Here is a 55352-nt window from a genome sequence, read left to right as displayed (position 1 = left end):
GACAAAGCCCCACAGCAGGCGGCTGGTGATGATGGAGAATAACGTACTGAGCATTACTTTCCGGTTCCTTGCGGCAAGCCGTTGATTTCCGCCTGGGTGTTTTCCGGGGCGACCAACAGCGTAATTTCTACCCGGCGGTTCAACGCACGGTTCACTTTGTTATCGTTCGGCGCGACGGGGTTGCTCTCGCCGCGGCCCTCGGCCTTGACCCGCTGCGGGTTGGCGAGGTGTTTTTGCAAGCGGGCGCTGACCGCTTCAGCGCGCGCCAGCGACAGCTCCCAGTTGGAGGCGAAACGGGCGCTGCGGATCGGCACGTTGTCGCTGTAGCCGGTGACCAGGATCTTGCCGCTGACGCCGTTCATGGCGGCGGCGATGCGGTCGATGACCGGGATATAGTTGGCGCGTACCGTGGTGGCCGCGGAGTCGAACAGCCCGTCACCTTTGAGGATCACCACGCTTTGCTGCGCTTCGTCGCGCACCACCACCAACCCCTCGGCGATCTCTTTACGCAGGAAACTTTTCAGGCTCAGCGTCGGCGGCGCGGCCGGCGCCGGGTTACCGATCGCCACCTGCGGCAGATTGGTTTGGTAAATCGCCGCCAGCACCGGGCTGGTGTTGTCGCCCAGCCGCCAGTTGAGGGCGATGAACAGCAGCGAAGCCAGGAAGCCGGTCAACGCCACGCAGGCCCACAGCGGCACCAGCGGGCGCCACAGTTTCTGCTGTACCGGCAGGTCCAGCGCATGAGGCGACAGCGGCGGGGCATAGCCGCCACGCACCGATCGGATCAGCTGCAGCAGGCGCTGCTTCATGGTTTCCAGCTGCGAGCGGCCGTTTTCCATCACCCGGTAGCGGCCTTCAAAGCCCAGCAGCAGGCAATAATTGATCAGCTCCAGCAGGTTGATGTGCTCGCGCGGGCTTTGCGACAGCTTGGCCAGCAGCTGGAAAAACTTCTCGCCGCCCCAGGTTTCGTTATGGAAGGTCACCAGCAGCCCGCTGCCGGACCACACGCTGTTGCTGCCCCACGGGGTCAGCGCCGCCGCTTCATCCAGCGCGGTGCACAGGCAATAACGCGCGCCGATGATCACTTCGTACGGCAGGTTGGCGCGTTGGCCGCGGATCTCGAAGCGGCGCATTTCGTCGATCAGCTGTTGGCGCAGCTGCGCCGGGTTGGCGTGCGTGGCCGACTGGCGGATCTGCGAAATGGCGTTCAGCAGCGGGTTGGCGGCATCTACCAGCGGGTTGGCCGCCGGCGCCGTGCTATTTTCCTGAGTCATAGGTTACCGGTCCGTATGGCTGCGAATCGCCCAAAATTCCATGTCCAGCCCCGGGAATTCGCCGGCCAGGTGCAGGGCGAAGGCGCTGGATTTTTCCATCTGTTTCCACAGGTCGCCGCCTTTTTCCAGCTCGAAGTAGGTGTAGCCGGCGTGATAGGGGATCTGGCGCGGCGCAGCGGGCATGGTGCGCAGACCGATGCCCGGCAGCTGCAGCTGCACCAGATCGCGGATGCGCGTGACCGGGGCGATCTTCATCTGCGCCGGGAAATGGGTCAGCAACACCTCGGCGGCCACGTCGGCGCGCACCGCCAGCACGAAGCCGAAATCGCGCATCATTTTGGCGTCCTGCACGGTGGCGACATTCAGCCCGTGGGAGCGTTCGACCAGCGTCAGCTGAATGGCGTTGTCTTCCAGCACCACCGACAGCCCCTGACGCAGCAACAGCATCAGCTTGCCGAAGCACAACGCCAGATTGTCGTGGTCATACACCGGCAGGCGGCCTTCCGGGGTGCGCTGCGCCGAGAAGCTGGCGAGCTCGGTGGCGAACTGCAGCCAATCGGCGAACAGGCGCTCCGGGTGCAGATGGTCGAGGTGGTAGGCGTGGCTCACCTGGCCAAGATGGCGATTGATCAGCTGCAGCAGCATGAAATCGACCATTTCGGAACTGCCGCCGCGGCCCGGCTGCAGCAGGCGCTGGCTCATCTGCTGGCTGCGCTGTTGCAGCAGGCCCTGCAGATCGTTGATGAAGGTCTTCAGTACCGGGTTGCCCTGGCAGTTCAGCATCGGCGGGATCTGCGCGGTATCGAGGCGCAGGCTGTTGTCGCCGCGTTTTTCCAGCACGCGGGTCACGCCGAGCGCGGTCCATTCGGCGTTGAGTTCGCTCTCCAGCATCAGCCGCAGGCGCAGGCGGCCGAACTGCAGCGCCGCGCTGCCCACCGAGACGGCGTTGAGATCGTCGACTTCGTTCTCGTAAGCCAGATAGCGCGCCAGCGCCTCCGGGCTTTCCTGAAAGATCACGTCTTCACGCCCCGCGCGGTAGGTCGGCAGGGCCAGCACCACGTTTTCACCGGTCTTGTTTTCGGCGATGGTCAGCGGCGCGGGTGCCTGCTGGGCGCCGGCGAAGCGAAACGGCGTGCCGTCCGGCATGATGCCGCTGGCGGCGTTGAGCGCAATCTTGCCCTGGCGCAGCAGCGTTTGGTCCAGATCCAGGGTCAGGAACCCCCAGAAACAGCCGCTGTGGGCCTGGCCCCAGTTGCGCATATAGCCTTCGAGATAGTTTTCCGCCTGCTGGAAATGGTGAGGGCGCAAAAACATTCCCTCAGTCCAGACAACCTTATGAGCATCTTTCATCATCACACCTATAGTTACTTCGCTTCAGCGCAGCGGTAGGTCAGTCGACCTTTTTTACGGGGCGCAGGCCACTCACGCCCGCGACGATATGCGCTTCCAGCTCATCCGGCGAGAATTGCCATACCTTGTAGAAATTGGTTTCGGTGGGTTCCGGCAGCGGCAGTGAAATGCGCCAGGTCTTGCCGTCCAGATTTTGATATTCGGCGATCACGCCGATGTAACGTGCGTCCAATGCGCTTTGCCCGCCGAGCTTCTTACCGGTCTGGCCCGGCGTCAGGAAGAACTGATCGCTGTCCAGCAGGCTGTTGCCGAGCACGCTTTTGGCGTCGTTTTGCAGACTGAAGAAGTCGGCATCCATGAATTCCGCATCCGAACGCAGCAGCAACACGCGAATTTTGATCGGCGCCGGTTGCGCGCCGGCGGCGGCGTTGACCTGGCGATCGGCATCGAACACCAGGCTGTAACGCGACGGCACGCTTTTGGCGGAAGACATGCAGCCGCCGAGCGCCAGCGCGCCCAGCAGTAGAAACAGCATCCCGCACCAGCGGGAAGCGATAGGGGTCGTCATCATGGGAATCTCGTCGCCCGCAGGCGTGCTGACTACTGGAGGATCCAGGTGGCTGAGCCGGCGTTTTTACACGCCTTGCTGTCGCCGCCGACTTTGACGCAGTCCTGTTTGGCGGCGCGTGCGCGGCGCGGCAGATCTTTGCGCAGCGTCGATTTGTAGCGCGCTTCCGGCACGCCGGCGTTGGCCTGGATATATCCCATCAGGTCGCCCCCGCGGATGGCGGAGATCGCCAGCCAGTTGTTCTCCACTTCGCCCAGCGCGTAGAACGCGGCGGCGTTGTCCAGGCTGCCGACGGCGGTGCCGGTATAATTCGGGCTGCTCATGATGCTGGCGGCATACAGGCTGCGGTATTCTTCACCGATCGGCTTGAACTGCTTCGGCGCGCTTACCGCGGCGCGGTGCTGCAGCGTGACGCCGTTGACCTCACTGCTGACGAGGGCGTCGTTATTGAGCGCCGGCGGCGGCGGCGGCGGGGTGGAACAACCGGCAAGCGTCAGGGCGGTCAGCAGCGTCAGGGTAATCCGTGTTTTCACAATGTCCTCTTTTCTTGATTGAATGGCTGTGTAATAAGGCGCCGTCATCAGGGCGCAAGCAGCAACACTTTTAATTGGCTCGGCACGATGCGCATGCCGAGCGCGTTGGTGGAATTCTGCAGGCTGAGGCTGGTCAGCCGGGTGGCCGGGGTGCCTTTGAGCAATACGGTAAAGGCGCCGGTCAGGTGGCGGGACGGCCCCATCACCGTCCCGGAAGCGACGCCGGTGGCCACGCCGGGGTTGTCGCCGTTGGTCAGCGGCGTCACCGTCGCCATGTTGTGCGCCGGGGTGCCGACGAACAGAATGTTGAACGCGTTCGGGATGGCGGTCGGCGCCAGGGCGATATCCGGGTAGGGCACGGGCACCGGCGCCGGGCTTGGCGTCAGACAGACGTCGGGAAACGCCAGGTCCACGCCGATCATTTGGCTGTTGGCAAACATAAAAGGCCTCCGCAGGTTATCCGACGTGGATTTGTTCCGAATCCAGCTTGGTGATGTCTTTTGAGGTAATGAGCGTGTTGCGGGCATGAATGCGGGCGTAATCTTCCGCCTGATAATCCAGTTGCCCGGCGCGCACGTGCTCGGTTTGGCGCACTTTGCGGAACAGCGAATGGCTGATCTGGCTGACCGAATGCCACAGCGACTCGCAGCGTTTGCCGACCAAACGGCTGACGCTGACGAAGGCCGACAGCTCCTCGCCGCTGTATTTCATCTTGTCGACGTGGCAGTCGCCGCTGTTGGCCTGCAGCGTCATGGCATCGCCGCGCAGTTGCAATGCCTGCGCACTGTGCAGCGACAGCGAGCCGTTCGGCGTTTCAATCTGCAGATCGCCTGCGACGCAGAGCCGTGTCGCGCTTTGCGGTTCCGCACGTTCGAGGACGGCGATCGCCCACAGCTGGTGGCCGCAGCCGGCGACCAGCACGCTATCGCCGAGAGCCGGCGTCAGCAGACAGCTCGCCGCCCGGCGGCAATGCCAGCCGCGGCCTTCGCACTCCACTACCAGGCTGCCGTCCGGCAACAGGTTGACGACCTGGCCGGCGGCCTGCTGGGGCGGTGCGATGTTGACGGCGCGAGTTGTGTTGGCAACGCTCATGGTGATCCCCTCGTGAAGTGGTCAATGCATTCAGATTCGGCTCTGGCGCTGTGCGCTCCAGGTTTCGGCGGCGTACAGCTCTTCGTCGCGTTCGAGGATCCCGCTGCGATCGCCCCAGCGCGTTTGCTGCTGGTGGGCGCGGTGCATGCGGGTGCGCATAAAACGCGCGCGCCGGAAATCGGCGGCGCCGATGTCGGCATAACAGAAATCGGCGTAGGTCAGGTCGCTGTCGCTGAAATCACAACGCGCCGCGCGACTGTGCTGGAATACGCTTTGATACAGGCGCGCCTGGCTGAAGTTGGCGGCATCCAGCGTCGCTTCGCTGAAGATAGCCTGATCGAACTGCCCGCCGCGGCACTGTGCCTGAGTCAGATTGGCCTCCAGCCACAGCGACTGCTGCGCCTGTACGCTGGTCAGGTTGGCGCGCCGCAGCGAAGCGCCCTTGAAATTGCTCTGGCGCAGCGTCGCCTGGCTGAAGTCGACGTCGTCCAATTGGTTATCGGTAAACTGGCAGGCGATCAGGCGCTGCCCGGCGTAACTTTTGCCGCGATGGTCACATTCGAAAAACGTGACACGGTCGAAATCCGCACATTCAAACCGTGTTTCACACAGGTTTAATCGAAAGAACGTGACAAGTGAGAGTCGCGTATGGCTCAAATCAGCGGCGTCGAGCGGGCTTTCGTAAAAGGTGGTGCGATCGTGCTGAGTAGCGGAAAAATTCGCGCCGGCCAATTGGCATGACATCCAGTGGCTTTGGTTGAGCGAGAGCCGGCTGAACTCGCTCTGTTCAAGCCGGCAGTCGTTGAACATCGTCAGTTCGATATGGCTCTCGCTGAAACGGCTGGCTGACATGGCGCACTGATTGAAGGCCGTTTGCTTCAGGTTCGCCCGTGCAAATTGTGCGTGTTCGAGCCGGCAATCGCTGAAGACGCTGTCGCGCAGATCGCAATCGGAGAAGTTCACGCCGTTCAGGTTCAACTCGTTGAACATGCCGCCGGCCAAATCCATACCGGCGAATGACAGACCGTGCAAATCCTCACCGGCAATCAGCTCGCCGCGTTTCACGCGCTGGCGTATCTGCTCAGGTTTTGAGGTCATACTTCCTTCCCGTTGTGGCGAGGCAATGTTTTCACCCTGGCGGTATAGGCACCGTCGAGCCGGGTCGCCTGATCCACTTGCGACTGCGACAAGTCGGCCCGGAACAGATTGGTGCCCTGCAGGTCGGCGCCTGACAGGACGCATTTTTGCAGGATCGCCGTGATGAAATTGGCGTCGCGCAGGTTGGCCAGGGATAGATCGCTGCGAATGAACAAGCTGCCGCTGCCGTTGGCCTGGCGAAAATCGGCCTCGTTCAGCCGGGTTTCTGACAGGTCGCAGTTGTCGAGGCGCGCACGGCTGAAATTCGCCCGCTGCAGCGGCATCTGGCGCAAATTGCACTGCTTTAGCGTCGCGTCGCTGAAATCCGCCTGCGGCAACAGCGTCTTTGCCGCAAAGGCGCAGGCGGTGAGGCGTGCGGCGCGGAAGCTGAGGTTTTGCGTCTCGGTATCAACCCAGGCGCAACTTTCCAGCCGCGCCTGACTGAAGTTCACCGCCAGCAGCCGGCATTTGACGAAGCTGACTTTGTCGAGCCGGGCGTGGCTGAATGTCAGCTGCTCCAGCTGCAGTTCCATCAACGTAATGTTGGCCAGCGTGGCGCGGTTGAAGTCACACTGCCCGAGCAAGGTTTCGTATCCCAGCAAATCGCGTAATGACGCCATCGTGAAATCGCAGCGTTGAAACAACGTTTGCTGAATGTTGGTTTCGTGCAGCTGCGCGCCGCCGAAATCCGTCGCTTCGCATTTCGCCAGGGCCAAAGAGGCGTGGCTCAGATTGGCCTGTTGCAAGACGGCGCCGCTGAGATCGGCGCGTGCCAACATCGCCTCGCGAAGATCGCTGCCCACCAGTTGGGTTTGGCGCAGATTGGCGTTTTCCAGCAAAGCGCCGCGCAGGTTAGCCTGGCAGAGATCCATGCCGGACAGATCGGCGCCCGTGAGATCAAGGCCGCTGAGATCTTTATCGCGCAGCATGGCGGCGGTGACGCGTTGGCGAATGATCTGTGCCAGATCGCCGCTTAAACGCAACGCCGGGCTTTGCGCCTGTGCCGACATTAAATACATTTTGTGCAGCGCGCGCTCGCTTTCCCCCAGCTGCTTGTTGCTAAACGCGTCGGGATGCTGGCGCGCCTCCTGGAACAGCAGATCGCGCTGCTGCTGGTAGCTTTCTGCACCGGAGGGCGGCACGTGATCCCCTCCGGGGTTAAGCGGGTCGATACCCTCGGCTTGTGCCAGCTTGAGCATGTCCTGATACTGCGTCTCGGCCTGGCTTTCCAAACGCTCGACGAATTCGGCGAGTTGGTCCAGTTTCGGCGGCGCGTCTTGCGACGGCAGCGGGAACAGTTCATCGATATCCTGGCCTTCACGCCGCAGGCGCTGGCGGTGCGCTTCGCGTTGCTGGTGCTCGTAGGCGGCGATATTTTCCGCCATCGGGCTTTGCAGCGTCGGCGTTTCCGTATCCAGCCAGGCACCGATGCAGGTTTCCGGCAACAACTCCTGTTCACGGAAAGCGTGCAGGGCACCCCGCTCTTTATCCAGCCGCTGGGCCAACACCTGCCGATAATGCGCGGTGGAGCGGGGCTCGCCTTCGATTTCCAGGGCCGGCATCAGCTGCATCACGTCGGCGGCATCGTCTTCATTGATGCGCGCGCTGCCCTGATAAATCAGCAGCATCTGTTCCCGATGAGGGAAGAACCAGACGGTGGTGTGGCGCATGGCGATCTCTTCGAAATGCGCTTCGCCGCCGCGCAGCCGGTTGATGAAGCAGCGTGTGCGCCACGGCGGTAAATGCCCTTGCTGCATTGGCTCCGACGGGTGCATGTTCCATATCCGGTAGGCGGCCTGGGGCGGCAGGCTGTCGCGTTGGGGAAACTGCTGATCGTCGTCCGCCATGTTGAACAGGCGCCAGTCGATGTCGTTGGCGAAGCCGGGAAAGCCGTTTTTCAACCAGTCGGCGTCGTAGTTTTTACCGATGCGGGAGAAGCGGCGCGGCCAGGTGATATCCAACGCGTCAAAGCTTGCCGGTTGCGCGCTTTGCCGAGGGGACGTAAGGCGCCCCTGCAGCGGTTCGACATTGGGTAGGCGATGGATACGGCCTTGCGGAAATGTTTCTGGAGTGGCGCCGATGCCGTGCGGATTATCGGCGAACTGGGTGCCGCCGTAAGCCCGGCGCCAGTCCAGACGCATTTCTGCAAAAGGAAGGGGAGTGGAGGGACGATCGTTGATCCAATGGCGATCGCCGAAAACCACCAGCGTTTTCTCCAGCGAATCCAGCTGGATCTTCACGGCGCAGGCGGTTTTGTCTTGTTGATGGTGGGTGTAGGCGTTGCCGGTGGCGAGAAACTCCGCACAGGCTTTCGGGATGGCCAGATCGAGCACGCCGCCGCTCAACGTGAGTTCTTCGGCAGCCAGCTGCCACAGCTCCGGTTCGGGGCGCAGGCGCGGGGAAGCCCCCATATCGGCCAAGGCCAAAACGGAAACACCCAGATGATTTTGCCCTTGCCAAGAAAAGGGGCGATGAAGCGCGCTGAGGCGCAGAGGTTTTACGACTTTCATTGTGTGTGTAAAGCTTCCTGTGGATATCAGCCGGCAGCCAGGCTGCTTGCTCAAAAACAATCCGTTTTTCGGTTTAATAGATATCAGGCTATGTCACAACAGATGAAGAAAACGATGCGGCGCTCAGCGCCGATCGTTAATGCGAGGGGAGAGCCCCGCTTCGAAATGGATGGTCAAGAGGACAGCGCGCTGTCCTTCCCGTTGATTCCGCGAACCAGCAGCATGGCGGCCACGGACAACGCGGCGGCGATCGTCTTGGCGATAAATTGGCCGGCGCTCTCCAGGTGGTAGGGCGCAAAAAAGCCGATGCCGGCGGTGCCCAGAATCAACAGCACGGCGAGCGCTGCAAAACAGCCAAGCTCTATCGCCAGCGCCAGTCTGCCGGGTGCCGCCGCACCCAGGTAACCCATCAAAAAACCGGGCAGGATCAGGAATCCGATCAGTTCTGCGGGGGCATTCACCGCAGACATCACTTGTTGGTTGTATTTCAGGATCGCCAGCATCAGCGCGACAAAAATCAGCAGCCGCACCGGTAACGCCGCTGCCCGACTGGCCGACAAAAAGATTTTGCCGATCGCGGCGAGCAAGACGCAGCCAACCAGGATGCCAAAGAAGGTAAACAGGATTTGTCCCCCGAGGCTGTCCTGCGTCGAAAAGGCAATAAACGCGCCCATCGTGACACTTCCTTATGCAAGGTGATTTAGCGAACTGATGGACGATAAGTCGCTTTCAGCACGTAGAAACCGGATCGCGCGGATTGAAAGGTTTATTTTTGCTCAAAGCCGAGAAAGCTCTTCGATCACCGCTTTTTTGGGGTTCTTCGGGTCGTACTTTATCGCGGTGAAATGACCCGGCTGATATCGCGGCAGATCCACGACGCTGATCGGACCTTTCGCCACCGCCGTATGGTTTTTTCCGTCTTGGGCGATGTACTTGATTTCGACTTCGCAGACCGGCCGGTTCCCGTCCCACAGATTGGTCTGGCGAATGCTGACGATTTGTCCGGAGGCGGAAATGCCGTTTTCCATCACGCTGAGAGAAGAACCGATATGTTTGAAATAGCCCCAGATATCGACCGTGATGAATTTGAAAAATCCCACCAGGCTGAGAATAGGAGCCAATAAAATCAACCCGATAACGGTGAAAACATTTTTGGCCTTCGACATGGGAGTCCCTTTATAAAAAGATCGCCAGCGCCTTGGTGCTCAGTCGTAAGGCGCCGTTGGTGACCAGCGCGCCAAGCTGAGTGAACGTCATGGGATCATTACTGAGCTTGAAATTGGTTTTGCTGATCGACATCGGGTTATGCGAGATATCCAGCATCGTGTGTTTAAGGCTGGTCGCCGTCAACGAAAGATTGGAGCCGTAGAAGGCAAAATTGGCCCCGGTCGCCACCCATTTCCAGCCGTGGCAGTTATCTTTCCAGCTCGGCGTTTGCACCGAGACGCCGTCCGCGCTGGTGATATCGATGGTTTTCGCCTTGATGGTCAGCGTGCCGGTTATCGTCGTGTTCTGGTTGTTATTGTAGGTTTCGGTGACATCCCCGGTCACGGTAGCGGTCTGGCCGCCCGCTTCAATCGTCAGGACTTGCCCGCCGGCAGTAATGGTGGTGTGCTGGCCGCCGGCGGTGATGTTGACGGTCTGCCCCTGCTTGATGGTGCTGGTCTGTTGCCCTTCGGTAATGTCGAGGGTCTGGTTGCCTTTCACCGTCACATGTTGAGTCTGCGTGATGTTTTGCGTCTGCGCGCCGTCAAGCTTGAAGGACTGATTGCCGGTGATGTCGATTTTATCGCCGCCGTCGATGATCGTCAGGTCGCGGCCGCCTTTGATGTTCACCGTCTGATGCGCGTTCAGGTTGGCGGTTTCGAGCCCATTGACGGTGGTGGTGCGTTTCGCTTTGTACAGGAACGTGGCGTCGCCGGTGACGGTGTCTTCCTGCTGGCGGCCGATGGTGGTGGTGCGGTTGCCGTCAATATTGACGTTCTTGTCGTTTTCCACCGTCATGTTCATGTTACGTTCGGCGTGCATGTCGAAAGATTCGTTGCCGGGCGCGTCTTCCAGGAACAGGAAGCTGGCGTTGTCGGCACCGCCGCCTTTGCTGCGGCTCATAAAGCCCATTTTGGTGGCGTCACCCGGCAAATCCCACGGTGGCATGCTGTCTTCGTTATAAACGCGACCGGTGATGATTGGGCGATCCGGATCGCCGTTGATAAAGTCGACCACCACTTCCTCACCTACGCGCGGGATCTGGATCCCGCCGTATTTCCAGCCGGCCCAGGCGCTGGAAACGCGCACCCAGCAGGAGCTGGTTTCATTGCCGCTGCCGTGGCGATCCCAACGGAACTTGAGCTTCACCCGGCCATATTTATCGGTCCAGATGCTTTCGCCTTCCGGGCCAACCACTTCGGCGGTTTGCGGGCCATGGGTTTTCGGCCAGGGCGTGGTGCGCGCCGGGCGCCAATTGATGCCCGCCGGGACGACCTGAAATTCGGTACGCTGCTCGCTAACGTCGTTATCGTTGCTGGCGTAGCTGTTTTCCTGCATGAAGTAATGCGCGCTGACGACCAGGTAGGGCTGGTTGTCTTCCGTACGCGGCGCCTGGGTCAGTTGGAAACGGTAGCCGGGGGCAATGCCCTGAGAACTGCCTTCGCCGCTCATCTGCTCATGCTGCGCTTCGAACTCCTGCTGGCGAACCTTGACGTAAAACTGGCCGTGGGCGTGATCGGTGTATCGCCCGGGCCAGTCGAACACCTCGGCTTTGTCCTGCGCGAACGAGGCGGGATTCTGCCGGGCCTCCAGCAACCGCGCGCGCGGTTTGCGAAAATCGTAGTCATCCAGGCTATACAGGCTGGGCGTGATGGCGTCCGAGACGCTCCAGCTGTTGATGCTGTCTTTATTTTCCACCAGGCCGCCTTCCGCGAGCTGATAGGGAATGCTGGCGTAGCCGGCGAGTTCCTGATGCGCCGCCGGTGCGTCAGCCAGCACCAGTGTATGACCGTCTTGCTGGTGCGTGAAATAGTAATAGATGCCTTCGTGTTCCATCAGGCGGCTGATGAAGTCGAAATCGCTCTCCTGATACTGCACGCAGTATCCCCAGATGCGGTAGTCGTAACTCAGGCGGTTATCGATTTTCACCTGATACTGCCCCAGCACCTGAGTCAGGATGTCGGGAACGGTCTTTTCCTGGTAGATGCGGAAGTCGCGGTTTTGCGTCAGATACCACAGCGTGGGGCGCAGCACGGCGCGGTAGATATAGTAACGGTTGCCGCCGGCTTCTCGTCCAGAGAGGGTCATGCGCGTGATATTGCCGTTGAGATAACGCGGCGCCAACGGATTGCCCCGCAGCTCCAGCGTGATTTTTTGTCCCAGCAGTGCTTTCAGATCGAGCCGATTGTCGGGGCTGAGCAGCTCGACGTCGAACTCGAACAGCCCGGCCAGTTTTTCCTCGCCGGAAAGGCTTCGGAACAGCAGCTGATGGGCGGGCAAAGGCGTGTGCGCAATGATAAGGCGATCCATACTATCCCCCGGTTTAGGCATAGCTACCGCACGAGAATTGACGCGCGATCCCGATGGCGTATCTGTCACGAATTGAGACAGGAACTGACGAAAGATTTAACAAAGTTTACACAAAGGCACGATTTGTGCAGTCTACAATAGAGATCTGCATTTGCAAAATTGCCTTGTGGATCAATGCTCAATTCGTTAACTCGCTCACGATCTTGTTTTTTATTATCTAAAACATATAGATATGAGTAGATCATTTTTTATCTCAAATTATTGGGTAATTGGTAATACCAAGAAATAAATATGTAACACTTAAGCCAACGTGTTTATAAAACAACTCTTTTTTTTCGTAAAAAAAGTCACTGATTCTTTTTTATCCTTACCATTCGTCAGTTAAAGATGATCAAATATATAAATTTAACGAATGTTAATTCGGATGATTCCTATTTGGTGGGCGCGAAAAGGCCCCTCAGCGGGCCTTGGGTCGTGGGTTTGAGTGGTTAATAATGCAGCAGTTACTGCGGGCGGGAAGTGAACGCGATTTGGCCTATCAAGTCGCAAAGCCAGATTAAGGCTGGGTCGGATTGTGCCTGCCGACCGGCGATCAGCTCGATGGGAAAAGGTGCAATGCCCAACTCGTCAGGCAATGGGAGAAGGCGTACGCGTTGCGGATCGGCAAAACGCCGGGCCACGCTGGCGGCTAAGGTGGCGATCAGATCGCTGTCGGCGATCACGGCCGGCAGGGCGACAATATGTGAAAAGGTCACGGCGACGCGCCGATGGCCGCCGATTTCCGCCAGGCGTCGGTCGACTAATCCTCTGGCAGAACCGTCGTCAGCCGGTGCATACAGCCCATGCGGCAGGCTCAGGTAGCGCGCCAGATCCCAGCGGCCATCCGCCAGTTGCGGGTGTGAACGGCTGGCAATACACACCAGATGCTCTTCAAACAACGTGCGCACATAGTGGCTTTCCGTACCGGAAAGATGTCCCCCCAGTGCGATGTCCACCTCGCCACTTTCCAACTGCCGGTAAATATTGCGGCGATCCAGGCGTGAAACGCGAATATCGATGCCGGGTGCTGCCTGACGCAACCGACTGATGATGGCGGGCAGCAGCAATATATCGGCATAGTCGCCGGCCGCCAGCGTAAAGCGCCGTTGCCCGGCGGTGGCGGGATCGAAACGGGCAGGGGGCGCCAACGCCAGATGGATCTGTTCAAGCACCCGCCGTATCTGCGGCATAAGCTGATGGGCGCGCGGCGTGGGCGCCATGCCGCCGCCGCTGCGAACAAACAGCGGATCGTTCAGCAGCGTGCGCAGCCGCGCCAAGGCATTGCTGACGGAGGGCTGGGCGCGGTTAAGACGCCGGCCTGCGGCGGTCACGTTGCGTGTCTGATACAACGCCTCGAACACCACCAGCAAGTTGAGATCGACGTTGGCTAAATTCATTTTATGAATACTCTATATACAGATAATCCATTTCCAGAATCATACTGCGTTCTCTAGGCTGGTAGCACACGAATTTAGCCTTCAGTCAGGGGAAATGATGAACAAAGTGTTGATTACCGGCATTGAGCCGTTCGATGGTGACGCGGTGAACCCTTCCTGGCAGGTTGCGCAGGCATTGGCCGGTGAGCATATCGCCGGCGCGGAGATCGCGGTGCTCGAGTTGCCCTGCGTATTGGGCGTGGCCAATTCACAGCTGGTCGCGGCCATTGATGCATTGCAGCCGGTGGCGGTGATATGTCTGGGGCTGGCCGGCGGCCGGGCTGAGATATCGCTGGAACGGGTGGCCATTAATCTGATCGATGCCCGCATTCCCGACAATGCCGGTAAGCAGCCGATCGACGTGCCGGTGGTTGCCGGCGGGCCGGTGGGGTATTTCAGCACGTTGCCGGTTAAGGCCGCGGTGCAGCAGCTGCGCCGACAGGGGATCCCGGCGGCGGTCTCTTATACGGCAGGTACCTATAACTGCAACCATATTTTTTACGGTCTGCGTCACTATCTGGAAACGCATCATTCGCGGGTCAGGGGCGGGTTCGTGCATATCCCGTACAGCCATGAACTGGCGGCGGCGCATCCGGGCAAGCCGAGTATGGCGCTGGCCACGATGGTAGAGGCGGTGCGCACTATCGTGCAGGTGACGCTCACGGTAGAGGAAGATGTGCGATTCGGCGACGGAGCGGTACATTGAAAGACAGGGCGTGGCATGCCACGCCCTGATGCACATTATTCGTCAATCGTCATTCGTCGGCGACGCGGATCACCAGCTTGCCGAAGTTCTTGCCCTGCAGCAGGCCGATAAATGCCTGCGGCGCCTGCTCCAGCCCATCGACGATATCCTCGCGGAACTTGATTTTCCCCTGCTCGACCCAGCTGCTCATCTGTTGCAGGAACTCATCAAAGCGTGAGCCGTAGTCGTCGAAGATGATAAAGCCTTGCATACGGATGCGTTTACGCAGGATCAGCCCCTCCAGCAGCGGTAAACGGTCCGGCCCGGCGGGTAATCCGGTGGCGTTGTAATGGGCGATGATGCCGCAGACCGGAATGCGCGCCTTGGCGTTCAGCAGCGGCAACACGGCGTCGAATACGGCACCGCCGACGTTCTCATAATAGATGTCGATGCCCTGTGGACAGGCGGCGGCCAGTTGCTCGGCAAAGTCGGGGGCGCGGTGATCGATGCAGGCGTCGAAACCCAATTCTTCCACTACATAGCGGCATTTTTCCGCCCCGCCGGCAACGCCGACGACGCGGCAGCCTTTCAACTTCCCGATTTGGCCGACCACTGAACCGACTGCCCCGCTGGCGGCGGCCACCACCAGCGTTTCACCCGCCTGCGGTTGGCCGATATCGAGCAATCCCATGTAAGCGGTAAACCCCGGCATGCCCAGCACGCCCAGCAGGCGGGAAGGTCGCGGCAGGTGCGGGCCGAGGTTGCGCAGACCGCTGCCGTCGGACAGGGCATAATCCTGCCAGCCGTCATAACCCAACACCCAATCGCCGACGTTGAAGTCGGGATGCTGTGAGACCGCGACGCGCGATACCGTGCCGCCCACCATCACCTGACCGATCTCGACCGGCGGCGCATAGGAAGGGGCATCGCTCATGCGCCCGCGCATATAAGGATCCAGCGACAGATAAACGGTACGCAGCAACAGCTGTCCCGCGCCGGGCTGTGGCACGGGGGCGGTGTCGAGACGGAAGTTCGCCGCCGTCGGTTCGCCGTGGGGGCGCGAGGCCAGCAGGAAGCGGCGGTTCTGTTGAGAAGGGGACATCGAAAGCTCCTTTGCATTGCGACAAACAAGGTTCGTTAAGCCTAGTTCAGGGGCGGCAAGGCAACGTTACCGAATGTGCTTAGCCTTAGAGCGGGACGATCAGCACGTCAATATGGCTGATATTGATGAAGCGGGCGGCGGAGCAGGAGACTTTGTTCATCATGCCGTCGCGGTGATTGCCGCAGAGCAGCAGGTCGAACGGCCTGCTGCGGCTGGCGTATTCCAGGCTGTCACCCAGTTCGCCGTGCACGATCAGCATATCGGCAATCGGGTAACCGGCGCGTTGACGCAGCTCTTCCATAAACAGCCGGGTTTCCTCCTCCATCAGCGCGCGTAAATCGCCCAACATCGGCCCAGCGAAATTGTTGTACATTTCCGGGTTGGCGAGGGTGCTTAACAGGGTGATGTTACCGGCATAGGGGCGGACGATAGAGACGGCCTTTTCCACCAGGCGGTGGCTGTCAGGCGCGACGGCGACGGTGACCAGAACGTTTTGATACCCCATATCCCACTCCTTGTTGTATCCGTCGTGTTTCAGGCTGCCGCGTCGGTGGCCTTAGAGAAAATGCTGCGCTCGGATAAGGGTAGAACCTGGTGGGCGTAATAAATGTGTTTCGCATCACGCGCGGCAATAAAAGCTGAGCTTGCCCGGTTATATAGCAATAAAAGATAAAACCGTTGCCGCACGTAATTTCGCTGAATTAAAGCACCTGCGCCCACAGCGTTTTCGGCACTTTGCCCAGATCGAACAATTTACCGGCAACCAGCTCGGCGCGACGGTGGTCGGCAGCGCGGTACATGTTGCTCATTTCTGTATCATTTTCAATGGAATAGTTCAGTTTGTCGTACACCTTTTCCAGGCTGTCCAAAGAGGAGCATTTACGGAATGTCAGCAAATATTCGAGCGTATCGGTCATGATTAAAATATAGCCTGTTAATAGTTAGAGCCGGGTGAATAACACATCACCGGCTCACGGCGATGCCGCCAAGGCAGTGATGTACGACCTGACAAAAATCATTTCAAGTAGATAAATTGCACTGGGTAATAATGAGGCGTCGCCAGCGGCGGCGCTTCGATAAATCATAATATGCCCGTGCGCCATCAGCAATCTCATCCTGCTGATAAATGAAGAAATAGGGAAAGTCTCAGAGCGAGGCTGCTCGGGATGAGGGCAGAAGCACCGCTGCTCCTGCTACGCGCAAGTTCGCGCTGCCGCTTTTGCGGCGTTTTTTTCACCTGCCGAGAGGTACAACGGCCTTACGCGGTGTTTTTCATTGCCGCTTGCGTTGAGGTTACGTCTCTCTGTCACTGAAGATTGAGGAGAGTAAAACAAAACTGCGTTTTATTTTATCGCCATGAAAGGATGGAAACGGGGGCGGGTTAATAATCTATTCACCTGCGGAATAATTATGACGGCGACAGAAAAGAAATAAAAAAGCATTAAAGTTTTAGGGTGTGCTGCCGATATGCCGTTTTAGGGGTGATTTAACGTAAAAAGACCATTCTTTCGCCGTGCTGATACGGAAACATATCGTTACGTCTGTTTGCTTGTTCACTACGCCAGCGAATCATTGATAAGCCTTAATCACCTGATGTTGAAAATTAGAACAGCCTTCAGTAGAGGGTTTAAGTCAAATCCGATAGCTAATAACCTTATAGTTTATGATAGTTATTTTTCAGCTTGGATATTTTTTAGCGTCTCAACTGGTTATTTATACTGAGATTGTTGCCTATATGCAGATTTTTGTTCTGTTATTTTGGTTTGGTGATGGTTTTGTTCGAATTGATCTAAAAAAGATAATTTTTTGGCTGATAAACATTGTTTTTAAGACGTTTTTTTACCTGCGTCTGTTTTGTGAGCAAAATGGCGGTCAATAAATGTGCGTATTTGGGGGTATTTGGCTTAAATATTTTTTATTTTTGTGATCTATGTCACATTGTATTTAAAATTGCCTCTCACTTACATTGTGTGTGCTAATGGTTCGGGGGTAGAGTTGCGCTGCTTTAGGAATAATCTTATTAAATTTGTAAAAATAGTTTCATGGTGGCTAAACACTATCGAAGCAGAATGCTGTACATCCATACACGTTGGTTTACGCTCGTAGCAAATACTGAACAGTGGTCGAATTTAGCGATTGGCGAAAATTATAGCAGTCGTTTTTGAGAGATTAATTTGCCAACTTTGGGAAACAACCCAGGTCACGGGCGATAAAATTTATCACCCAGCGTATGTTTTTAAACATAGTCTGTCGGGATGGGGAATATGGGTACGTCTGAATTACTTAAGCATATTTATGACATCAATTTGTCATATTTACTTTTAGCACAGCGTTTGATCAACGATGAAAAAGCGTCCGCGATGTTCCGCCTTGGTATTGATGAAACCATGGCCGATGCGTTGGCGCAGCTGACTTTGCCGCAAATGGTCAAACTGGCCGAGACCAACCAGCTGGTTTGCCACTTCCGCTTTAACGAAAGCCAGACCATCGAACGCCTGACCAAAGAGTCGCGCGTCGACGATCTGCAACAAATCCATACCGGCATTTTGCTATCAAGCCATTTACTGCAAGAGCTATCGAGTAAAGACGCTAGCCCGACGAAGAAAAGAGCCTGATGATGGTTGAGAAAAGTATTGTTCAAGAAGCCAAGGACATTCAGCTTGCCATGGAGCTGATTTCACTGGGAGCCCGTTTGCAGATGCTGGAGAGCGAAACCCAGCTCAGCCGCGGGCGCTTGATTAAACTTTATAAGGAGTTGCGCGGTAGCCCGCCGCCAAAAGGGATGTTGCCGTTCTCAACCGACTGGTTTATGACCTGGGAACAAAATATTCACTCGTCGATGTTTTACAACGCCTACCTGTTCCTGATGAAAAGCGGACAGTGCAGCGGGGTGGAGGCGGTGATCAAAGCCTATCGCCTCTACCTGGAACAGTGTCCGCAGCAGGCCGGCGAGGCGCCGCTGCTGGCGCTGACCCGTGCCTGGACGCTGGTGCGTTTCGTCGATAGCGGCATGTTGCAGCTCTCTGCCTGCAGCTGCTGCGGCGGCGCATTTATCACTCATGCGCATCAGCCGCTGAATGGTTTCATCTGCAGTTTATGCCAACCTCCATCCCGCGCCGTAAAAAGACGTAAACTTTCGCCGCAACTGGCCGATATTATTCCTCAACTGCTGGACGAGCAGGTCAAACGCGCCATTTGAGCCGCCACATTGCCGGCTCTCGGCAATGAATACCGACGTGTGATACGCAGGGGCGGCATGCCGCCCCCAGACACGCAGCCTGGTCTGTCGCGCCAGGGCGCGTTTGCCCCACCTTCCATCCACATTGTTAATTTAAGGAATGCGTGTGCTAGTTATTTTGGGTTATCTCGTGGTATTGGGTGCGGTGTTTGGCGGCTATCTGATCGTGGGCGGTCATCTCGGTGCGTTATATCAACCGGCGGAGTTTCTGATTATCGGCGGGGCGGGTGTCGGCGCTTTCATCGTCGGCAACAACGGCAAGGCGATCAAGGCCACGCTGCGCGCGCTGCCGCGACTGATGCGCCGTTCCAAATACAACAAAGATCTGTACATGGATCTGATGGCGCTGTTGTTCCGCCTGCTGGCCAAATCGCGTCAGCAAGGCATGCTGTCGCTCGAGTTCGACATCGATAATCCGCAAGAAAGTGAAATTTTCTCTAATTATCCGCGCATCCTTGCCGATAACACCCTGGTGGAGTTCATTACCGACTATTTACGGCTGATGGTGAGCGGCAATATGAATGCGTTCGAGATCGAAGCGCTGATGGACGAAGAGATCGAAACCTACGAGCAGGAAAGCGAAGTGCCCGCCGGCAGCCTGGCGATGGTGGGTGACTCCTTGCCGGCGTTCGGTATCGTCGCGGCGGTGATGGGGGTGGTGCACGCCCTGGCTTCGGCCGATCGGCCGGCTGCGGAACTGGGGGCGCTCATCGCTAACGCCATGGTCGGTACTTTCCTCGGTATTCTGCTGGCCTACGGTTTTATCTCGCCGCTGGCCACGTTGCTGCGCCAGAAGAGCGCCGAAAACGTCAAGATGATGCAGTGCATCAAGGTCACGCTGCTGTCGAGCCTGAACGGATACGCGCCGCAGATCGCGGTCGAGTTTGGCCGCAAAACGCTGTATACCACCGAACGTCCTTCTTTCGTTGAGCTGGAAGAACACGTGCGCCGCGTGAAAGCGCCGGCGCAGCAGGCGACGGAAGAAGAAGAAGCATGAAACAGAATCATCCGGTCGTTCTGGTCAGAAAGCGCAAGTCGCATCATGCCGCCCATCACGGCGGCTCCTGGAAGATCGCTTATGCCGACTTTATGACGGCGATGATGGCGTTCTTTCTGGTGATGTGGCTGCTGGCGATCGCCAGCCCGCAGGAGCTGACGCAAATCGCCGAATATTTCCGCACGCCGCTCAAGGTTGCCTTGACCAGCGGCGACAAAAGCAGCTCCGAAAGCAGCCCTATTCCAGGCGGCGGCGACGATCCGACGCAACAGCATGGTCTGGTGAGAAAGCAGGTCGACTCGCCGGACTCGCGCGCCGAAGAGCTGCGCCTGAACAAACTGCGTGAAAAGCTGGATGAGCTGATTGAGTCCGATCCGCGCCTGAAGGCGCTGCGCCCGCATCTGTTGATCAACATGATGGATGAGGGGCTGCGCATTCAGATCATCGATAGCCAGAACCGGCCGATGTTCAAAACCGGCAGCGCGCAGGTCGAGAGTTATATGCGCGATATTCTGCGGGCGATAGCGCCGATCCTCAACGACCTGCCGAACAAGATCAGCCTGTCCGGCCACACCGATGATATCCCTTATGCCACCGGCGAGCGCGGTTACAGCAACTGGGAACTGTCGGCCGATCGCGCCAACGCCTCCCGACGCGAGCTGATCGCCGGCGGCCTGGCGGAAGGCAAGGTGCTGCGGGTGGTGGGCATGGCAGCCACCATGAGCCTGAAACAGCACGGTGCCGATGACGCAATTAACCGCCGCATCACCGTGCTGGTGTTGAATAAGCAAACGCAAGAAGGCATCGAACACGAAAATGCCGAAAGCAAAGCGATGGATATCGCCCAGCCGGATAGCCTGAAACAGCTGGCGCCGTCGGCGACTGCGCCGGCCAGCCAAACGCCGGAACCCCAGGCGGTAACGCCGACCGATCAAGCGACGCCGCCGGCGACGGACCCTGTCGCCCAATCGCAGGCATCCCCGGCGATAGCTCCGGCCGGTCAAACGCCGGAACAACCGGCGGCCACACCCGCACCGACTAACCGCGACTCACAGCCAGAGGTGACCCCGTGAGCATGGACATTAGCGATTTTTATCAGACCTTCTTTGATGAAGCGGACGAGTTGCTGGCCGACATGGAGCAACACCTGCTGGAGCTGGATCCGCTGGCCCCCGATATCGAGCCGTTGAACGCCATCTTCCGTGCGGCGCACTCGATCAAGGGCGGTGCGGCGACCTTTGGCTTTTCGGTGCTGCAGGAAACCACCCACCTGCTGGAGAACCTGCTGGACGGTGCAAGACGCCAGGAAATGAGCCTGAGCACCGAGATTATCAACCTGTTTCTGGAAACCAAAGACATTATGCAGGAGCAACTGGACGCCTATAAAACTTCGCAACAGCCTGACGCCGAAAGCTTTGAATACATTTGCCAGGCGCTGCGCCAGCTGGCGTTGGAGGCGCAGCAGCAGCAGCAGGATACGCCTGCGGCTGAACCGGCCGTTCAGCAGCCTGTCGTGAAGCCGGCGGCCGCACCGGCGGCGATCGAAGGCGGTATGCGCATTAGCCTGAACGGGTTGAAAGCCAGTGAAATCCCCTTGATGTTGGAAGAGCTGGGCAACCTCGGCGAGGTTAAAGACCCGCATCAGACGGAACACAGTCTGGACGTGACGTTGCTCACCTCCGCCAGCGAAGATGACATCAGCGCCGTGCTGTGCTTCGTGCTGGAACCGGAACAAATCAGCTTCTCGACGCCGACGCAGAGCGAACCGGCCGCCGTGGAAGCGAGCTTACCGGAGGCGGTCGCCGTGCCGGAACCTGCGCCAGCGCCGGTCGCCAGCGCCGTGCCGCCTGCCGCCAAACCGGCCGCCGCAGCGGCGGAAGCGCCAAAAGCGCGCGCCAAGGCGAGCGAATCCACCAGCATTCGCGTGGCGGTGGAAAAAGTGGATCAGCTGATCAACCTGGTGGGCGAACTGGTGATCACCCAGTCGATGCTGGCGCAACGCTCCGGCACGCTGGATCCGGTGAACCACGGCGATCTGCTGAACAGCATGAGCCAGCTGGAGCGTAACGCGCGCGATCTTCAAGAGTCGGTCATGTCGATCCGCATGATGCCGATGGAATATGTCTTCAGCCGCTACCCGCGCCTGGTGCGCGATTTGGCCGGCAAGCTGAACAAACAGGTGGAACTGACGCTGCAGGGCAGCTCCACCGAACTGGACAAGAGCCTGATCGAACGCATTATCGATCCGCTGACGCACCTGGTGCGCAACAGCCTCGATCACGGTATCGAAGAACCGGCCACCCGCATCGCCGCCGGCAAGTCGGCGGTGGGCAATCTGGTGCTGTCGGCCGAACACCAGGGTGGCAACATCTGTATTGAGGTCATCGACGACGGCGCCGGCCTGAACCGCGAAAAAATTCTCGCCAAGGCCGCGTCGCAAGGGCTGGCGGTGAGCGACAGCATGAGCGATGAAGAAGTCGGCATGCTGATCTTTGCTCCGGGCTTCTCTACCGCCGAGCAGGTGACCGACGTTTCCGGCCGTGGCGTCGGCATGGACGTGGTGAAACGAAATATTCAGGAGATGGGCGGCCACGTCGAGATCCGTTCACAGGCCGGTAAAGGCACCACCATCCGCATCCTGCTGCCGCTGACGCTGGCGATCCTTGACGGCATGTCGGTCAAGGTGAACGACGAAGTCTTCATTCTGCCGCTGAACGCGGTGATGGAATCGCTGCAGCCGCAGGCGGAAGATCTTCATCCGTTGGCCGGCGGCGAACGCGTGCTGCAGGTGCGCGGCGAATATCTGCCGCTGGTAGAACTGTATAGGGTATTCGAAGTGGAAGGCGCCAAAACCGACGCCACGCAGGGCATCGTCGTTATCCTGCAAAGTGCCGGTCGCCGCTATGCGTTGCTGGTGGATCAGCTGATCGGCCAGCATCAGGTGGTGGTGAAGAATCTGGAAAGCAACTACCGCAAAGTGCCGGGCATTTCCGCCGCGACCATTTTGGGCGACGGCAGCGTGGCCTTGATCGTCGATGTCTCGGCGTTGCAAACCTTGAACCGTGAAAAGCGTCTGACGGGCGCCGCCGCATAATAATGAGTTTATTGATTTAAAAGGTGAATGATATGGCAGGATTGGCAGCCGTCAGCAAGTTGGCTGGCGAAACGGTAGGGCAAGAGTTTCTGATTTTCACCCTGGGCAACGAGGAGTACGGCATCGATATCCTCAAGGTGCAGGAAATTCGCGGCTACGACCAGGTGACTCGTATCGCCAACACACCGGCGTTCATCAAGGGCGTCACTAACCTGCGCGGCGTGATCGTCCCGATCATCGATCTGCGGGTGAAATTCTCGCAGCAAAGCGTGTCTTACGATGAGAACACCGTGGTGATCGTGCTGAACTTTGGCCAGCGCGTGGTGGGCATCGTGGTCGACGGCGTTTCCGACGTGCTGTCGCTGACCGCCGAGCAGATTCGCCCGGCGCCGGAGTTCGCGGTGACGCTGGCGACCGAATACCTGACCGGCCTCGGTTCGCTGGGCGAGCGCATGCTGATCCTGGTGGATATCGAAAAGCTGCTGAGCAGCGAAGAGATGTCGCTGGTCGACAGCGTGGCGAAAAGCGTCTGATTCATGACCCCAGGGGGCAGGGCGCTGCCCCCTTCATCCATCACTCTTCCTGACCTGTCGCGATGCCGCAGACCGTGCCCGTAACCCCCACTAAAAATAGTTACTTTCCCGCATAAAGTTTTGCCGCACGGCGCCGATAACTCTCACATTCAACGTCATCAGAGCCTGTCTGCGCGGGCTTCAACAAGGGAAATCATGTTAAATCGTATGAAGGTGGTCACCAGCCTGTTGCTGGTGTTGGTGCTGTTTGGCGCCTTGCAGTTGATTTCGGGCGGACTCTTTTTCTCCTCGCTGAAAAGCGATAAGGAAAACTTTACCGTCCTGCAAACTATCCGCCAGCAGCAGCTGCAGCTGAGTGAAAGCCGCGTTGACCTGCTGCAGGCGCGCAACTCCCTGAACCGTGCCGGTATTCGCTACATGATGGATACCAATAAGATCGGCAGCGGCGCCACCATTGATGAACTGCTGGGCAAAGCGAAAGAAGAGCTGGCCGAGGCGGAAAGACACTATGCCGCTTACGAAAAAATCCCGCAGGATCCGCGTCAGGATCCCCAGTCGGCGGAACGCGTTAAACAGCAATACGACATTCTGTACGGCGCGCTTTCCGAACTGATCCAACTGCTGGGCGAAGGCAAGATCAACGCCTTCTTCGATCAGCCTACGCAGAGCTACCAGGACAACTTTGAGCAGAGCTACAACGTTTATCTGGAGCAAAACGGCAAGCTGTACCAGATCGCGGTTGACGGCAGCAACAGCTCTTACAACTCGGCCATCTGGACGCTGATCGTGATTCTGGTCGTGGTGCTGGCGGTGATCGTACTGGTCTGGACCGGTATCCATCACATCCTGGTGCGCCCGCTGAACCGCATGATCGATCACATCAAGCAGATCGCCGCCGGCGACCTGACTCAGCAGATCGTCGTCAACAGCCGCAACGAAATGGGCGTGCTGGCGGCCAGCCTGAAACACATGCAAGGCGAACTGATTGAAACCGTCAGCGGCGTACGTCAGGGCGCGGACGCCATCTACAGCGGCGCGTCAGAAATCGCTGCGGGCAACAACGATCTCTCCTCCCGCACCGAGCAGCAGGCCGCGTCGCTGGAAGAGACCGCCGCCAGCATGGAACAGCTGACCGCGACGGTGAAACAGAACGCCGAAAACGCCCGTCAGGCTTCACAGCTGGCGTTGAGCGCCTCCGAAACCGCGCAGAAAGGCGGCAAGGTCGTGGCCAACGTGGTGCAGACCATGCATGACATCGCCGGCAGCTCGCAGAAAATTGCCGATATCACCGGCGTGATCGACGGTATCGCCTTCCAGACCAACATCCTGGCGTTGAACGCCGCGGTGGAAGCGGCGCGTGCCGGCGAGCAGGGCCGCGGCTTCGCGGTGGTGGCCGGCGAAGTGCGTAACCTGGCGCAGCGCAGCGCGCAGGCGGCGAAAGAGATCAAAGGCCTGATCGAAGATTCGGTCAGCCGCGTCGATATGGGCTCCGTGTTGGTCGAAAGCGCCGGTGAAACCATGGGCGACATCGTCAACGCCGTTACCCGCGTGACCGACATCATGGGCGAAATCGCCTCGGCGTCGGACGAGCAGAGCCGCGGTATCGATCAGGTTGGCCAGGCGGTAGCGGAAATGGACCGCGTCACCCAGCAGAACGCCTCGTTGGTGGAAGAATCCGCCTCGGCGGCGGCGGCGCTGGAAGAACAGGCCAGCATGCTGACCCAGTCGGTGGCGGTATTCCGCCTGAGGCAGGAAGGCCAGGAAGAGTTTAAAGCGCCTGTCACCAGCAAGGCGACGGTAACACCGGTAATCAATCATAAGAAAATGAACGCCAGCGATCTGCAGGATAACTGGGAAACGTTCTAACCGGTATCGGGCCTCTCTCGCAGAGGCCCTTTTCCCTACGTAGGCCGGTCGCCGGCCGGCTGCAAGGAGGTTCACAGTGTTTAACCGAATCCGTATCTCTACCAGCTTGTTCCTGTTGTTGATGACCTTCTGCGTTCTGCAGTTGGCCAGCAGCGGCCTGTCGTATTCCGCGTTTCGCTCCGATAACCACAACCTCGACATCATCACCCTCGGCAGCCAGCAGCGCGATTCGCTCAGCCTGAGCTGGGTGTCGCTGTTGCAGGCGCGCAATACGCTGAACCGCGCCGGCACCCGCGCGGCGCTGAAGCTGCCGCAGGAGCAGGTGAACGAACTGATGAGCAGCGCCCGCAGTTCGCTGCAGAAGGCCGACCTCTATTTCAATCAGTTTATGGCGGTTGAACGCAGCAGTGAACAGCAGAGCCAGCAGACGGCCACCACCAAGGCCAGCTACGAGCGGCTGCGTGGCGCGCTGCGTGAACTGATCGGTTTCCTGGAAAAGGGCGAGCTGCAGGCGTTTATGGATCAGCCGACGCAGAAAACCCAGGACCTGTTTGAGGCCGACTTCGTGCAGTACCTGCAACTGGTCAACGGCGACATCAGCGAGGCCAGAGACGCCAATCAGTTCTCCTTCACGTTGGCGGGCCTGATGCTGGCGGGCGCGGTATTGATGCTGATCGTGGTGACCGGCAGCGCCATGTGGTGGTTGCGCACCATGTTGGTACAACCGTTGAACCAAATCCGCAGCCACTTTGAACGCATCGCCGCCGGCGATTTGGCGACGCCGATTCAGGTGTATGGCCGCAATGAAATCAGCATGCTGTTCGCCAGTCTGCAACGCACGCAGCAGTCGCTGATCGGCACCGTCGGCGCGGTGCGCGACGGGGCGGAGTCAATACTGATCGGCCTGCAGGAGATCTCCGAAGGCAATAACGATCTTTCTTCCCGCACCGAGCAGCAGGCCGCTTCGCTGGAAGAGACCGCCGCCAGCATGGAACAGCTGACCGCGACGGTGAAGCAGAACGCCGACAATGCGCGACAGGCCTCACAGTTGGCGCGCGATGCCTCGGCCACCGCGGCCAAGGGCGGCGAACTGGCCGGTGACGTTGTGACCACCATGCACGATATCGCCAACAGCTCGCAGAAAATCGGCGCTATCACCAGCGTGATTGACGGCATCGCTTTCCAGACCAACATTCTGGCGCTCAATGCGGCGGTGGAAGCGGCGCGCGCCGGTGAACAGGGGCGTGGTTTCGCCGTGGTCGCCGGTGAAGTGCGCAACCTGGCGAGCCGCAGCGCGCAGGCGGCGAAAGAGATCAAGGTACTGATCGACGAATCGGTCAGCCGCGTCAAACACGGCTCGGTGCTGGTGGAAAACTCCGGTGCCACCATGCAGGACATCGTGCGTTCGGTGACCCGCGTGACCGACATCATGGGCGAGATCGCCTCGGCTTCGGATGAACAGAGCCGCGGCATCGAGCAGGTGACGCAGGCGGTGACCCAGATGGATCAGGTCACTCAGCAGAACGCCGCGCTGGTGGAAGAATCCGCTTCTGCCGCCACCGCGCTGGAAGAGCAGGCCATTACCTTGGCCGACGCGGTCGCGGTATTCCGTCTGGCGGACGATAACTTCGTCGCGCCAGGTAACAGCAACAACGCAGTTTCACCCGTGGTAAAGGAAGCCCAAGATTGTTAAACCGCATAAGCAGCACGTTTTTCTCCGGTGAGGTGGCATGAAACAGACGCCGTCAACTTCTAACCGGGATACTGCGTCGATGTTGACGCAAATGGTGCAGCGCCTGCCGCTGTCGGACGTGCATTTTCGCCGTATCAGCCAGTTGATTTATCAACGCGCCGGCATCGTGCTGGCGGAGCATAAGCGCGAGATGGTTTACAACCGCCTGGTGCGCCGGTTGCGGCTGTTGGGATTGCACGATTTCGGTGACTACCTGGCGCTGCTGGAAAGCGACCCGAACAGCGCAGAGTGGCAGGCGTTCATCAACGCGCTGACCACCAACCTGACGGCCTTTTTCCGCGAGGCGCATCACTTCCCGATCCTGGCGGAACACGCGCGCTCGCGGCCGAACGGCTACAGCGTCTGGAGCACCGCGGCCTCGACCGGCGAAGAACCGTATTCGATCGCCATCACGCTGAGCGATGCATTGGGTCAGCGGGCCGGCAGTTGCCAGGTCTGGGCCAGCGACATCGATACGCAGGTGCTGGAAAAAGCGGAGGCGGGCGTATACCGCCAGGAAGATCTGCGTACCCTGACGCCGACCCAAATGCAGCGCTATTTCCTGCGCGGCACCGGGCCGCATCAGGGGCTGGTGCGCGTGCGGCCGGAGCTGGCGGCGCGGGTCAACTTCCAGCCGCTGAACCTGCTGGCGCCGGAGTGGGCGCTGCCGGGGCAATTCGACGCCATTTTTTGCCGCAACGTCATGATCTATTTCGATAAGGCGACGCAGGAGCGCATCCTGCGCCGCTTCGTTCCCTTGCTTAAGCCGGGGGGGCTGATGTTTGCCGGCCACTCCGAGAATTTCAGCCAGATCAGCCGGGATTTCTACTTGCGTGGGCAGACCGTGTATGGGCTGACCAAGGAGAGGTAATGAGTAAAATCAGAGTGTTATGCGTAGACGATTCGGCACTGATGCGCCAGCTGATGACGGAAATCGTGAACGGCCACGCCGACATGGAAATGGTAGCGACCGCGCCGGATCCGCTGGTGGCGCGCGATCTGATCAAAAAGTTTAATCCCCAGGTGCTGACGCTGGACGTCGAGATGCCGCGCATGGACGGGCTGGATTTCCTCGAAAAGCTGATGCGCCTGCGGCCGATGCCGGTGGTGATGGTCTCTTCGCTGACCGGTAAGGGGTCTGAGATTACGCTGCGCGCGCTGGAGCTGGGCGCGGTGGACTTCGTCACCAAACCGCAGCTCGGTATCCGTGAGGGCATGTTGGCCTACAGCGAACTGATTGCCGAGAAGATCCGCACCGCCGCCAGAGCGCGCCTGCCGCAGCGTTCCAACAGCCCGGCGCCGGCGATCCTCAGCCACGCGCCGCTGCTGAGCAGTGAAAAATTGATCGCCATCGGCGCCTCCACCGGCGGCACCGAAGCGATCCGCCAGGTACTGCAGCCGCTGCCGGCCACCAGTCCAGCGCTGTTGATCACCCAGCACATGCCGCCCGGTTTCACCCGTTCGTTCGCCGAGAGGCTGAACAAACTGTGCCAGATCACGGTGAAAGAAGCGGAGGACGGTGAGCGTGTGTTGCCGGGCCACGCCTACATCGCACCGGGGGACCGCCACCTGGAGCTGGCGCGCAGCGGCGCCAACTATCAGGTGAAGCTGCATGACGGCCCGGCGGTCAACCGCCATCGTCCGTCTGTCGACGTGCTGTTCCGTTCGGTGGCGCAATATGCCGGCCGCAATGCGGTGGGGGTGATCCTCACCGGCATGGGGAACGACGGTGCGGCGGGGATGCTGGAGATGCACCGCGCCGGGGCGTATACCCTGGCGCAGAACGAGGCGAGCTGCGTGGTGTTCGGCATGCCGCGCGAGGCGATCGCCAGCGGCGGCGTCAGCGAAGTGGTCGAGTTGGACAGGATGAGCCAGCGCATGTTGGCGCAGATTTCCGGCGGCCAGGCATTGCGTATTTGATTTTAGTCCGCAGGGTTTACTCGGCGGCGATATGACCCTGGTTCGCCGCGCGGCGGCCTGCGGTTTTGCATCATTAAACGGTTAACTATTTCAGGAGTAACAATGGCAGACAAGAACCTCAGATTTCTGGTTGTGGACGACTTTTCCACCATGCGCCGCATCGTCAGAAATCTGCTCAAAGAGCTGGGCTTCAACAACGTCGAAGAAGCTGAAGACGGCGCGGATGCGCTGAACAAGCTGCGCGCCGGCGGTTTCGACTTCGTGGTGTCCGACTGGAACATGCCGAACATGGACGGGCTGGAGCTGTTGCAAACCATCCGCGCCGATGGCGCGCTGGCCGCGATGCCGGTGCTGATGGTGACGGCGGAAGCCAAGAAAGAAAATATCATCGCGGCGGCGCAGGCCGGCGCCAGCGGTTATGTAGTGAAACCTTTTACGGCGGCGACGCTGGAAGAAAAGCTCAACAAGATTTTTGAAAAATTGGGCATGTAAGGAGAGGGCGATGAGAGACATTCCAATGCCTGCCAGCGATGCAGCGACCGCGGGAGAGATTATCTCCCGCATCGGCCAACTGACCCGAATGCTGCGCGACAGCATGCGCGAACTGGGGCTCGATCAGGCGATCGCCCAGGCGGCAGAGGCGATCCCGGATGCGCGCGACCGTCTTGACTATGTCGTAACCATGACGGCGCAGGCGGCGGAACGGGCGTTGAACTGCGTGGAGGCGGCGCAACCGCGCCAGGCGGAGCTGGAATCCGGCGCCAACGCGTTGAAAGGGCGCTGGGACGAGTGGTTCGCCAATCCCATCGAATTGGACGATGCGCGTTCTCTGGTCAACGACACGCGCCAGTATCTGGATCAGGTGCCGGGCCATACGGCCTTCACCAATGCCCAGCTACTGGAAATCATGATGGCGCAGGACTTCCAGGATCTGACCGGTCAGGTGATCAAGCGCATGATGGACGTGGTGCAGGAGATCGAAAAGCAGCTGCTGATGGTGCTGATGGAAAACATGCCGGAGCAGCCGGTGAAGGAAAAACGGCCGAACGACAGCCTGCTGAACGGCCCGCAGCTCGACCAGAACGGCGTCGGCGTCATCGCCAACCAGGCGCAGGTCGACGATCTGCTCGACAGCCTCGGTTTCTAAGGCTTTTCGGGGCGCGCGACGGCGCGCCCCGAAAGTTGCGCGGTGTCCCGCAAAGATTAATGTATATAGCATTGCTATATACATCATGGCGGTTATAATTTGTACTCCAATTTAAGGAGGTCGCCATGACGTTAGGTTCTGTCTTTACCAATAATCGGACACAGGCTGTACGCTTGCCCGCAGAGGTGCGTTTCCCTGATACCGTTTCTAAAGTGACCGTCCGCGTAGTGGGCAAAGAGCGCATTCTTACCCCCCTGGAGAATACCTGGGACAGTTTCTTCTGTGCGGAAAATGAGGTGAGCGATGATTTCCTCAATGAACGTGCAGGACAGCACCAGGGCGAGCGGGAAGATTTTTGATGTTCAGTCATATGCTGGACACCAACATTGTTATCTATGTCATCAAGCGCCGGCCGCTGGAAGTGCTGGAGGCATTCAACCGCTATGCAGGTAAAATGGTCATTTCGTCGATCACCTATGGCGAATTGGTTCACGGGGTGGAGAAAAGCGCTCGTCCAACGGTGAACGCCAGAGTAGTTGAGGATTTTGTCTCCCGATTGGACATTCTCGATTACAGCGCCAAAGCGGCATCGCACTACGGCAATATCCGGGCTGCGCTGGAACGCCAGGGAACGCCTATTGGCGTAAACGATCTACATATCGCCGGGCATGCGCGCAGCGAAGGATTGATCCTGGTGACCAATAATCGACGCGAATTTGAGCGCGTTGAGGGTTTGCGGCTGGAAAATTGGTTGTAACCTCTCCCTGATGGTCTCATCCCCTAAATAACCCGCCTTTTTCCCCGTTGTTCCGCCAATGACATCGCCAATTTTTTGGCATGCTGACCGCCATTCTTTACCCTCCCGACACAGGAACGGCGTTTCGTGGCTGAAGACAGCGATCTGGAAAAAAGCGAGGCCCCCACGCCCCACAGGCTGGAGAAGGCGCGTGAAGACGGCCAGATCCCGCGTTCCCGCGAATTGACCTCGGTGCTGATGCTGCTCTCGGGCCTCGCGATCATCCTGATGTCCGGCAGCAACATGGCGCAACAGCTGGCGGCGATGCTCACGCAGGGGTTGAACTTCGACCACGGCATGGTCAGCAACGATAAACAGATGGTGCGCCAACTCGGCATGCTGCTGCGCCAGGCGGTGCTGGCGCTGTTGCCGATCATGGCGGGGCTGGTACTGGTGGCGCTCGCCGCGCCGATGCTGCTGGGGGGCATTCTGTTCAGCGGCAAGTCGATTAAATTCGACTTGAAGCGGTTGAACCCGTTGTCCGGGTTGAAGCGCATCTTTTCCACTCAGGTGCTGGCCGAGCTGCTGAAAGGGATCCTGAAAGCGACGCTGGTCGGCTGGGTGACCGGTCTTTATCTGTGGCACAACTGGGCGGCAATGCTGCATCTGATGACCCAGCAGCCGCTCGATGCGCTGGGCAATGCGCTGCAGATGATCCTGTTCTGCGGTTTTCTGGTGGTGTTGGGATTGACGCCGATGGTGGCGTTCGACGTGTTCTACCAGCTGTGGAGCCACTTCAAAAAGCTGAAGATGACCAAGCAGGATATTCGCGACGAATTCAAAGACCAGGAAGGGGACCCGCACGTTAAGGGGCGTATTCGTCAGCAGCAGCGGGCGATCGCCCGGCGCCGCATGATGGCCGATGTGCCCAAAGCGGACGTGATCGTCACCAACCCGACGCACTACGCCGTCGCGTTGCAGTACAACGACAAGAAAATGAGCGCGCCGAAGGTGCTGGCCAAAGGGGCCGGCGAAATCGCCTTGCGCATTCGCGAGCTCGGTGCGGAGCACCGCATCCCGATGCTGGAAGCGCCGCCGCTGGCGCGTGCGCTGTATCGACACAGCGAGATTGGACAACATATTCCGGCCACCCTGTATGCCGCCGTCGCCGAAGTGCTGGCCTGGGTGTACCAGCTGCGCCGCTGGCGGCGCGAGGGCGGCCTGATCCCGAAAAAACCTGAACGTTTACCGGTGCCGGAAGCACTGGATTTTGCAAGAGAGAGTGACTCTGATGGCTAATTTGGCCTCCCTGCTTCGTTTGCCGGGCAATTTTAAAGATACGCAGTGGCAGGTGTTGGCCGGCCCGGTGTTGATCCTGCTGATCCTGTCGATGATGGTGCTGCCGTTGCCGGCGTTTATCCTCGACCTGCTGTTTACCTTCAACATCGCGCTGTCAATCATGGTGCTGCTGGTGGCGATGTTCACCCAGCGCACGCTCGAATTCGCCGCCTTCCCGACCATTCTGCTGTTCTCCACGCTGCTGCGTTTGTCGCTCAACGTCGCGTCGACGCGCATCATCTTGCTGGAAGGGCATACCGGCTCCGCCGCTGCCGGCCGCGTGGTGGAGGCCTTCGGCCACTTCCTGGTGGGGGGCAACTTCGCCATCGGTATCGTGGTGTTCATCATCCTGGTGTTGATCAACTTCATGGTCATCACCAAGGGAGCCGGGCGTATCGCCGAAGTGGGCGCGCGTTTCGTCCTGGACGGCATGCCGGGTAAACAGATGGCGATCGACGCCGATCTGAACGCCGGGTTGATCGGCGAAGACGAAGCGAAGAAACGCCGTGCCGAAGTGACCCAGGAGGCCGATTTCTACGGCTCGATGGACGGTGCCAGTAAATTCGTGCGTGGCGACGCCATTGCCGGCCTGATGATCATGGTGCTGAACGTCGTCGGCGGCCTGTTGGTCGGTGTCGTGCAGCATGGTATGGAGCTGGGGGCGGCGGCGGAAAGCTATACGCTGCTGACCATCGGTGACGGTCTGGTGGCGCAGATCCCGGCGCTGGTGATCTCCACCGCCGCCGGCGTTATCGTCACCCGCGTCGCGACCGATCAGGACGTCGGTGAGCAGATGGTGGGCCAGCTGTTCAACAATCCGCGCGTGATGTTGCTGAGCGCCGGGGTACTGGGGCTGTTGGGCCTGGTGCCGGGCATGCCGAACCTGGTGTTCCTGCTGTTTACCGCCGCTTTGCTGGGCCTGGCCTGGTGGCTGCGTGGCCGTGAACAACAGGCACCGAAAACGGTGGAGGCGCCGGTGATGCCGGAGAATCCGCAGGCCGCCGAGGCCAGCTGGGCCGATGTCCAGTTGGAAGATCCGCTGGGGATGGAAGTAGGCTATCGGTTGATTCCGATGGTCGATTTTCAACAGAACGGCGAGCTGCTGGGCCGTATTCGCGGTATCCGCAAGAAATTCGCGCAGGACATGGGCTATCTGCCGCCGGTGGTGCACATTCGCGACAATCTGGAGCTGCCGCCAGCCAGTTACCGCATCCTGATGAAAGGCGTCGAGATCGGCAGTGGCGAAGCGCAGCCGGGCCGCTGGTTGGCGATCAACCCCGGCAATGCCGTGGGTGAGCTGGCGGGAGACAAAACCATTGATCCGGCCTTTGGGCTCGAGGCGGTATGGATCGACAGCGCCTTGCGCGAGCAGGCGCAGATCCAGGGCTTTACCGTGGTGGAAGCCAGCACCGTAGTAGCGACGCACCTTAATCACCTGATCGGCCAGTTCGCCAGCGAGCTGTTTGGCCGCCAGGAAACTCAGCAGCTGCTGGACCGTGTTTCACAAGAGATGCCGAAGCTGACCGAAGACTTCGTGCCGGGCGTGGTGTCGCTGACCACGCTGCACAAAGTGCTGCAAAACCTGCTGGCCGAGCGTGTTTCTATCCGCGATATGCGCACCATCGTCGAAACGCTGGCGGAACATGCCCCGGCGCAAAGCGATCCTTATGAGCTGACCACCGTGGTACGGGTGGCGCTGGGCCGGGCGATCACACAGCAGTGGTTCCCAGGCAACGGCGAGATTCAGGTCATCGGTCTGGATACCCAACTGGAGCGCCTGTTGTTGCAGGCGTTGCAGGGCGGAGGCGGTCTGGAACCGGGGCTGGCCGATCGCCTGCTGGATCAGGCGCGCCAGGCGCTGCAGCGGCAAGAGATGCTCAGCGCGCCGCCGGTGCTGCTGGTCAACCATGCGCTGCGTGCCTTGCTGGCGCGCTTCCTGCGCCGCAGTCTGCCGCAGATCGTGGTGTTGTCCAACCTCGAAATCAACGACGATCGCCAGATTCGCATGACCTCGACCATTGGAGCCGCCTGATGAAACGTTGTCTGTTCGTGCTGTGTTTGCTGGCGCCGTTAACCGCCGGTGCGGTGTCCGGCTCCTGGGTGGCCGAAGGGGCGGGCGTGACGTTGGAACAGGGCGGCATGCGCGATGAGTCCGCCGGTTTGCGGCCGCCGAACGCGCTGCCGGATGCCAATGCGCGCATCACCCGCGTCAGCTGGCGCTACCGTTTACTGGGGCCGGAGCCGGCCGGGCTGCAGGCCCAGCTGTGTACGGTGAACCGTTGCATTCCGCTCGGCGGCGGCAGCGGCAGCAGCAACGGCCTGCAGGGCGAACCGGCCAATGCGGAATTGCGCTTTGTCTATTACGTGCAGTCGCAAGGCGGGCTGAACCCGCCGCTGCGGGTGATTGGCAATCAGGTGATCGTCAATTATCAGTAGGATCAGGCCAGAATTTGCAGGCCGTTGCGTTCGACCAGTGACAGCAGCTTCATTGCGGCGGAGTTCGGTTGTGCTTCGCCGCGCTCCCATTTCTGCACCGCCTTTTTACTGACGTTGAGATACAGCGCAAACACCGGCTGACTGACGTTTTCCCGTTCGCGCAGCGCGCGGATCTCGGCCGGCCCGAACTGTTTCACCGGCCGCAGGCACAGCATGTCGAAGGTGCGCATGGTCACGTCGTCGACGAAACCGGCGCGGTGCAGGCCCTGAACTTCCTGGTGGATCTCGGCAAGAATTTTACTCATCGCTTAGCCTCCGTAATTCCTTGTTGTTGACCAGCTGGTAGAGTCTGAAGGGGGAATAATCCAGATACAGCGCAGCCAGATGTTTCAATCCTTGTAACTCGTCCGTACTGATGTTTTCTCTCTCGCTTTTGGCAAAGCCGCGCATAAAAAACAGGCGTTCTTCATCGCGAAAAACGATCAGTACCCGATAACCGCCCCGTTTGCCCGCACCAGCCCGAGCGATTCGCTTCTTGTACACGTAACCGCCAAGACTGGCGTCGTACAGCTGACGTTGCATTTCTCGCGCCGCTTTCACTATCGTGACGTCGCTGATGCGCTCGCGCGCGGCAAAACCCTGAAAGGTTTTGGTGAGATAAATGTCGGCCATTCGCTCTCCCTGCGAATCTATACCCGTCAAGGGTATATTTCAAGTGGTTTAAAAATCACCACAGGGTGACAAGCGGCCAAAGGGAAATAAACAGCCAAATTCACGCCATGCGCAGCCTGGCGCAAAGCCTTAAGTGAATTCAAAGAGTGATAGGGAGAAAATGCGAGGGGATGTGCAAAAGCCGGTTAACGCGTACCCGGTGATAGGCTCACCGGGCGAAATCAGACAGGTCAGACGCCGATTTTTCTGCCGAGCAGGCTGCCGGCGTGCGACTGGCCGTCCGGGCCATACAGCGATTTGTTGTTCTTGCTGAGGATCGCCAGCGCCTGAGCGTTATGGTCGATCTGCTGATTGAGCAGCAGGCCATTGTGCTGATTCTTCTCGCGCAGCGTTTGGCTCAGCAGTTGAACGCGTTGCCAGCGATCGGCCAGGGGCGCATGGCTGGAATAGGGGGCGCGTTGCCCGCAGGCTTTCTCCTGCCCCAGGCGCTGTTGCTCGAGGTAAGCGACCGTCGCCAGCAGTTGGCTTTTGGCATCGGTGACGCGCTGCAATGCCACGCCGGGCAACTGGCCAGAGCACAGCAAGTCGTGCTCTTCCTCCAGCACGCCATTGAGCGCCTGCAGCGTTTCCAACAGTTTGTCCAGCAGTTGTGCCAGGTTTTCCATAGTGATGACTTATCCTTTACCGCTACTCGCCGCGCGCTGTCAGTCGCGTCCGGCGATCCATTGAATATCGCTCTGCGCGTCTTGCAGCAGCGCGTCGGCGATTTTGCCGGCGTCCATCTTCAGCTCGCCGTTGCGGATCGCCTGCTTGATCGCCTCGACCCGGCCCATATCGATATCCTGGGTGCCCGGCTGCATCAGGCGCGCCTGCGCCTCGCTCAGTTTGACCTGCGTGCCGCTGACGGCGGTTTCGGCCACGGCGGCCTTGCGCGGTTGGAGCGGGTTGTCGGCCGGGGTTTCACGCGGTTGCACAGTGGAAACCGGCTGTAACCGCTGGGTGCGATCGATACTCATGGTCCATCTCCGTTTACGCCGTGGCCGCTCGGGGGCGACGACGCTGCAATGAAAGTTTTGCGGCCCTGGTGGCCAATAAAATGCTGCTTGATTTGTCTTATCGGCAAGGTTTGCGGAACCTTTACTTTTTTATAACGTAATGCGAATCGCGCCGTCGTCTCCGACCACGCCGCTGACGATCTGCCCAGACGCCATGCGCACGCGCACGCTGTCTTCGGCGGCGGCGTTGTTCATCGCCTTACCCGCACCGCTGATGTTGAATCCTTCGCCCTGCGCGGTGACCTGCACCGGTTGCCCGGCCTTGATAATCCAGGCGCGGCGCAGCATGGCGAGGGTTAGCGGTTGGCCAGGACTGATATTGCGCAGGCTGACTGCACCTAACGCTTTGCCCGCTTCGGTCAGCGCGCGCGGCGGCAGGGTATCGAGCCGGCCTTCCTTCAACGTCAGATCCGCCGCCGTCAACCGGCTGCCGGCGCTGATGCCGCGCGCCGAAACCAGATAGCGCCCGAATACCTGCACCTGCGTCTGGATAAAACGCCGCTCCTGGCCACAGCGCGCCGAAATGCTGACGTTGCCGCCGATCCGCGCATTGGGCGGCAGCGACAGCTGCGGCAGTTCGCAGGCGGGCCATTGGGCCGGCGGCGTGCGCACCCGCACTTTCACCTGCACCGGCTCGCCGGTGAACTTGCCTTTGATGAAGCTTTCGATTTGCGTCGCCAGATCGTCGGCGCGCGCGTTCAGACTGCACAGCAGGCCGATAAGCAGCAGCATTTTACCTTTCATCGTCATCTTCTCAAGCTTCATCGGGATACGCGTAAGTGTACCCGCAGCGCGCGCAGGCTAAGCAGATAAATAGCGCCCCATTTTGCGTCTATTCCCGCGATAGGGTGGCGCAGGGGACGTTTATCCTGTCGACTCCAAATTCTAACCTCGCGGAGGGAGCATGCTCGACAAACTGGACGCGGCTCTGCGCTTTGGCCAAGAGGCGCTGAACTTGCGCGCCCAGCGGCAGGAAATTCTGGCCGCCAACATCGCCAACGCAGACACACCGGGTTATCAGGCGCGGGATATCGATTTCGCCAGCCAATTGAACAAAGTGCTGGAACAAGGGCGCGTCAACGGCAACGGCATGTCGCTGAACCTGACGGCGGCGCGCCACATCCCGGCGCAGACCCTGCAGCCGCCGCAGCTCGATCTGTTGTACCGGGTACCGGATCAGCCGTCGATGGACGGCAACACGGTGGACATGGATCGCGAACGCACCAACTTTGCCGATAACAGCCTGAAATATCAGACCGACCTGACGCTGCTCAGCGGGCAGATCAAAGGGATGATGTCCGTGCTGCAACAAGGATAAGGCGCATGTCTTTACTGAACATTTTTGATATCTCCGGCTCGGCGTTATCGGCGCAATCCCAGCGCATGAACGTCAGCGCCAGCAACATGGCCAACGCCGACAGCGTGACCGGCCCGGACGGCGAGCCTTACCGCGCCAAGCAGGTGGTGTTCCAGGTCGCGGCGGCCCCTGGTCAGCCGACCGGCGGCGTGCGCGTCGCCCAGGTGGTGGACGATCCGGCGCCAGAGCGTCTGGTCTATCAGCCGGGCAACCCGCTGGCGGATGCCAAGGGCTACGTGCGCATGCCGAACGTCGACGTGGTGGGCGAAATGGTTAACACCATCTCCGCCTCGCGCAGCTACCAGGCCAACGTCGAGGTGCTCAACACCACCAAGTCGATGATGATGAAAACCCTGACGCTGGGTCAGTAACCGGAGGTTCCCATGGCTATCGCCGCAACCACTAACGAGCCGTTGGACAACACCGTCATCGGTAACAACAGCAAAAATACCAACAGCCAGGATCTGCACAACAGCTTCCTGACGCTGCTGGTGGCGCAGTTGAAAAACCAGGATCCGACCAATCCGATGCAGAACAACGAACTGACCTCGCAGCTGGCGCAGATCAACACCGTTCAGGGCATCGAAAAACTCAACACCACGCTGGGCTCGATCTCCGGCCAGATCAACAGCAACCAGTCGCTGCAGGCGACGGCGCTGATCGGTCACGGCGTGATGGTGCCGGGCAACAACATTCTGGTCGGCAGCAAGGATGGCAAGGTCAGCACCACGCCGTTCGGCGTGGAACTGGAGCGCGCCGCCGATCAGGTGACCGCCACCATCACCAACGCCAGCGGGCAGGTGGTGCGCACCATCGAAATCGGCGGTCTGACCGCCGGCGTACACGCCTTCACCTGGGACGGTTCGCTGGATGACGGCTCCACCGCGCCCGACGGCGCCTACAAAGTGGCGATTAACGCCAAAGGCAACGGCGAGCAGTTGGTGGCGCGCAGCCTGCACTTCGGGCTGGTGAACGGCGTGATCCGCGACGGTAACGGCGCCAAGCTGGATCTCGGCCTGGCGGGCAACGCCACCCTGGAAGACGTGCGACAGATCTTATAACCCTCAGCATCAGGCTCAATCGGACGATAGCCTGACCACTATTCGGAGAATAACATGGCCTTTTCTCAGGCAGTCAGCGGCTTGAACGCGGCAGCAACCAACCTGGACGTGATCGGTAACAACATCGCCAACTCCGCGACCGCGGGCTTCAAATCCGGCAGCGTGTCCTTCGCCGACATGTTCGCCGGTTCGCAGGTTGGTCTGGGCGTTAAAGTGTCCGGCATCACCCAGAACTTCAAGGGCGGCACCACCACCGGCACCAGCCGTGCGCTGGATGTGGCCATCAACGGCAACGGCTTTTTCCGCATGCAGGATAAAGACGGCGGCATCTTCTATACCCGCAACGGCCAGTTCAAGCTGGACGAGAACCGCAACCTGACCAACATGCAGGGCCTGCAGCTGACCGGCTACCCGGCGGCCGGTTCTCCACCGACCATCCAGCAGGGTGCCAACCCGGTGCCGCTGAGCATTCCTGAAGGCATGATGAACGCCAAGGCGTCTACCTCCGGTGAGATGGTGGCCAACCTGAAGTCCACCCATAAAGTGCCGGAGAACAAGACGTTCGATCCGACCAAACAGGACAGCTACAACTACGTCAACACCATCACCGCCTACGACTCGCTGGGTAACGCGCACAACATCAACGCCTACTTCGTGAAGACGGAAGACAACAAGTGGCAGGTCTACACTCAGGACGGCAGCGCAGCGCCAGTGAACGCCGGCACCATGGAGTTCAGCACCAGCGGCAACCTGGTGAAAACCACCAGCACCAACGGTGCGCCGGGGGAGTTCAGCATGGTGATCCCGATGACCGCCAAAGACGGCGCACCGGCGCAAAACTTCACCCTGAGCTTCGCCGGCAGCATGCAGCAGAACGTGGGCAGCGACTCGGTGAGCAAAGTGGCGCAGGACGGCTATGCCGCCGGTGAATACACCAACTTCCAGATCAACAACGACGGCACAGTGGTGGGCATCTACTCCAACCAGCAGACTCAGGTGCTGGGCCAGATCGTCATGGCCAACTTCTCCAACCCGGAAGGGCTGGCGTCGCAGGGCGATAACGTGTGGCAGGAAACCGGTGCGTCCGGTCAGCCGCGCGTTGGTCTGTCGGGCGGCGGCGGCTTCGGTAAGCTGACCAGCGGCGCGCTGGAATCTTCCAACGTCGATCTGAGCCAGGAGCTGGTGAACATGATCGTCGCACAGCGTAACTACCAGTCCAACGCCCAGACCATCAAGACGCAGGACTCCATCCTGCAGACGCTGGTTAGCCTGCGCTAATAAGGTCGAGTTATGGATCACGCGATTTATACCGCGATGGGCGCGGCGCGCCAAACGCTGGAACAGCAGTCCATTACCGCCAACAACCTGGCGAATGCGTCGACGCCGGGCTTTCGCGCCCAGCTCGCCGCATTGCGCGCGGTGCCGGTCGACGGGCCGAGCATGGCGACGCGCACCTTGGTGACCGCGTCGACGCCGGGCGCCGATATGAGCCAGGGGGCGCTGAACTACACGGCGCGTCCCCTGGACGTGGCGCTGCAGCAGGACGGTTTTCTGGCGGTGGGCCTGCCGGGTGGGGGGGAAGCCTATACCCGCAACGGCAACATTCAAATTTCCTCCACCGGGCAGTTGACGGTGCAGGGGTTGCCGGTGATGGGCGACGGCGGCCCGATCGAGGTGCCGCCGTCGGCGGAGATCACCATCGCGGCCGACGGCACCATTTCGGCGCTGAACGCCGGCGATCCGCCGAACACCATCGCGCAGATCGGCCGCCTGAAGCTGGTGAAAGCCGATGCGCGCGAAGTAATGCGCGGTGACGACGGGCTGTTTCGCCTGACGCCGGAAACCCAACAGCAGCGCGGCAATCAGTTGCAAAACGATCCGCAGGTGCGGGTGATGCCGGGCGTGCTGGAAGGCAGCAACGTCAAGCCGATGGAGACCATGGTCGACATGATCGCCAACGCCCGCCGCTTTGAAATGCAAATGAAGGTCATCCACAGCGTGGATGAAAACGAACAGCGTGCCAACTCACTGCTCTCAGTGAGTTAAGCAGCAAGGAAATAACCGATGATTCCATCCTTATGGATTGCCAAAACCGGTCTGGACGCGCAGCAGACCAACATGGACGTGATCGCCAACAACCTGGCGAACGTCAGCACCAACGGCTTCAAACGCCAGCGTGCGGTATTTGAAGATCTGCTGTACCAGACCATGCGTCAGCCGGGGGCGCAGTCCTCCGAGCAGACCACGCTGCCTTCCGGTCTGCAGATCGGCACCGGCGTGCGTCCGGTGGCGACCGAGCGTCTTCACAGCCAAGGTAACCTGTCGCAGACCAACAACAGCAAAGACGTCGCCATCAAGGGGCAGGGATTCTTCCAGGTGATGCTGCCGGACGGCACTCAGGCCTATACCCGTGACGGGTCGTTCCAGATCGATCAGAACGGCCAGCTGGTGACCTCCAGCGGTTTCCAGGTGCAGCCGGCGATCACCATTCCGGCGAACGCGCTGTCCATCACCGTCGGCCGCGACGGCATCGTCAGCGTCACCCAGCAGGGGCAAACCGCCGCCCAGCAGGTGGGCCAACTGACGCTGACGACCTTTGTCAACGACAGCGGTCTGGAGAGCGTGGGCGAGAACCTGTATCAGGAAACCGAAAGCTCGGGCGCGCCGAACGAGAGCACGCCGGGGCTGAACGGCGCCGGTCTGCTGTATCAGGGTTACGTGGAAACTTCCAACGTCAACGTGGCGGAAGAGCTGGTCAACATGATCCAGACTCAGCGCGCTTACGAGATCAACAGCAAAGCGGTATCGACCTCCGATCAGATGCTGCAAAAGCTGACGCAACTGTAATCTGTCATTGACGGGCCGGGCTTGCCGCGCCCGTCATTCTCTTTCGTGAAACAAAGGCGATACCCGTGGTAACCACATATTCGATGGCAATCCTGCCGCGGCAGGGACAACGCTGGCTGGCGGGAATGGTGATGCTGACGCTGAGCGGCTGCGCCTATATTCCGCACAAATCGCTGGTGGACGGCGCGACCACGGCGCAGCCCGCGCCGGCCAGCGCGCCGATGCCGAACGGCTCGATCTTCCAGACGGTGCAGCCGATGAACTACGGCTATCAGCCGCTGTTCGAAGACCGCCGTCCGCGCAATATCGGTGACACCCTGACCATCGTGCTGCAGGAAAACGTCAGCGCCAGCAAGAGCTCCTCCGCCAACGCCAGCCGCAACGGCGCCAGCAAGTTCGGCGTCGCCACCTCGCCGCGTTACCTCGACGGCCTGTTGGGCAATGCGCGCGCCGATATGGACATTTCCGGCGACAGCACCTTCGGCGGTAAGGGCGGCGCCAACGCCAACAACACCTTCAACGGCACCATTACGGTGACGGTCAACCAGGTGCTGGCCAACGGCAACCTGCACGTGGTGGGGGAAAAGCAGATCGCCATCAACCAGGGCACCGAATTCATCCGCTTCTCCGGCGTCGTCAACCCGCGCACCATCAGCGGCAACAACTCGGTGACCTCGACGCAGGTAGCGGACGCACGTATCGAATACGTCGGCAATGGCTATATCAACGAAGCGCAGACCATGGGCTGGCTGCAGCGCTTCTTCTTAAATGTTTCACCGTTCTAAGGATTGACTGATGCTGAAAAAATGGTTTATCGCGCTGTGCGTCGGGCTGGTGTGCTTGCCGGCGGCGGCGGAGCGCATCCGCGATCTGGTGACGGTGCAGGGCGTGCGAGACAACGCCCTGATCGGCTACGGCCTGGTGGTGGGGCTGGACGGCTCCGGCGACCAGACCATGCAGACGCCGTTTACCACCCAAAGCCTGAGCAACATGCTGTCGCAGCTGGGCATCACCGTGCCGCCGGGCACCAACATGCAGCTGAAAAACGTGGCGGCGGTGATGGTGACCGCCAAACTGCCGCCGTTCTCGCGCGCCGGGCAGAACATCGACGTGGTGGTTTCTTCGATGGGTAATGCCAAGAGCCTGCGTGGCGGCACCCTGCTGATGACGCCGCTCAAAGGCGTGGATAACCAGGTCTATGCGCTGGCGCAGGGCAACGTGCTGGTCGGCGGCGCGGGCGCGGCGGCCGGCGGCAGCAGCGTGCAGGTCAACCAGCTGGCGGGCGGGCGCATCAGCAACGGCGCCACCATCGAGCGCGAACTGCCGACCACCTTCGGCAGCGGCGGCGTTCTCAACCTGCAGCTGAACGACGAAGATTTCACGCTGGCACAGCAGATCAGCGACGCCATTAACCGCCAACGCGGCGGCGGTACCGCGACGCCGCTCGATGCCCGCACGATCCAGGTGCTGGTGCCGCAGGGCAACAGCTCGCAGGTGCGCTTCCTGGCGGAGATTCAAAACATCAACGTCAACGTCGGCGCGATGGACGCCAAAGTGATCATCAACTCGCGCACCGGTTCGGTGGTGATGAACCGCGATGTGATCCTCGATTCTTGCGCCGTCGCCCAGGGCAACCTGTCGGTGGTGGTCGATCGGCAGAACACCGTCAGCCAACCGACGACGCCGTTCGGCGGCGGCCAGACGGTAGTGACGCCAAACACCCAGATCTCGGTGCAACAGCAGGGCGGATCGCTGCAGAAGGTGAACGCCAGCGCCAACCTGAACAACGTGATCCGCGCGCTGAACGCGCTGGGCGCCACGCCGATCGATCTGATGTCGATCCTGCAGGCGATGCAGAGCGCCGGCTGCCTGCGCGCCAAGCTGGAAATCATCTGATGGCCGGCGATCTGATGGCGATGTCGGGCGCGGCCTATGACGCCCAGGCGCTGAACGGCCTGAAGCGCGATGCGGCGGCCGACCCGCAGGGCAACCTCAAGCAGGTGGCCCAGCAGGTGGAAGGCATGTTCGTGCAGATGATGCTGAAAAGCATGCGATCTGCCTTGCCGCAGGACGGGGTATTGAGCAGCGATCAAACGCGGCTCTATACCTCGATGTACGACCAGCAAATCGCCCAGCAGATGTCGCAAAAAGGGCTGGGGCTGGCCGACATGATGGTCAAGCAGATGAGCAACGCCAACACGGTGCCAAGTGAAACGGCGGGCCTGTCGCCGATGGCGCTCGACAACGAGGTGCTGCAAACGCTGCCGAACCAGGCGCTGGAGCAGATGGTGCGCCGCGCGATGCCGAAAGCCCCGCCGGCCGCCGCGCCGCTGTCACTCAACAACGGCAACTTCGTCGCTCGCCTGTCGATCCCGGCGAAGGTCGCCAGCCAGCAGAGCGGCATTCCGCATCAGCTGATCGTCGCGCAGGCGGCGTTGGAGTCCGGCTGGGGGCAGCGCGAGATCCCGACCTCAGACGGCACGCCGAGCTACAACCTGTTCGGCATCAAGGCCGGCGGCAGCTGGAACGGGCCGGTGACGGAGATCACCACCACCGAGTTCGAACAGGGCGCGGCGAAAAAGGTGAAGGCGAAGTTCCGCGTCTACGGTTCGTACGTTGAAGCGATCGCCGACTACGTCAAACTGCTGACCAACAACCCGCGTTACGCCGACGTGGCCGCCGCACGCAGCCCGGAGCAGGCGGCGCATGCGCTGCAACGCGCCGGCTACGCCACCGATCCGCAGTACGCCAGCAAACTGGTCAGCGTGATTCAGCAGATGAAGAACGCGGGGGAACAGGCGGTCAAAGCTTACACCCACGATCTGAAAGATTTGTTCTAAATCCCCGTCATTCTTGACGCCGCAGCGGCGTTGACTGCACAAGCTCGCCCCGGTCACTTGGCTTAACCAAGCGCCCGGGGACGCCCTTGCTTGTCGCCTTGCTGCGACGCCAATTATTTAGGGGATAGGCGGTAACGAAGGCGGGCTGGATGCTGACCGCGTTGCCGCTTTTTTTCCTCAAGTTCTTCTCATTTTGGCCGATAACCGAAACAGGCTGAGCGAACAGGCTCAGCAGCTTAATTAGAACCCTGTGGGCCACCGGCGCCGCAGCATAAGGAATTCCGATGTCCAATAGCTTAATCAATACCGCGATGAGCGGGCTGAATGCGGCTCAGGTGGCGCTCAGTACCGTCAGCAACAACATCTCCAACTACAACGTGGCAGGCTACAACCGCCAGACCGCGATCCTGGCGCAGAACGGCGGCATGGCCACCATGAGCGGCTTTATCGGCAACGGCGTGACCGTCACCAGCGTCAACCGCGAGTACAACCAATTCATCACCAACCAGCTGCGCGGCGCGCAAAGCGCGTTCGGGGCGCAAAACGCCTATTACGAGAAGATTTCGCAGATAGACAACCTGTTGGCGAGCAAAACCAACCCGCTGTCGACCAACATGCAGGATTTCTTCACCAACCTGCAGAACCTGGTGAGCAACGCCGGTGACGATGCCGCGCGCCAAACGGTGCTGGGCAAGGCCAACGGCCTGGTGAACCAGTTCAACAACACCGATAAATTCCTGCGCGACATGGACAATGGCGTTAATCAGCAGATCAGCGATACGGCGCAGCAGATCAACAGCTACGGCCAGCAGATCGCCAAGCTGAACGACGAGATCACCCGTTTGCGCGGCAGCGCCGCCGGCGAGCCGAATGCGTTGCTGGATCAGCGCGATCAGCTGGTTACCGAGCTGAACCAGCTGGTGGGCGTACAGGTCACGCAACAGGACGGCGACGCCTATACCGTCTCCTTCGCCAACGGCTTGACCCTGGTGCAAGGCAGCAATACGTATCAGGTGGAAGCCGTGCCTTCCAGCAGCGATCCTTCCCGTCTGACCATCGGCTATAACCGCGGCAACGGCGCCAGCGAAGTGCCGGAAGGTCAGATCACCAGCGGCACGCTGAGCGGCGTGCTGAAATTCCGCAGCGAAACGCTGGACGGCGTGCGCAATCAGCTGGGCCAGTTGGCGCTGGCGATGGCGGACAGCTTCAATCAGCAGCATCGCGCCGGTTTCGACCTGAACGGCGACGCAGGCGGCGACTTCTTCAGCTTCAGCGGCGGCCGGGTGGTGGATAACACCCGCAATACCGGCGACGCGTCGCTGTCGGTCTCTTACACCGATACCGGCAAGGTGAAAGCCAACGATTATCGCGTCGAGTTCGACGGCAGCAACTGGCAGGTCAGCCGCCTGCCGGACAACGTGAAAGTCAACGCCACGCCGGGTACCAGCGCGGACGGCAAACCGACGCTGAACTTCGACGGGCTGGAAGTGAGCATCGACGGCAATGCGCAGGCTAAAGACAGCTTCACCGTGAAGCCGGTCAGCGACGTGGCGGGCAACCTGAAAGTGGCCATCACCGATTCGTCCAAGATCGCCGCCGCCGGTAAAGACGACAGCGGCCGCGGTGATAACGAAAATGCCAAGAAACTGTTGGATCTGCAGACCAAAAACCTGGTGGACGGTAAGGCGACCCTGAGCGGCGCTTACGCCGGCATTGTCAGCGGCGTCGGCAACCAGACCGCCGCCGCCAAGGCCATCGCCACGTCGCAGGCCAAGATCGTGACGCAGCTGGGTGCGCAACAGCAGTCGATGTCCGGCGTCAACCTTGACGAAGAGTATGGCGAGCTGCTGCGTTTCCAGCAGTACTACATGGCCAACGCGCAGGTGATTCAGACCGCCAGCTCGCTGTTCGATGCGTTGCTGAATATTCGTTGATTTCATTGTTAATCGGCGCCGATAACGGCGCCGATCGATCAGAGTAAGGAACCCACAGCATGCGCATGAGCACCAGCATGATGTACCAACAGAACATGAACGGCATCACGGGCAACCAGTCGCTGTTCATGAAGGCGGCCGAGCAGCTTTCCTCGGGCAAGCGGGTGATCAACCCGTCCGACGATCCGCTGGCGGCGTCGCGCGCGGTGATGTTGTCGCAATCGCAGGCGGAAAACAGCCAGTACACGCTGGCGCGCACCTTCGCTCGTCAGAACGTGTCGATGGAAGAAACGGTCTTGGCCGGCGCGACGTCCACCATCGCGGACATGAAGGCGTTGATCGTCAACGCCGGCGGCACCGAAAGCGATAACGACCGCCAGTCGCTGGCCACCCAGTTGCAGGGGCTGAAAGATCAGCTGCTGAACCAGGCCAACAGCACCGACGGCAACGGCCGCTATATGTTCGGCGGATACGTGAACGACAAGGCGCCGTTCGTCGACAACGGCGGCACCGTCAGTTATCAGGGCGGGGACAAGACGGTTCAGCAGAAAGTGGACGCCAACCGCACCATGACCATCGGCCATACCGGCAATGCGGTGTTCATGTCGTTGACCAGCAATCCGAAGCCCGAGCCGGACGGCAGCGCGCCGGTCAGCAACGTATTCGAGAGCATCGATATTGCGCTGAACGCGTTGAAAACCCCGCTGCAGGGCGCCGATGAGGCCACCAAGCAGCAGGTGAACGATGCGTTGGCGAAAGCCAACCGCGGTCTGGACAACTCCTACAACAACGTATTGAGCGTGCGCGCCGAGCTGGGCAGTCAGCTGCAGGAAATGGATCAGCTGGACAGCATCGGTAAAGAGCGTGACATGACCAACCAGATCCAGATGAGCGCGTTGACGGATGCCGATCTGGCCGAGTCTATCTCGTCTTATTTCATGCAGCAGGCAGCGCTGCAGGCGTCGTATAAAACCTTCAGCGATATGCAGGGCATGTCGCTGTTCCAGATGAATCGTTAAGAGCAATACCCCGTTGCCTGACCGCGACGGGTTTCCCTTTAGTGCGCTTAGAAAACACCTTCTCCGCCCCGCGGGGAGGGAGGCTTCTTGAAACCGGGCGCACTCGTTTGGCGCGTCACTCGTTCTCCCACTACTGACTGAGTGACGCGCCTTTTTTTCATCAGGAAAGAAATAATAAGATTGTCACCCCTGTTTAATGCGCAGCGGCATTATTGAAATCAGCGGTGGAAAAATCGCGATGGATATTATTTTCCTGACGATAAATAGCGATGTTATTTCTTCTTCTTCTTCTTCACGACTTTCCATTTTCCGCCGTCGGCCGTCTCGGTAAAAGAAACTCTAAATTTGTTGCTTTTCCAGTGGGTCAAGCCGAATAACCGGCGCGCCTTGCGGTTGCTTTTCGCTTTAATCATGATCTCGCTCCTGTGGTTAGCAAAGGTCGATGCTGCGTCCTGCAGCCGGCAGGCGCCGGACGCATTTATTCAGGGTGTAAGTTATCTGCCGCGCATTTAACCCTGCGTGGCTGCGTTATTTTTTATTTTTACTTTGGAGTCAGTGTTTTTATCGCCGCTGATGGCTAGCGTAGTACGGGCGATATTTTTGTTACCGGGACTATTCTAGGTCGGAGTTTTATTTATTCAAGCCGCCGGAGACATTTGAACCTTAATCTGGATAAAAGACGTTTCTCAGGCTTTTGTCCCAAGAAAGCGTTTTTATTGCCATTTTGTCTCAGGCGGAAAAGGGGAAAAGGAAGGGGGCGCCACAGGAACTTAGAAGGTCATGCCGCCGATCACCGCCGCCAGCCGATCGAAGATTTCACCGAACAGATGCTCGCAGAACGGCGCCAGCATCGGCATCATCATGCCCAGCGTCATGATGCCGAAGGTCATGGTGACCGGGAAGCCGATCACGAAGACCGACAGCTGCGGGGTCATGCGGTTGAGCAAGCCGAGCGCCATGTTCAGCGTCAACAGCAGGCAGATCAGCGGCAGCGCCAGCATCATGCCGTTGATGAAAATCAGCGAGCCGACCTGGGTTAACACCAGGAAGCCGTTGCCGTTTAGCGGCTGCGTTTGAATAGGCAGGGTATGGAAGCTGTCCGCAAGCAGCGAAATCAGCCACAGATGACCGTCGAAGCTGAGGAACAGCAACATCGCCAGCAGGTTGAGCAGGCGCGCCAGCACCGGCATGTTCGGGCCGCCGCTGGGATCGAAGAAGGTGGCGAACGACAGGCCCATCTGCATGCCGATCACTTCGCCCGCCAGGCGCACTGCCGCGAAGGCGAACTGCATGGTCAATCCCAGCGCCACGCCGATCAGAATCTGTTGAATCGCCAGCCACAGGCCGGCGGCGGAGAAGATCGGGATATTGCTGGCGGGCAGCGTCGGCGCGATCAGGATGACGATCAGCCCGCCAAGGCCGATTTTGACCTTTTTGCTGATTTGCTTTTCGCTGAATATCGGCGCGGTGCTTATCAGCGCCAGAATGCGCAGCAGCGGCCAAAAATAGTGGCTGAGCCAGACGGTGAGCTGGGCGCTGTCGAAGGTGAGCACGGTTAGCCGATCAGGGTGGGCAGGTTGCTGAACAGGGTGCGCATGTAGTCCAGCAGCAGGTTCAACATCCAGGGGCCGGCGATGATGATGGTGGCCACCACCGCCAGAATTTTGGGGATGAACGACAGCGTCATTTCGTTGATCTGGGTGGCGGCCTGCAGCAGGCTGACCACCAGGCCGCTGATCAGCGCCGCCAGCAGCAGCGGGGCGGCCAGCGCCAGCGCCACTTTCATCGCTTCGGTGCCGAGCGCCATAACCGATTCAGGTGTCATCTCGCGTTCTCCGGTCGGGGTTATGAATAGAAGCTCTGCGCCAGCGAGCCGAGCAGCAGCTGCCAGCCATCGACCAGCACGAACAGCATCAGCTTGAACGGTAGCGAGATGGTGGCCGGTGGCACCATCATCATCCCCAGCGCCATCAGCACGCTGGCGACCACCAGGTCGATAATCAGGAACGGAATGAACACCGTAAAACCGATCTGGAAGGCGGTTTTCAGTTCGCTGGTGACGTAGGCGGGCAGCAGAATGCGCATCGGCACCGCCTCCGGGCCGGCCAGCGGCGGCTGATTGGCCAATCTGGCGTACAGCGCGAGATCGGTTTCGCGCGTTTGGCGCAGCATGAATTCGCGCAGCGGCTGCGCGCCTTTATCCAGCGCGACCTCCAGCCCGATCTTGTCCTGGCTGAACGGCAGGTAGGCGTCCTGATAAACCTTGTCGAACACCGGCGACATGATGAAGAAGGTCAGGAACAACGCCAGCCCCAGCATGACCTGGTTCGGCGGCGCCGACGGCGTGCCCAGCGCGTTGCGCAGCAGCCCGAGCACGATGATGATGCGGGTAAAACTGGTCATCATCAGCAACATGGCGGGCAGGAAGGTCAGCGAGGTCAACAGCACCAGCGTCTGTACCGGCAGCGACCAGCTTTGGCCGCCGTTGGCCAACGGCTGACTGATCAGCCCCGGCAGTTGCGCCAAAGCCGCCGGGCTGATGAACAGCAGGGCGGCAGGGAGCCAAACCGCCGGACGGCGGACGAGGGTATGAAGAGTCAAGGTCATGCCGATTTTTCCGGGCGTTTCAGAACTTTTTGCATCAGTTGGCGGAAGTCCGCCGGCGTCGCCGCGTCGGCCGCGCCCTCGTCTTTCGGCGGGGCGGGCAGGGTGTGCAGCGGGGTGATCTGCTGGGCGGTAACGCCCAATACCAGCAAGGTGTTGTCGACTTCCACCACCACCACGCGCTCGCGCTGCCCGACCTGGCAACTGGCGCGCAGGTTGAGCAGCTTGTTGTTGCGCGCCTGCGGGGCGAAACCCAGCCGACGGAACAGCCAACCGGCCAGCAGGATCAGCAGCAGAATGCCGCCGAGCGCGCTGCTGACCTGCATCAACACCGAACCGGCCGGCAAGGCCGGCGCGGCGGGCGGTTGGCTGCTTTGGACGGTAACGGGCGCCGCGACGGTCATCAGCGGCTCAGTCGACGCATGCGTTCGGACGGGGTGATGATGTCGGTGATGCGCACGCCGAACTTGTCGGCCACCACCACTACTTCACCTTGTGCGATCAGGTAACCGTTGATCAGGATGTCGAGCGGCTCGCCGGCCAGGCCGTCCAGTGCCATCAAAGAGCCTTGCGACAGGCGCAGCAGCTCTTTGATGGTCATCTTGGTGCGCCCCAGCTCCACGGTCAGCTTGACCGGAATATCCAGGATCAGGTCGATATCCTGCAGGCTGCCGAGCGCATCCTGAGCTTCCAGCGACTTGAACACCCCTTCGGTGCTCGCGCCGGATTTCTCTGTCGACTGCTGCTCGTTAAACGCATCAGCCCACAGATCGTCTACGGATTCCTTTCCTTCGCCAGACGGTTGCTTAGGATCACTCATTGGGCTGTTCCTCACTCAGAGCATTCAAAATAGGGTTAATCAAATGTTCAACACGCAGGGCATATTGCCCGTTCAACGTGCCGTATTGGCTGGTCAGAACCGGTACGCCGTCCACATGGGCGATCAGGCGTTCCGGCTTGTCTATCGGTAATACATCGCCCGGCTGCAGCTTCAGGACTTTCGACAGCCGCATCGGGATATCGACGAAGTTGGCGATCAGCTCCAGTTCGGAGTGCTGCACCTGCTTCACCAGGGTTTCGCGCCAGTGGCTGTCTTCCTGCCGCGAGTTTTCCAGCGGCGGATTGGTCAACAGCTCGCGCAGCGGTTCGATCATGGCGAACGGAATGCAGATGTTGAACTCGCCGGTCAGCGCGCCGATCTCTACCTGGAACGGCGTGGTGACCACGATGTCGTTCGGCGAGGTGGTGATGTTGGTGAACTTCACCTGCATTTCGGCACGCACGTACTCCACGTCGATCTTGTAGATGGCGCTCCAGGCGTCGCCATAGGCGTCCAGCGCCAGGCGCAGCATGCGTTTGATCACCCGCTGTTCGGTCGGGGTGAATTCGCGGCCTTCGACCTTGGTCGGGAAGCGGCCGTCGCCGCCGAACAGGTTGTCGACGGCGATGAACACCAGACTCGGCGCGAACACGAACAGGGCAGTGCCGCGCAGCGGATTCAGATGCACCAGGTTCAGGTTGGTCGGCACCGGCAGGTTGCGGGCGAACTCGTGATACGGCTGGATTTTGATCGGGCCGACGGTAATGTCCGGGCTGCGGCGCAGCAGGTTGAACAACCCCATGCGGAACTGCCGGGCAAAACGTTCGTTGATGATTTCCAGCGCGTGCAGACGCTCGCGCACCACGCGGCGCTGGGTGTTCGGATCGTAAGGCTTGACCTCGCTCTCTTTGCCGACTATCGCTTCGGGTTCATCACCCGCGCTGTCGCCGTTGAGCAAGGCGTCGATCTCTGCCTGTGAAAGAATGCTATCGCCCATAGTGATTACCGCAGTATGAAGGCGGTGAACAGCACGTCGCTGACCACCTGCTTCGGTTGTCCCTTAACCAGCGGCGGGCTGAGCACGTCCTTAATCTGCGCCACCAACTGTTGTTTCCCTTGTTCATTGGCCAGCTGGCTCGCTTCCTGGCGGGAGAGCAGCATCAGCAGACGGCTGCGCACTTCCGGCAGAAAATCGTTCAGCTGACGGCGGGTACTTTCGTCTGGCAGACGCAGCGTGAGGCCGATGTACAGCACGCGATCCGGGTTGTTGTCCGGCGTCACCAGGTTGACGGTAAAGGTGTCGAGCGGCATGAACACCGGCGCGGCCGGCGGTTGCTGTTTGGCGGCGGCCGGTTCGGCGCCGTTTTTATGCTGTTGCAGCAGCCACCAGCTGTAGCCCGCGGCGCCACAGGCGACGACGCTGATCAACACCAGAAGGATGACCAGAAGGGGGCGTTTCGGTGCTGCCGGAAGGGAGTTCTGAGACATAGCGAAATCTAATTCCTGTTGTTCCACCCGCGGCCGGCGAGGCGGCGGGCATGGCGCGCGGCAAAGCCGCACGCATGACATGTAAAGGTATTATCGCGTCTATTGCGGCGTGCAATAGCCTGAATAGACGCGCAAATGGGTGCCAGCTTGGGCGTTTGCGGCGGCTTAGGCGAAAATATCGACGCCGTTGACCGCACTGGCCATACGCTGCAGCGCCACCGGCGCGCTGACGCCCTCGGCGACTGCGCCGTCACCGCCATGATGTTCCGCATAGCTGGAACGACCCTGACCGTTGGACGCCTGCTGTTGCGCCTGCTGCTGCCATTGCGGGGTGGATTCGCCGCCCACGCTGCTTTGCCCCAGGTTGATCCCACTCTCCGCCAGCGCGTGCCGCAGCTGCGGCATCGCCGCTTCCACCGCCGCACGCACCTGGCGGAGAGCGGAGGCGATGTGCAGTTGTGCCTGCTGATCGTCCAGTTTCAGCGTGATCTGCAAGGCGCCCAGTTCCTGGGGGTGCAGGCGCAGTTCGGCGCTCTGCTGGCCGTTGCGGTGGAACATCAGCACCTGTTGGTTCAACGCCTGCTGCCACTCCGGGCTGCCCAATTGCGCGTTGAGCTGCGGCGTAGGCGGTGCGGTTACCAGTGCGCTGGCAGGGGCGGCCGTTTGCGTTGGGCTGGCGGCGGCCAGGGCGATGGCGTGGTTGAGCGTCGGTTGCTGCTGTGCATCGCTCGCCGGCAGCGGCTGTGCGGCACTTGCGCGCTCACCGCTGGTCGGTTGCGGGAGCGCCGCCTTGGCATTATCGTCGCCGGTGGCCGGCGTTTTCGCCCCTGTCAGCGACGGAGCAGGGGATGCCGATGAACGCGCGGCGGTTTTATCACCGGCCGCCGCAATGTTCAGCAGGCCATTGCCGGGCTGCAGTGCAGTCGCCTCGTCAGCGCTTTCCACCGTCAGCGAGCGTTGGCCTTCGGTCGGTTGCGCCTGGGCGACGAGCGCGGCCGGCAGCATGGCGTACAGCGCCTGCAGCGTTGCGGCATCCAGCTCTTTGGCGGCGGCGATCGGCGGCTGCGCCGGTTTGTCGCCGGCGGTGGGCGCCTCGCCCTCGGCGCCCTCAGGTGAAAGCGTATCGGCTGAGGTTGTCTGGCCCGGCAGCAGGCCGCCGAGCTCGCCGAAGGTGGCCAGCAGTTGATTGAGCTGGTTGCGGCTCAGGGCCGGGGCGCGTTCCTCGTCCGCGCTCAGCGCGACCGGCGGCTGTTTGCCGTCGGCGGCAGGCGCGAAACGTGCGCCGAGCAGCTGGGCGAAAGCGGAAGACAGCTGGCTTTCATCCAGCGTCGACGTCAGTTCGGCCAGGCCGCCGGCGTCGCCGGGTAAGGCCAGGCCGGGCAGGGCGTTCAGATTCATGGGTTGATATTCCTTTGTGCACTGCGTTGAGCGAACTCATCCATCAGTTTTTGATCCCGTTTGTTCTCCTGCTGCTGCTCCGCCGTCATGGCGCGGGTGTGCAGGGTCTCGAAAGCGTTCAGCCGCTGTTGTTTGTCTTGCCATTGCTTCACCGCATGATCCACTTTCTGCCCCCACTGCAGCAGCTGCTGGCGGTGCTGGTCGATGGCCTGTTCCAGCGTACCGATAAACTGCTGGTAGTTTTGCCAGCGTGAGCTGTCCATGCCGTCGCAGAGCGTATGATTCAGCTTCTGGCGGTATTCGTCCTGATAGTTGAGCAGCATCGACAGCTGTTGCTCTGCCGCCTGCTGCGCCTGCCGTACCTGGCCCAGCTGTTGCGCGGCCTGTTCCACCGCATCCTGCGCCAGATCTCGCAGGGTAATCAGGGGGGATTGTGATTTCATCGCTGTGCGCCTCTGGTGACGTTAAACAATCAACTGCTGCAGCTGTTGACAGGCTTCATCATAGCCGCTGCGTTCAAAGATGCCCTGCTGCAGGTAAGCTTCCATCTGCGGATACAGCGTCATCGCTTTGTCCAACAACGGATCGCTGCCCGCCGCGTAGGCGCCGACGCTGATCAGATCGCGGTTGCGCTGATAGCTGGCCAGCATCTGTTTGAAGGTGCGTACCCGGCGGTAATGCTCTTCGTCGATCAGCGACGTCATGGCGCGGCTGATCGACGCTTCGATGTCGATCGCCGGATAGTGACCGGCTTCCGCCAGGCGTCGGGACAGCACCACGTGGCCATCGAGGATCGCGCGCGCCGAGTCGGCGATCGGGTCTTGCTGATCGTCCCCTTCGGTCAATACGGTGTAGAAAGCGGTGATGGAACCGCCGCCGCTGATGCCGTTGCCCGCGCGTTCCACCAGCGCAGGCAGCTTGGCGAAGACCGACGGCGGATAGCCTTTGGTCGCCGGCGGCTCGCCGATGGCCAGGGCGATCTCACGCTGCGCCATGGCGTAGCGGGTGAGGGAATCCATGATCAGCAACACATGCTGCCCGCGATCGCGGAAATCTTCGGCGATACGGGTGGCGTAGGCCGCCCCCTGCATGCGCAGCAGCGGCGACACGTCCGCCGGCGCGGCGATCACCACCGAACGCGCCCGGCCTTCGGCGCCGAGAATGTTCTCGATAAAGTCTTTGACCTCGCGGCCACGTTCGCCGATCAGGCCAACGACAATCACATCCGCCTGGGTATAACGGGCCATCATGCCGAGCAGCACGCTCTTGCCGACGCCGGAGCCGGCGAACAGGCCCATGCGCTGGCCGCGACCGACGGTCAGCAGGCCGTTGATGGTGCGCACCCCCACGTCCAGCACCTGCTCGATCGGCGTGCGCTGCAAGGGGTTGAACGGCGCGGTGATCAGCGGCGCGCGGTAACCGGTTTCCGGTGAAGGCAGACCGTCGAGCGGTTTGGCGCTGCCGTCCAGCACCCGCCCCAACAGGGCCGGGCCGAGCGGCAGCTGTTTGCCGGCACTTTGGCCTTCCGGCGCGATGCGGGCGTAAACCCGCGCGCCCGGCACGATACCTTCCACTTCTTCCAGCGGCATCAGGAACAGCCGTTGGCCGTTGAAGCCGACCACTTCGCTTTCCACTTCCTGCACCTCGCCGGCGTTGTGCCGTTCGATGAGGCAGGTCGCGCCGAGCGGCAGCTGCAGGCCGGTGGCCTCCAGCACCAGCCCGGTCGCGCGGGTCAGGCGACCGTAGCGGCGCACCGTCGGCGCGCGCGCGATGCGCTTTTCCAGCGTATCCAGAGAACTCAGCCAGCGGCCGAGACGCGCGGTCATCAGACTTCTCCCGGTGCCGCCAGGCGGCACAGTTCATGCCAGCGCGTCGCCAGGCTGGCGTCGAGATCGCCTTCCTCAGCGCTGACCTTACAGCCGCCCGGGTGCAGTTCGCCGTCCGCCAACAGGCGCCAGCCGTGCAGGCTGAGGGTGAC

The 55352-nt window shown here is 60.2% G+C and carries 63 protein-coding genes (2 of these 63 running past the window's edge); 29 read left to right on the top strand and 34 right to left on the bottom strand.

Going from position 1 to position 55352, the window contains the following annotated elements:
- From tssM to FUU19_RS15025, 13 genes are all read right to left on the bottom strand, one after another.
- Positions 1–54, bottom strand: the 5' end (the start) of a protein-coding gene (gene tssM / locus FUU19_RS15085) for a type VI secretion system membrane subunit TssM (RefSeq protein WP_230490828.1). The gene continues 3582 nt to the left of window position 1, outside the view; 54 of the gene's 3636 nt are visible here — the first part of the coding sequence; its start codon is at positions 52–54; the stop codon falls past the left edge of the window.
- A complete protein-coding gene (locus FUU19_RS15080) occupies positions 54–1274 on the bottom strand; it encodes a DotU family type VI secretion system protein (RefSeq protein WP_060427397.1) in 1221 nt (406 codons plus the stop codon). The genes tssM and FUU19_RS15080 overlap by 1 nt, the downstream gene beginning before the upstream one ends.
- A gap of 3 nt (positions 1275–1277) precedes the next feature.
- Positions 1278–2624: a type VI secretion system baseplate subunit TssK gene (gene tssK, locus FUU19_RS15075; RefSeq protein WP_033638522.1), complete on the bottom strand. Its 1347-nt coding sequence runs from the start codon at positions 2622–2624 to the stop codon at positions 1278–1280.
- A gap of 40 nt (positions 2625–2664) precedes the next feature.
- Entirely contained in the window at positions 2665–3195 is a 531-nt protein-coding gene (gene tssJ / locus FUU19_RS15070) for a type VI secretion system lipoprotein TssJ (RefSeq protein WP_049206024.1), read from the bottom strand.
- A gap of 29 nt (positions 3196–3224) precedes the next feature.
- The gene (gene tagV / locus FUU19_RS15065) at positions 3225–3725 is read right to left on the bottom strand and encodes a type VI secretion system accessory protein TagV (RefSeq protein WP_063990282.1); all 501 of its coding nucleotides are present in this window, start codon (positions 3723–3725) and stop codon (positions 3225–3227) included.
- Positions 3726–3772: 47 nt separating this feature from the next.
- Positions 3773–4165: a DUF4150 domain-containing protein gene (locus FUU19_RS15060; RefSeq protein ID WP_004934933.1), complete on the bottom strand. Its 393-nt coding sequence runs from the start codon at positions 4163–4165 to the stop codon at positions 3773–3775.
- A 16-nt stretch (positions 4166–4181) separates the two neighbouring features.
- Positions 4182–4817 (bottom strand): DUF3540 domain-containing protein, encoded by a 636-nt coding sequence (locus FUU19_RS15055; protein ID WP_202669680.1) that lies wholly within the window; start codon positions 4815–4817, stop codon positions 4182–4184.
- A 30-nt stretch (positions 4818–4847) separates the two neighbouring features.
- Positions 4848–5915 (bottom strand): pentapeptide repeat-containing protein, encoded by a 1068-nt coding sequence (locus FUU19_RS15050; RefSeq protein WP_230490829.1) that lies wholly within the window; start codon positions 5913–5915, stop codon positions 4848–4850.
- Entirely contained in the window at positions 5912–8464 is a 2553-nt protein-coding gene (locus tag FUU19_RS15045; protein WP_230490830.1) for a DUF2169 family type VI secretion system accessory protein, read from the bottom strand. Before FUU19_RS15045 ends, FUU19_RS15050 begins: the two co-directional genes overlap by 4 nt.
- A 173-nt stretch (positions 8465–8637) precedes the next feature.
- Positions 8638–9138: a hypothetical protein gene (locus FUU19_RS15040; protein ID WP_230490831.1), complete on the bottom strand. Its 501-nt coding sequence runs from the start codon at positions 9136–9138 to the stop codon at positions 8638–8640.
- Between the two features lie 102 nt (positions 9139–9240).
- The gene (locus FUU19_RS15035; RefSeq protein ID WP_141959533.1) at positions 9241–9630 is read right to left on the bottom strand and encodes a DUF3592 domain-containing protein; all 390 of its coding nucleotides are present in this window, start codon (positions 9628–9630) and stop codon (positions 9241–9243) included.
- Between the two features lie 10 nt (positions 9631–9640).
- Complete coding sequence (locus FUU19_RS15030; RefSeq protein WP_230490832.1) at positions 9641–11980, bottom strand: type VI secretion system Vgr family protein; 2340 nt, start codon at positions 11978–11980, stop codon at positions 9641–9643.
- Positions 11981–12483: 503 nt separating this feature from the next.
- On the bottom strand, positions 12484–13416 hold the full coding sequence (locus FUU19_RS15025; protein ID WP_230490833.1) for a LysR family transcriptional regulator: 933 nt from the start codon (positions 13414–13416) through the stop codon (positions 12484–12486).
- A 97-nt stretch (positions 13417–13513) separates the two neighbouring features.
- On the opposite strand from FUU19_RS15025, the gene pcp reads away from it, so the two are divergent.
- Positions 13514–14161 (top strand): pyroglutamyl-peptidase I, encoded by a 648-nt coding sequence (gene pcp, locus FUU19_RS15020; RefSeq protein ID WP_202669675.1) that lies wholly within the window; start codon positions 13514–13516, stop codon positions 14159–14161.
- A 49-nt stretch (positions 14162–14210) separates the two neighbouring features.
- On the opposite strand, the gene FUU19_RS15015 is transcribed toward pcp, so the two are convergent.
- From FUU19_RS15015 to ydgT, 3 genes are all read right to left on the bottom strand, one after another.
- Positions 14211–15242, bottom strand: a complete 1032-nt coding sequence (locus FUU19_RS15015) for an NADP-dependent oxidoreductase (RefSeq protein ID WP_141968142.1) — start codon at positions 15240–15242, stop codon at positions 14211–14213.
- 85 nt (positions 15243–15327) lie between these two features.
- Positions 15328–15747 (bottom strand): universal stress protein UspC, encoded by a 420-nt coding sequence (gene uspC, locus FUU19_RS15010; protein ID WP_141968144.1) that lies wholly within the window; start codon positions 15745–15747, stop codon positions 15328–15330.
- 196 nt (positions 15748–15943) lie between these two features.
- A complete protein-coding gene (gene ydgT, locus FUU19_RS15005; protein WP_004934895.1) occupies positions 15944–16159 on the bottom strand; it encodes a transcription modulator YdgT in 216 nt (71 codons plus the stop codon).
- 1347 nt (positions 16160–17506) lie between these two features.
- On the opposite strand from ydgT, the gene flhD reads away from it, so the two are divergent.
- The 17 genes from flhD to FUU19_RS14920 all read left to right on the top strand — a co-directional run bounded on the left by flhD (position 17507) and on the right by FUU19_RS14920 (position 34279).
- Positions 17507–17857, top strand: coding sequence for a flagellar transcriptional regulator FlhD (gene flhD / locus FUU19_RS15000; protein ID WP_004934891.1), 351 nt, complete (start codon positions 17507–17509; stop codon positions 17855–17857).
- Entirely contained in the window at positions 17857–18441 is a 585-nt protein-coding gene (gene flhC, locus FUU19_RS14995; RefSeq protein ID WP_016927281.1) for a flagellar transcriptional regulator FlhC, read from the top strand. The genes flhD and flhC overlap by 1 nt, the downstream gene beginning before the upstream one ends.
- Positions 18442–18586: 145 nt before the next feature.
- Positions 18587–19477, top strand: coding sequence for a flagellar motor stator protein MotA (motA, locus tag FUU19_RS14990; protein WP_015378266.1), 891 nt, complete (start codon positions 18587–18589; stop codon positions 19475–19477).
- On the top strand, positions 19474–20550 hold the full coding sequence (gene motB, locus FUU19_RS14985) for a flagellar motor protein MotB (protein WP_230490835.1): 1077 nt from the start codon (positions 19474–19476) through the stop codon (positions 20548–20550). Before motA ends, motB begins: the two co-directional genes overlap by 4 nt.
- The gene (gene cheA / locus FUU19_RS14980; protein WP_230490836.1) at positions 20547–22571 is read left to right on the top strand and encodes a chemotaxis protein CheA; all 2025 of its coding nucleotides are present in this window, start codon (positions 20547–20549) and stop codon (positions 22569–22571) included. Before motB ends, cheA begins: the two co-directional genes overlap by 4 nt.
- 32 nt (positions 22572–22603) lie before the next feature.
- Positions 22604–23104 carry a chemotaxis protein CheW gene (gene cheW, locus FUU19_RS14975; protein WP_025303271.1) on the top strand — a complete coding sequence of 167 codons (501 nt, stop codon included), beginning with the start codon at positions 22604–22606 and terminating at the stop codon, positions 23102–23104.
- A gap of 195 nt (positions 23105–23299) precedes the next feature.
- Complete coding sequence (gene tsr, locus FUU19_RS14970) at positions 23300–24970, top strand: methyl-accepting chemotaxis protein (protein ID WP_141968152.1); 1671 nt, start codon at positions 23300–23302, stop codon at positions 24968–24970.
- 76 nt (positions 24971–25046) lie between these two features.
- The gene (locus tag FUU19_RS14965; RefSeq protein WP_047730456.1) at positions 25047–26663 is read left to right on the top strand and encodes a methyl-accepting chemotaxis protein; all 1617 of its coding nucleotides are present in this window, start codon (positions 25047–25049) and stop codon (positions 26661–26663) included.
- Positions 26664–26700: 37 nt separating this feature from the next.
- Complete coding sequence (cheR, locus tag FUU19_RS14960; RefSeq protein ID WP_141968156.1) at positions 26701–27573, top strand: protein-glutamate O-methyltransferase CheR; 873 nt, start codon at positions 26701–26703, stop codon at positions 27571–27573.
- Positions 27573–28622, top strand: coding sequence for a protein-glutamate methylesterase/protein-glutamine glutaminase (locus tag FUU19_RS14955; RefSeq protein ID WP_089195992.1), 1050 nt, complete (start codon positions 27573–27575; stop codon positions 28620–28622). Before cheR ends, FUU19_RS14955 begins: the two co-directional genes overlap by 1 nt.
- A 102-nt stretch (positions 28623–28724) precedes the next feature.
- Entirely contained in the window at positions 28725–29114 is a 390-nt protein-coding gene (gene cheY, locus FUU19_RS14950; protein ID WP_006326141.1) for a chemotaxis response regulator CheY, read from the top strand.
- A 10-nt stretch (positions 29115–29124) separates the two neighbouring features.
- Positions 29125–29769 carry a protein phosphatase CheZ gene (gene cheZ / locus FUU19_RS14945; RefSeq protein ID WP_004934858.1) on the top strand — a complete coding sequence of 215 codons (645 nt, stop codon included), beginning with the start codon at positions 29125–29127 and terminating at the stop codon, positions 29767–29769.
- Between the two features lie 125 nt (positions 29770–29894).
- Positions 29895–30128, top strand: a complete 234-nt coding sequence (vapB, locus tag FUU19_RS14940; RefSeq protein WP_230490838.1) for a type II toxin-antitoxin system VapB family antitoxin — start codon at positions 29895–29897, stop codon at positions 30126–30128.
- Positions 30128–30526, top strand: coding sequence for a type II toxin-antitoxin system tRNA(fMet)-specific endonuclease VapC (vapC, locus tag FUU19_RS14935; RefSeq protein WP_230490839.1), 399 nt, complete (start codon positions 30128–30130; stop codon positions 30524–30526). Before vapB ends, vapC begins: the two co-directional genes overlap by 1 nt.
- A gap of 126 nt (positions 30527–30652) precedes the next feature.
- Positions 30653–31804: a flagellar biosynthesis protein FlhB gene (gene flhB, locus FUU19_RS14930; protein ID WP_043138644.1), complete on the top strand. Its 1152-nt coding sequence runs from the start codon at positions 30653–30655 to the stop codon at positions 31802–31804.
- Positions 31797–33875, top strand: a complete 2079-nt coding sequence (gene flhA / locus FUU19_RS14925) for a flagellar biosynthesis protein FlhA (protein WP_141968158.1) — start codon at positions 31797–31799, stop codon at positions 33873–33875. Before flhB ends, flhA begins: the two co-directional genes overlap by 8 nt.
- Positions 33875–34279, top strand: coding sequence for a flagellar protein FlhE (locus FUU19_RS14920; protein WP_033635000.1), 405 nt, complete (start codon positions 33875–33877; stop codon positions 34277–34279). The genes flhA and FUU19_RS14920 overlap by 1 nt, the downstream gene beginning before the upstream one ends.
- Positions 34280–34281: 2 nt before the next feature.
- On the opposite strand, the gene FUU19_RS14915 is transcribed toward FUU19_RS14920, so the two are convergent.
- The 5 genes from FUU19_RS14915 to flgA form a co-directional block, all read right to left on the bottom strand.
- Positions 34282–34584 (bottom strand): helix-turn-helix domain-containing protein, encoded by a 303-nt coding sequence (locus FUU19_RS14915; RefSeq protein ID WP_084827646.1) that lies wholly within the window; start codon positions 34582–34584, stop codon positions 34282–34284.
- Positions 34577–34951, bottom strand: coding sequence for a type II toxin-antitoxin system RelE/ParE family toxin (locus tag FUU19_RS14910; protein WP_230490840.1), 375 nt, complete (start codon positions 34949–34951; stop codon positions 34577–34579). Before FUU19_RS14910 ends, FUU19_RS14915 begins: the two co-directional genes overlap by 8 nt.
- Positions 34952–35181: 230 nt before the next feature.
- Positions 35182–35616, bottom strand: a complete 435-nt coding sequence (locus FUU19_RS14905) for a flagella synthesis protein FlgN (RefSeq protein ID WP_123895274.1) — start codon at positions 35614–35616, stop codon at positions 35182–35184.
- Positions 35617–35655: 39 nt separating this feature from the next.
- The gene (flgM, locus tag FUU19_RS14900) at positions 35656–35967 is read right to left on the bottom strand and encodes a flagellar biosynthesis anti-sigma factor FlgM (protein ID WP_019452957.1); all 312 of its coding nucleotides are present in this window, start codon (positions 35965–35967) and stop codon (positions 35656–35658) included.
- A gap of 129 nt (positions 35968–36096) precedes the next feature.
- On the bottom strand, positions 36097–36750 hold the full coding sequence (flgA, locus tag FUU19_RS14895) for a flagellar basal body P-ring formation chaperone FlgA (protein ID WP_141968164.1): 654 nt from the start codon (positions 36748–36750) through the stop codon (positions 36097–36099).
- Positions 36751–36910: 160 nt separating this feature from the next.
- On the opposite strand from flgA, the gene flgB reads away from it, so the two are divergent.
- From flgB to flgJ, 9 genes are all read left to right on the top strand, one after another.
- On the top strand, positions 36911–37324 hold the full coding sequence (gene flgB, locus FUU19_RS14890) for a flagellar basal body rod protein FlgB (protein WP_141968166.1): 414 nt from the start codon (positions 36911–36913) through the stop codon (positions 37322–37324).
- 5 nt (positions 37325–37329) lie between these two features.
- Positions 37330–37734, top strand: coding sequence for a flagellar basal body rod protein FlgC (flgC, locus tag FUU19_RS14885; RefSeq protein ID WP_004934826.1), 405 nt, complete (start codon positions 37330–37332; stop codon positions 37732–37734).
- 12 nt (positions 37735–37746) lie between these two features.
- Positions 37747–38424 (top strand): flagellar hook assembly protein FlgD, encoded by a 678-nt coding sequence (flgD, locus tag FUU19_RS14880; RefSeq protein WP_141968168.1) that lies wholly within the window; start codon positions 37747–37749, stop codon positions 38422–38424.
- 54 nt (positions 38425–38478) lie between these two features.
- A complete protein-coding gene (flgE, locus tag FUU19_RS14875; protein WP_015378255.1) occupies positions 38479–39702 on the top strand; it encodes a flagellar hook protein FlgE in 1224 nt (407 codons plus the stop codon).
- A 12-nt stretch (positions 39703–39714) separates the two neighbouring features.
- Positions 39715–40470, top strand: coding sequence for a flagellar basal body rod protein FlgF (locus FUU19_RS14870; protein ID WP_230490841.1), 756 nt, complete (start codon positions 39715–39717; stop codon positions 40468–40470).
- An 18-nt stretch (positions 40471–40488) separates the two neighbouring features.
- Complete coding sequence (gene flgG, locus FUU19_RS14865) at positions 40489–41271, top strand: flagellar basal-body rod protein FlgG (protein WP_004934819.1); 783 nt, start codon at positions 40489–40491, stop codon at positions 41269–41271.
- Positions 41272–41354: 83 nt separating this feature from the next.
- Complete coding sequence (gene flgH / locus FUU19_RS14860; RefSeq protein ID WP_197833722.1) at positions 41355–42056, top strand: flagellar basal body L-ring protein FlgH; 702 nt, start codon at positions 41355–41357, stop codon at positions 42054–42056.
- Positions 42057–42066: 10 nt separating this feature from the next.
- Positions 42067–43167 (top strand): flagellar basal body P-ring protein FlgI, encoded by a 1101-nt coding sequence (locus FUU19_RS14855; RefSeq protein WP_230490842.1) that lies wholly within the window; start codon positions 42067–42069, stop codon positions 43165–43167.
- A complete protein-coding gene (gene flgJ, locus FUU19_RS14850; protein ID WP_049200258.1) occupies positions 43167–44111 on the top strand; it encodes a flagellar assembly peptidoglycan hydrolase FlgJ in 945 nt (314 codons plus the stop codon). The genes FUU19_RS14855 and flgJ overlap by 1 nt, the downstream gene beginning before the upstream one ends.
- A gap of 7 nt (positions 44112–44118) precedes the next feature.
- Here flgJ and FUU19_RS14845 read toward each other — a convergent pair whose 3' ends face one another.
- A complete protein-coding gene (locus FUU19_RS14845; protein ID WP_230490843.1) occupies positions 44119–44403 on the bottom strand; it encodes a hypothetical protein in 285 nt (94 codons plus the stop codon).
- Here FUU19_RS14845 and flgK point away from each other — a divergent pair.
- Positions 44396–46045, top strand: coding sequence for a flagellar hook-associated protein FlgK (gene flgK, locus FUU19_RS14840; protein WP_004934814.1), 1650 nt, complete (start codon positions 44396–44398; stop codon positions 46043–46045). The genes FUU19_RS14845 and flgK overlap by 8 nt on opposite strands.
- Positions 46046–46104: 59 nt before the next feature.
- Positions 46105–47064: a flagellar hook-associated protein FlgL gene (gene flgL, locus FUU19_RS14835; protein ID WP_016927302.1), complete on the top strand. Its 960-nt coding sequence runs from the start codon at positions 46105–46107 to the stop codon at positions 47062–47064.
- 272 nt (positions 47065–47336) lie between these two features.
- Here the strand turns inward: flgL and sra are convergent, their stop codons facing one another.
- From sra to fliH, 12 genes are all read right to left on the bottom strand, one after another.
- Positions 47337–47477, bottom strand: coding sequence for a stationary-phase-induced ribosome-associated protein (gene sra / locus FUU19_RS14830; protein ID WP_230490844.1), 141 nt, complete (start codon positions 47475–47477; stop codon positions 47337–47339).
- Positions 47478–47834: 357 nt separating this feature from the next.
- Positions 47835–48617 (bottom strand): flagellar biosynthetic protein FliR, encoded by a 783-nt coding sequence (gene fliR, locus FUU19_RS14825; protein ID WP_033632754.1) that lies wholly within the window; start codon positions 48615–48617, stop codon positions 47835–47837.
- 2 nt (positions 48618–48619) lie between these two features.
- The gene (gene fliQ / locus FUU19_RS14820) at positions 48620–48889 is read right to left on the bottom strand and encodes a flagellar biosynthesis protein FliQ (protein ID WP_004934803.1); all 270 of its coding nucleotides are present in this window, start codon (positions 48887–48889) and stop codon (positions 48620–48622) included.
- Between the two features lie 20 nt (positions 48890–48909).
- A complete protein-coding gene (gene fliP / locus FUU19_RS14815) occupies positions 48910–49671 on the bottom strand; it encodes a flagellar type III secretion system pore protein FliP (protein WP_230490845.1) in 762 nt (253 codons plus the stop codon).
- Positions 49668–50072, bottom strand: coding sequence for a flagellar biosynthetic protein FliO (gene fliO / locus FUU19_RS14810; RefSeq protein WP_230490846.1), 405 nt, complete (start codon positions 50070–50072; stop codon positions 49668–49670). Before fliO ends, fliP begins: the two co-directional genes overlap by 4 nt.
- A complete protein-coding gene (gene fliN / locus FUU19_RS14805; RefSeq protein ID WP_230507150.1) occupies positions 50072–50488 on the bottom strand; it encodes a flagellar motor switch protein FliN in 417 nt (138 codons plus the stop codon). The genes fliO and fliN overlap by 1 nt, the downstream gene beginning before the upstream one ends.
- Positions 50481–51485: a flagellar motor switch protein FliM gene (gene fliM, locus FUU19_RS14800; RefSeq protein ID WP_025303254.1), complete on the bottom strand. Its 1005-nt coding sequence runs from the start codon at positions 51483–51485 to the stop codon at positions 50481–50483. The genes fliN and fliM overlap by 8 nt, the downstream gene beginning before the upstream one ends.
- 5 nt (positions 51486–51490) lie before the next feature.
- Positions 51491–51976, bottom strand: coding sequence for a flagellar basal body-associated protein FliL (fliL, locus tag FUU19_RS14795; protein WP_004934797.1), 486 nt, complete (start codon positions 51974–51976; stop codon positions 51491–51493).
- 165 nt (positions 51977–52141) lie between these two features.
- The gene (locus FUU19_RS14790) at positions 52142–53374 is read right to left on the bottom strand and encodes a flagellar hook-length control protein FliK (RefSeq protein ID WP_230507149.1); all 1233 of its coding nucleotides are present in this window, start codon (positions 53372–53374) and stop codon (positions 52142–52144) included.
- Positions 53371–53817: a flagellar export protein FliJ gene (gene fliJ / locus FUU19_RS14785; RefSeq protein WP_033634978.1), complete on the bottom strand. Its 447-nt coding sequence runs from the start codon at positions 53815–53817 to the stop codon at positions 53371–53373. The genes FUU19_RS14790 and fliJ overlap by 4 nt, the downstream gene beginning before the upstream one ends.
- A gap of 21 nt (positions 53818–53838) precedes the next feature.
- Positions 53839–55200, bottom strand: coding sequence for a flagellar protein export ATPase FliI (fliI, locus tag FUU19_RS14780; protein WP_141968178.1), 1362 nt, complete (start codon positions 55198–55200; stop codon positions 53839–53841).
- On the bottom strand, positions 55200–55352 hold the 3' end of the coding sequence (fliH, locus tag FUU19_RS14775) for a flagellar assembly protein FliH (RefSeq protein WP_141968180.1). The gene runs 552 nt beyond the window's last position; the window shows 153 of its 705 coding nt (coding positions 553–705); its start codon lies beyond the right edge, outside the window — the gene reads right to left on this strand; its stop codon occupies positions 55200–55202. Before fliH ends, fliI begins: the two co-directional genes overlap by 1 nt.

It is taken from the genome of Serratia montpellierensis (assembly GCF_020858655.1).
Lineage (GTDB): Bacteria > Pseudomonadota > Gammaproteobacteria > Enterobacterales > Enterobacteriaceae > Serratia > Serratia montpellierensis.
The sequence above is the reverse complement of the archived record's forward strand: the minus strand, read 5'-3'. Positions and strand labels throughout refer to the sequence as shown.

Bases quoted from the DNA above. Each gene is read 5' to 3' on its own strand.
- FUU19_RS15080 (WP_060427397.1), bottom strand. From the start codon at position 1,274: ATGACTCAGGAAAATAGCACGGCGCCGGCGGCCAACCCGCTGGTAGAT.
- tssK (WP_033638522.1), bottom strand. From the start codon at position 2,624: ATGAAAGATGCTCATAAGGTTGTCTGGACTGAGGGAATGTTTTTGCGC.
- tssJ (WP_049206024.1), bottom strand. From the start codon at position 3,195: ATGATGACGACCCCTATCGCTTCCCGCTGGTGCGGGATGCTGTTTCTA.
- FUU19_RS15060 (WP_004934933.1), bottom strand. From the start codon at position 4,165: ATGTTTGCCAACAGCCAAATGATCGGCGTGGACCTGGCGTTTCCCGAC.
- FUU19_RS15055 (WP_202669680.1), bottom strand. From the start codon at position 4,817: ATGAGCGTTGCCAACACAACTCGCGCCGTCAACATCGCACCGCCCCAG.
- FUU19_RS15050 (WP_230490829.1), bottom strand. From the start codon at position 5,915: ATGACCTCAAAACCTGAGCAGATACGCCAGCGCGTGAAACGCGGCGAG.
- FUU19_RS15045 (WP_230490830.1), bottom strand. From the start codon at position 8,464: ATGAAAGTCGTAAAACCTCTGCGCCTCAGCGCGCTTCATCGCCCCTTT.
- FUU19_RS15040 (WP_230490831.1), bottom strand. From the start codon at position 9,138: ATGGGCGCGTTTATTGCCTTTTCGACGCAGGACAGCCTCGGGGGACAA.
- FUU19_RS15035 (WP_141959533.1), bottom strand. From the start codon at position 9,630: ATGTCGAAGGCCAAAAATGTTTTCACCGTTATCGGGTTGATTTTATTG.
- FUU19_RS15030 (WP_230490832.1), bottom strand. From the start codon at position 11,980: ATGGATCGCCTTATCATTGCGCACACGCCTTTGCCCGCCCATCAGCTG.
- FUU19_RS15025 (WP_230490833.1), bottom strand. From the start codon at position 13,416: ATGAATTTAGCCAACGTCGATCTCAACTTGCTGGTGGTGTTCGAGGCG.
- pcp (WP_202669675.1), top strand. From the start codon at position 13,514: ATGAACAAAGTGTTGATTACCGGCATTGAGCCGTTCGATGGTGACGCG.
- FUU19_RS15015 (WP_141968142.1), bottom strand. From the start codon at position 15,242: ATGTCCCCTTCTCAACAGAACCGCCGCTTCCTGCTGGCCTCGCGCCCC.
- uspC (WP_141968144.1), bottom strand. From the start codon at position 15,747: ATGGGGTATCAAAACGTTCTGGTCACCGTCGCCGTCGCGCCTGACAGC.
- ydgT (WP_004934895.1), bottom strand. From the start codon at position 16,159: ATGACCGATACGCTCGAATATTTGCTGACATTCCGTAAATGCTCCTCT.
- flhD (WP_004934891.1), top strand. From the start codon at position 17,507: ATGGGTACGTCTGAATTACTTAAGCATATTTATGACATCAATTTGTCA.
- flhC (WP_016927281.1), top strand. From the start codon at position 17,857: ATGATGGTTGAGAAAAGTATTGTTCAAGAAGCCAAGGACATTCAGCTT.
- motB (WP_230490835.1), top strand. From the start codon at position 19,474: ATGAAACAGAATCATCCGGTCGTTCTGGTCAGAAAGCGCAAGTCGCAT.
- cheW (WP_025303271.1), top strand. From the start codon at position 22,604: ATGGCAGGATTGGCAGCCGTCAGCAAGTTGGCTGGCGAAACGGTAGGG.
- tsr (WP_141968152.1), top strand. From the start codon at position 23,300: ATGTTAAATCGTATGAAGGTGGTCACCAGCCTGTTGCTGGTGTTGGTG.
- cheR (WP_141968156.1), top strand. From the start codon at position 26,701: ATGAAACAGACGCCGTCAACTTCTAACCGGGATACTGCGTCGATGTTG.
- FUU19_RS14955 (WP_089195992.1), top strand. From the start codon at position 27,573: ATGAGTAAAATCAGAGTGTTATGCGTAGACGATTCGGCACTGATGCGC.
- cheY (WP_006326141.1), top strand. From the start codon at position 28,725: ATGGCAGACAAGAACCTCAGATTTCTGGTTGTGGACGACTTTTCCACC.
- cheZ (WP_004934858.1), top strand. From the start codon at position 29,125: ATGAGAGACATTCCAATGCCTGCCAGCGATGCAGCGACCGCGGGAGAG.
- vapB (WP_230490838.1), top strand. From the start codon at position 29,895: ATGACGTTAGGTTCTGTCTTTACCAATAATCGGACACAGGCTGTACGC.
- vapC (WP_230490839.1), top strand. From the start codon at position 30,128: ATGTTCAGTCATATGCTGGACACCAACATTGTTATCTATGTCATCAAG.
- flhA (WP_141968158.1), top strand. From the start codon at position 31,797: ATGGCTAATTTGGCCTCCCTGCTTCGTTTGCCGGGCAATTTTAAAGAT.
- FUU19_RS14920 (WP_033635000.1), top strand. From the start codon at position 33,875: ATGAAACGTTGTCTGTTCGTGCTGTGTTTGCTGGCGCCGTTAACCGCC.
- FUU19_RS14915 (WP_084827646.1), bottom strand. From the start codon at position 34,584: ATGAGTAAAATTCTTGCCGAGATCCACCAGGAAGTTCAGGGCCTGCAC.
- FUU19_RS14910 (WP_230490840.1), bottom strand. From the start codon at position 34,951: ATGGCCGACATTTATCTCACCAAAACCTTTCAGGGTTTTGCCGCGCGC.
- FUU19_RS14905 (WP_123895274.1), bottom strand. From the start codon at position 35,616: ATGGAAAACCTGGCACAACTGCTGGACAAACTGTTGGAAACGCTGCAG.
- flgM (WP_019452957.1), bottom strand. From the start codon at position 35,967: ATGAGTATCGATCGCACCCAGCGGTTACAGCCGGTTTCCACTGTGCAA.
- flgA (WP_141968164.1), bottom strand. From the start codon at position 36,750: ATGAAAGGTAAAATGCTGCTGCTTATCGGCCTGCTGTGCAGTCTGAAC.
- flgB (WP_141968166.1), top strand. From the start codon at position 36,911: ATGCTCGACAAACTGGACGCGGCTCTGCGCTTTGGCCAAGAGGCGCTG.
- flgC (WP_004934826.1), top strand. From the start codon at position 37,330: ATGTCTTTACTGAACATTTTTGATATCTCCGGCTCGGCGTTATCGGCG.
- flgD (WP_141968168.1), top strand. From the start codon at position 37,747: ATGGCTATCGCCGCAACCACTAACGAGCCGTTGGACAACACCGTCATC.
- flgE (WP_015378255.1), top strand. From the start codon at position 38,479: ATGGCCTTTTCTCAGGCAGTCAGCGGCTTGAACGCGGCAGCAACCAAC.
- FUU19_RS14870 (WP_230490841.1), top strand. From the start codon at position 39,715: ATGGATCACGCGATTTATACCGCGATGGGCGCGGCGCGCCAAACGCTG.
- flgG (WP_004934819.1), top strand. From the start codon at position 40,489: ATGATTCCATCCTTATGGATTGCCAAAACCGGTCTGGACGCGCAGCAG.
- flgH (WP_197833722.1), top strand. From the start codon at position 41,355: ATGGCAATCCTGCCGCGGCAGGGACAACGCTGGCTGGCGGGAATGGTG.
- FUU19_RS14855 (WP_230490842.1), top strand. From the start codon at position 42,067: ATGCTGAAAAAATGGTTTATCGCGCTGTGCGTCGGGCTGGTGTGCTTG.
- flgJ (WP_049200258.1), top strand. From the start codon at position 43,167: ATGGCCGGCGATCTGATGGCGATGTCGGGCGCGGCCTATGACGCCCAG.
- flgK (WP_004934814.1), top strand. From the start codon at position 44,396: ATGTCCAATAGCTTAATCAATACCGCGATGAGCGGGCTGAATGCGGCT.
- flgL (WP_016927302.1), top strand. From the start codon at position 46,105: ATGCGCATGAGCACCAGCATGATGTACCAACAGAACATGAACGGCATC.
- sra (WP_230490844.1), bottom strand. From the start codon at position 47,477: ATGATTAAAGCGAAAAGCAACCGCAAGGCGCGCCGGTTATTCGGCTTG.
- fliQ (WP_004934803.1), bottom strand. From the start codon at position 48,889: ATGACACCTGAATCGGTTATGGCGCTCGGCACCGAAGCGATGAAAGTG.
- fliP (WP_230490845.1), bottom strand. From the start codon at position 49,671: ATGACCTTGACTCTTCATACCCTCGTCCGCCGTCCGGCGGTTTGGCTC.
- fliO (WP_230490846.1), bottom strand. From the start codon at position 50,072: ATGACCGTCGCGGCGCCCGTTACCGTCCAAAGCAGCCAACCGCCCGCC.
- fliN (WP_230507150.1), bottom strand. From the start codon at position 50,488: ATGAGTGATCCTAAGCAACCGTCTGGCGAAGGAAAGGAATCCGTAGAC.
- fliM (WP_025303254.1), bottom strand. From the start codon at position 51,485: ATGGGCGATAGCATTCTTTCACAGGCAGAGATCGACGCCTTGCTCAAC.
- fliL (WP_004934797.1), bottom strand. From the start codon at position 51,976: ATGTCTCAGAACTCCCTTCCGGCAGCACCGAAACGCCCCCTTCTGGTC.
- FUU19_RS14790 (WP_230507149.1), bottom strand. From the start codon at position 53,374: ATGAATCTGAACGCCCTGCCCGGCCTGGCCTTACCCGGCGACGCCGGC.
- fliJ (WP_033634978.1), bottom strand. From the start codon at position 53,817: ATGAAATCACAATCCCCCCTGATTACCCTGCGAGATCTGGCGCAGGAT.
- fliI (WP_141968178.1), bottom strand. From the start codon at position 55,200: ATGACCGCGCGTCTCGGCCGCTGGCTGAGTTCTCTGGATACGCTGGAA.